Annotated in this window: 52 protein-coding genes and 1 pseudogene (2 of these 53 only partly in view); 34 read left to right on the plus strand and 19 right to left on the minus strand. The window is 68.2% G+C overall.

The features are described from left to right. Positions 1–426 carry the end of an alpha-amylase family glycosyl hydrolase gene (locus CGUA_RS04615; RefSeq protein WP_290197918.1) on the plus strand. The gene continues 744 nt to the left of window position 1, outside the view, so only the last 426 of its 1,170 coding nucleotides appear in the window; the start codon falls outside the window, past its left edge; it ends in the stop codon at positions 424–426. On the opposite strand, the gene CGUA_RS04620 is transcribed toward CGUA_RS04615, so the two are convergent. Further along, entirely contained in the window at positions 423–767 is a 345-nt protein-coding gene (locus tag CGUA_RS04620) for a DUF5997 family protein (RefSeq protein ID WP_290198312.1), read from the minus strand. The genes CGUA_RS04615 and CGUA_RS04620 overlap by 4 nt on opposite strands. Positions 768–847: 80 nt before the next feature. On the opposite strand from CGUA_RS04620, the gene CGUA_RS04625 reads away from it, so the two are divergent. The 5 genes from CGUA_RS04625 (at position 848) to CGUA_RS04645 (ending at position 6,233) form a co-directional block, all read left to right on the plus strand. Then, positions 848–1,522 (plus strand): LysR family transcriptional regulator substrate-binding protein, encoded by a 675-nt coding sequence (locus CGUA_RS04625; RefSeq protein WP_290197919.1) that lies wholly within the window; start codon positions 848–850, stop codon positions 1,520–1,522. Between the two features lie 60 nt (positions 1,523–1,582). Continuing rightward, on the plus strand, positions 1,583–2,221 hold the full coding sequence (locus CGUA_RS04630) for an LGFP repeat-containing protein (protein WP_290197920.1): 639 nt from the start codon (positions 1,583–1,585) through the stop codon (positions 2,219–2,221). 356 nt (positions 2,222–2,577) lie between these two features. Then, positions 2,578–3,999, plus strand: a complete 1,422-nt coding sequence (gene phoH2 / locus CGUA_RS04635) for an RNA 5'-3' helicase PhoH2 (RefSeq protein WP_290197921.1) — start codon at positions 2,578–2,580, stop codon at positions 3,997–3,999. Between the two features lie 123 nt (positions 4,000–4,122). Then, the gene (locus CGUA_RS04640) at positions 4,123–5,082 is read left to right on the plus strand and encodes a hypothetical protein (protein WP_290197922.1); all 960 of its coding nucleotides are present in this window, start codon (positions 4,123–4,125) and stop codon (positions 5,080–5,082) included. Between the two features lie 35 nt (positions 5,083–5,117). After that, the gene (locus tag CGUA_RS04645; protein WP_290197923.1) at positions 5,118–6,233 is read left to right on the plus strand and encodes a hypothetical protein; all 1,116 of its coding nucleotides are present in this window, start codon (positions 5,118–5,120) and stop codon (positions 6,231–6,233) included. A 74-nt stretch (positions 6,234–6,307) separates the two neighbouring features. Here the strand turns inward: CGUA_RS04645 and CGUA_RS04650 are convergent, their stop codons facing one another. Together CGUA_RS04650 and glpX are read right to left on the minus strand one after the other, a co-directional pair. After that, positions 6,308–7,714 (minus strand): class II fumarate hydratase, encoded by a 1,407-nt coding sequence (locus CGUA_RS04650; protein WP_290197924.1) that lies wholly within the window; start codon positions 7,712–7,714, stop codon positions 6,308–6,310. A 195-nt stretch (positions 7,715–7,909) separates the two neighbouring features. Then, on the minus strand, positions 7,910–8,929 hold the full coding sequence (gene glpX, locus CGUA_RS04655; protein ID WP_290197925.1) for a class II fructose-bisphosphatase: 1,020 nt from the start codon (positions 8,927–8,929) through the stop codon (positions 7,910–7,912). 234 nt (positions 8,930–9,163) lie between these two features. Here glpX and CGUA_RS04660 point away from each other — a divergent pair, with 234 nt between their 5' ends. After that, positions 9,164–9,745, plus strand: coding sequence for a DUF4245 domain-containing protein (locus tag CGUA_RS04660; RefSeq protein ID WP_290197926.1), 582 nt, complete (start codon positions 9,164–9,166; stop codon positions 9,743–9,745). A 6-nt stretch (positions 9,746–9,751) separates the two neighbouring features. Here the strand turns inward: CGUA_RS04660 and CGUA_RS04665 are convergent, their stop codons facing one another. Together CGUA_RS04665 and xseA are read right to left on the minus strand one after the other, a co-directional pair. Beyond that, entirely contained in the window at positions 9,752–10,051 is a 300-nt protein-coding gene (locus tag CGUA_RS04665; RefSeq protein ID WP_290197927.1) for an exodeoxyribonuclease VII small subunit, read from the minus strand. A 35-nt stretch (positions 10,052–10,086) separates the two neighbouring features. Next, complete coding sequence (gene xseA, locus CGUA_RS04670; RefSeq protein WP_290197928.1) at positions 10,087–11,373, minus strand: exodeoxyribonuclease VII large subunit; 1,287 nt, start codon at positions 11,371–11,373, stop codon at positions 10,087–10,089. 125 nt (positions 11,374–11,498) lie between these two features. On the opposite strand from xseA, the gene CGUA_RS04675 reads away from it, so the two are divergent. Then, positions 11,499–12,467 carry a 4-hydroxy-3-methylbut-2-enyl diphosphate reductase gene (locus CGUA_RS04675; protein WP_290197929.1) on the plus strand — a complete coding sequence of 323 codons (969 nt, stop codon included), beginning with the start codon at positions 11,499–11,501 and terminating at the stop codon, positions 12,465–12,467. A 67-nt stretch (positions 12,468–12,534) separates the two neighbouring features. Here CGUA_RS04675 and CGUA_RS04680 read toward each other — a convergent pair whose 3' ends face one another. Together CGUA_RS04680 and CGUA_RS04685 are read right to left on the minus strand one after the other, a co-directional pair. Continuing rightward, positions 12,535–13,167: a DUF6542 domain-containing protein gene (locus CGUA_RS04680; protein ID WP_290197930.1), complete on the minus strand. Its 633-nt coding sequence runs from the start codon at positions 13,165–13,167 to the stop codon at positions 12,535–12,537. Positions 13,168–13,600: 433 nt separating this feature from the next. Next, the gene (locus CGUA_RS04685; RefSeq protein ID WP_374725023.1) at positions 13,601–15,094 is read right to left on the minus strand and encodes an AI-2E family transporter; all 1,494 of its coding nucleotides are present in this window, start codon (positions 15,092–15,094) and stop codon (positions 13,601–13,603) included. A 101-nt stretch (positions 15,095–15,195) separates the two neighbouring features. Between CGUA_RS04685 and ychF the strand changes: the two genes are divergently transcribed. From ychF to CGUA_RS04725, 8 genes are all read left to right on the plus strand, one after another. After that, positions 15,196–16,281: a redox-regulated ATPase YchF gene (gene ychF / locus CGUA_RS04690; protein WP_290197931.1), complete on the plus strand. Its 1,086-nt coding sequence runs from the start codon at positions 15,196–15,198 to the stop codon at positions 16,279–16,281. A 185-nt stretch (positions 16,282–16,466) separates the two neighbouring features. Next, positions 16,467–16,907 carry a YtoQ family protein gene (locus CGUA_RS04695; RefSeq protein WP_290197932.1) on the plus strand — a complete coding sequence of 147 codons (441 nt, stop codon included), beginning with the start codon at positions 16,467–16,469 and terminating at the stop codon, positions 16,905–16,907. 134 nt (positions 16,908–17,041) lie between these two features. Beyond that, positions 17,042–17,563: a 2'-5' RNA ligase family protein gene (locus CGUA_RS04700; RefSeq protein WP_290197933.1), complete on the plus strand. Its 522-nt coding sequence runs from the start codon at positions 17,042–17,044 to the stop codon at positions 17,561–17,563. A gap of 270 nt (positions 17,564–17,833) precedes the next feature. After that, a complete protein-coding gene (locus CGUA_RS04705; protein WP_290197934.1) occupies positions 17,834–18,214 on the plus strand; it encodes a gamma-glutamyltransferase in 381 nt (126 codons plus the stop codon). A 4-nt stretch (positions 18,215–18,218) separates the two neighbouring features. Continuing rightward, on the plus strand, positions 18,219–19,502 hold the full coding sequence (locus CGUA_RS04710) for a gamma-glutamyltransferase (protein ID WP_290197935.1): 1,284 nt from the start codon (positions 18,219–18,221) through the stop codon (positions 19,500–19,502). Positions 19,503–20,039: 537 nt separating this feature from the next. Then, the gene (locus tag CGUA_RS04715) at positions 20,040–23,093 is read left to right on the plus strand and encodes a bifunctional diguanylate cyclase/phosphodiesterase (RefSeq protein WP_290197936.1); all 3,054 of its coding nucleotides are present in this window, start codon (positions 20,040–20,042) and stop codon (positions 23,091–23,093) included. A gap of 23 nt (positions 23,094–23,116) precedes the next feature. Next, positions 23,117–24,562, plus strand: a complete 1,446-nt coding sequence (locus CGUA_RS04720; RefSeq protein ID WP_290197937.1) for a glycosyltransferase family 2 protein — start codon at positions 23,117–23,119, stop codon at positions 24,560–24,562. Continuing rightward, positions 24,559–24,759, plus strand: a complete 201-nt coding sequence (locus CGUA_RS04725) for a hypothetical protein (protein ID WP_290197938.1) — start codon at positions 24,559–24,561, stop codon at positions 24,757–24,759. The genes CGUA_RS04720 and CGUA_RS04725 overlap by 4 nt, the downstream gene beginning before the upstream one ends. 64 nt (positions 24,760–24,823) lie before the next feature. Here the strand turns inward: CGUA_RS04725 and CGUA_RS04730 are convergent, their stop codons facing one another. Next, entirely contained in the window at positions 24,824–25,546 is a 723-nt protein-coding gene (locus tag CGUA_RS04730; RefSeq protein ID WP_290197939.1) for an MBL fold metallo-hydrolase, read from the minus strand. 246 nt (positions 25,547–25,792) lie between these two features. Between CGUA_RS04730 and CGUA_RS04735 the strand changes: the two genes are divergently transcribed. The 3 genes from CGUA_RS04735 to CGUA_RS04745 all read left to right on the plus strand — a co-directional run bounded on the left by CGUA_RS04735 (position 25,793) and on the right by CGUA_RS04745 (position 28,020). Further along, the gene (locus CGUA_RS04735; protein WP_290197940.1) at positions 25,793–26,560 is read left to right on the plus strand and encodes a hypothetical protein; all 768 of its coding nucleotides are present in this window, start codon (positions 25,793–25,795) and stop codon (positions 26,558–26,560) included. Between the two features lie 39 nt (positions 26,561–26,599). After that, a complete protein-coding gene (locus CGUA_RS04740) occupies positions 26,600–26,902 on the plus strand; it encodes a hypothetical protein (protein ID WP_290197941.1) in 303 nt (100 codons plus the stop codon). Positions 26,903–27,033: 131 nt separating this feature from the next. Beyond that, a complete protein-coding gene (locus tag CGUA_RS04745; protein WP_290195192.1) occupies positions 27,034–28,020 on the plus strand; it encodes an IS481 family transposase in 987 nt (328 codons plus the stop codon). Here the strand turns inward: CGUA_RS04745 and CGUA_RS04750 are convergent. Beyond that, positions 28,017–29,375: a DUF4185 domain-containing protein gene (locus CGUA_RS04750; RefSeq protein ID WP_290197942.1), complete on the minus strand. Its 1,359-nt coding sequence runs from the start codon at positions 29,373–29,375 to the stop codon at positions 28,017–28,019. The genes CGUA_RS04745 and CGUA_RS04750 overlap by 4 nt on opposite strands. 264 nt (positions 29,376–29,639) lie before the next feature. On the opposite strand from CGUA_RS04750, the gene CGUA_RS04755 reads away from it, so the two are divergent. From CGUA_RS04755 to CGUA_RS04765, 3 genes are all read left to right on the plus strand, one after another. After that, entirely contained in the window at positions 29,640–30,719 is a 1,080-nt protein-coding gene (locus CGUA_RS04755) for a baeRF3 domain-containing protein (RefSeq protein WP_290197943.1), read from the plus strand. Between the two features lie 27 nt (positions 30,720–30,746). After that, the gene (locus CGUA_RS04760) at positions 30,747–32,498 is read left to right on the plus strand and encodes a SulP family inorganic anion transporter (RefSeq protein ID WP_290197944.1); all 1,752 of its coding nucleotides are present in this window, start codon (positions 30,747–30,749) and stop codon (positions 32,496–32,498) included. 142 nt (positions 32,499–32,640) lie between these two features. Next, the gene (locus CGUA_RS04765) at positions 32,641–33,159 is read left to right on the plus strand and encodes a DedA family protein (RefSeq protein WP_290197945.1); all 519 of its coding nucleotides are present in this window, start codon (positions 32,641–32,643) and stop codon (positions 33,157–33,159) included. A 3-nt stretch (positions 33,160–33,162) separates the two neighbouring features. Here CGUA_RS04765 and CGUA_RS04770 read toward each other — a convergent pair whose 3' ends face one another. The 3 genes from CGUA_RS04770 to CGUA_RS04780 all read right to left on the minus strand — a co-directional run bounded on the left by CGUA_RS04770 (position 33,163) and on the right by CGUA_RS04780 (position 35,210). After that, on the minus strand, positions 33,163–33,645 hold the full coding sequence (locus CGUA_RS04770) for a nucleoside deaminase (RefSeq protein ID WP_290197946.1): 483 nt from the start codon (positions 33,643–33,645) through the stop codon (positions 33,163–33,165). 18 nt (positions 33,646–33,663) lie between these two features. Further along, the gene (locus CGUA_RS04775; protein ID WP_290197947.1) at positions 33,664–34,197 is read right to left on the minus strand and encodes a DUF488 domain-containing protein; all 534 of its coding nucleotides are present in this window, start codon (positions 34,195–34,197) and stop codon (positions 33,664–33,666) included. A gap of 170 nt (positions 34,198–34,367) precedes the next feature. Further along, on the minus strand, positions 34,368–35,210 hold the full coding sequence (locus CGUA_RS04780; RefSeq protein ID WP_290197948.1) for an SDR family oxidoreductase: 843 nt from the start codon (positions 35,208–35,210) through the stop codon (positions 34,368–34,370). A 107-nt stretch (positions 35,211–35,317) separates the two neighbouring features. Between CGUA_RS04780 and CGUA_RS04785 the strand changes: the two genes are divergently transcribed. After that, positions 35,318–37,072 carry a SulP family inorganic anion transporter gene (locus tag CGUA_RS04785; RefSeq protein ID WP_290197949.1) on the plus strand — a complete coding sequence of 585 codons (1,755 nt, stop codon included), beginning with the start codon at positions 35,318–35,320 and terminating at the stop codon, positions 37,070–37,072. Here the strand turns inward: CGUA_RS04785 and CGUA_RS04790 are convergent. From CGUA_RS04790 to CGUA_RS04805, 4 genes are all read right to left on the minus strand, one after another. Then, positions 37,062–37,964, minus strand: a complete 903-nt coding sequence (locus CGUA_RS04790) for a CPBP family intramembrane glutamic endopeptidase (protein WP_290197950.1) — start codon at positions 37,962–37,964, stop codon at positions 37,062–37,064. The genes CGUA_RS04785 and CGUA_RS04790 overlap by 11 nt on opposite strands. Beyond that, entirely contained in the window at positions 37,961–38,167 is a 207-nt protein-coding gene (locus CGUA_RS04795; protein ID WP_290197951.1) for a hypothetical protein, read from the minus strand. Before CGUA_RS04795 ends, CGUA_RS04790 begins: the two co-directional genes overlap by 4 nt. Positions 38,168–38,228: 61 nt before the next feature. After that, entirely contained in the window at positions 38,229–40,166 is a 1,938-nt protein-coding gene (locus CGUA_RS04800; protein WP_290197952.1) for a vWA domain-containing protein, read from the minus strand. Beyond that, the gene (locus tag CGUA_RS04805; protein WP_290197953.1) at positions 40,159–41,547 is read right to left on the minus strand and encodes a sigma 54-interacting transcriptional regulator; all 1,389 of its coding nucleotides are present in this window, start codon (positions 41,545–41,547) and stop codon (positions 40,159–40,161) included. The genes CGUA_RS04800 and CGUA_RS04805 overlap by 8 nt, the downstream gene beginning before the upstream one ends. A 188-nt stretch (positions 41,548–41,735) precedes the next feature. Between CGUA_RS04805 and CGUA_RS04810 the strand changes: the two genes are divergently transcribed. From CGUA_RS04810 to CGUA_RS04830, 5 genes are all read left to right on the plus strand, one after another. Beyond that, positions 41,736–42,401, plus strand: coding sequence for a histidine phosphatase family protein (locus tag CGUA_RS04810; protein ID WP_290197954.1), 666 nt, complete (start codon positions 41,736–41,738; stop codon positions 42,399–42,401). Continuing rightward, positions 42,398–43,090 carry an SCO1664 family protein gene (locus CGUA_RS04815; RefSeq protein ID WP_290197955.1) on the plus strand — a complete coding sequence of 231 codons (693 nt, stop codon included), beginning with the start codon at positions 42,398–42,400 and terminating at the stop codon, positions 43,088–43,090. The genes CGUA_RS04810 and CGUA_RS04815 overlap by 4 nt, the downstream gene beginning before the upstream one ends. A 76-nt stretch (positions 43,091–43,166) precedes the next feature. Further along, a complete protein-coding gene (locus CGUA_RS04820) occupies positions 43,167–44,390 on the plus strand; it encodes a multidrug effflux MFS transporter (RefSeq protein ID WP_290197956.1) in 1,224 nt (407 codons plus the stop codon). 13 nt (positions 44,391–44,403) lie between these two features. Then, on the plus strand, positions 44,404–44,997 hold the full coding sequence (locus tag CGUA_RS04825; RefSeq protein ID WP_290197957.1) for a DUF421 domain-containing protein: 594 nt from the start codon (positions 44,404–44,406) through the stop codon (positions 44,995–44,997). Between the two features lie 189 nt (positions 44,998–45,186). Beyond that, entirely contained in the window at positions 45,187–45,630 is a 444-nt protein-coding gene (locus tag CGUA_RS04830) for an RpiB/LacA/LacB family sugar-phosphate isomerase (RefSeq protein ID WP_290197958.1), read from the plus strand. Between the two features lie 5 nt (positions 45,631–45,635). On the opposite strand, the gene CGUA_RS04835 is transcribed toward CGUA_RS04830, so the two are convergent. Further along, positions 45,636–46,274 carry an MBL fold metallo-hydrolase gene (locus tag CGUA_RS04835; protein ID WP_290197959.1) on the minus strand — a complete coding sequence of 213 codons (639 nt, stop codon included), beginning with the start codon at positions 46,272–46,274 and terminating at the stop codon, positions 45,636–45,638. Positions 46,275–46,327: 53 nt separating this feature from the next. On the opposite strand from CGUA_RS04835, the gene CGUA_RS04840 reads away from it, so the two are divergent. Genes CGUA_RS04840 through CGUA_RS04855 form a run of 4 tightly spaced genes read left to right on the plus strand, consistent with a single transcriptional unit; the run spans position 46,328 to position 50,101 of the window. Further along, positions 46,328–46,849 (plus strand): O-acetyl-ADP-ribose deacetylase, encoded by a 522-nt coding sequence (locus tag CGUA_RS04840; protein ID WP_290197960.1) that lies wholly within the window; start codon positions 46,328–46,330, stop codon positions 46,847–46,849. Positions 46,850–46,863: 14 nt separating this feature from the next. Next, complete coding sequence (locus CGUA_RS04845; RefSeq protein WP_290197961.1) at positions 46,864–47,406, plus strand: cysteine hydrolase family protein; 543 nt, start codon at positions 46,864–46,866, stop codon at positions 47,404–47,406. Between the two features lie 4 nt (positions 47,407–47,410). Further along, positions 47,411–48,601, plus strand: a complete 1,191-nt coding sequence (locus CGUA_RS04850) for a PQQ-dependent sugar dehydrogenase (protein WP_290197962.1) — start codon at positions 47,411–47,413, stop codon at positions 48,599–48,601. Positions 48,602–48,661: 60 nt separating this feature from the next. Continuing rightward, a complete protein-coding gene (locus CGUA_RS04855; protein WP_290197963.1) occupies positions 48,662–50,101 on the plus strand; it encodes a GuaB1 family IMP dehydrogenase-related protein in 1,440 nt (479 codons plus the stop codon). A gap of 353 nt (positions 50,102–50,454) precedes the next feature. Here the strand turns inward: CGUA_RS04855 and CGUA_RS04860 are convergent, their stop codons facing one another. Continuing rightward, on the minus strand, positions 50,455–51,429 hold the full coding sequence (locus CGUA_RS04860) for a cation diffusion facilitator family transporter (protein ID WP_290197964.1): 975 nt from the start codon (positions 51,427–51,429) through the stop codon (positions 50,455–50,457). Then, positions 51,429–51,902, minus strand: a complete 474-nt coding sequence (locus CGUA_RS04865; protein WP_374725064.1) for a transporter substrate-binding domain-containing protein — start codon at positions 51,900–51,902, stop codon at positions 51,429–51,431. The genes CGUA_RS04860 and CGUA_RS04865 overlap by 1 nt, the downstream gene beginning before the upstream one ends. Positions 51,903–52,504: 602 nt before the next feature. Between CGUA_RS04865 and fdnG the strand changes: the two are divergent. Continuing rightward, a pseudogene (fdnG, locus tag CGUA_RS04870) lies at positions 52,505–55,699 on the plus strand (formate dehydrogenase-N subunit alpha); the annotation flags it as partial. 213 nt (positions 55,700–55,912) lie between these two features. Then, positions 55,913–56,666: the 5' portion of a 4Fe-4S dicluster domain-containing protein gene (locus tag CGUA_RS04875; RefSeq protein WP_374725024.1), read on the plus strand. It continues 266 nt past the right edge of the window; 754 of the gene's 1,020 nt are visible here — the first part of the coding sequence; the start codon lies at positions 55,913–55,915; its stop codon lies off the right edge, out of view.

Here is a 56,666-nt window from a genome sequence, read left to right on the forward strand (position 1 = left end):
AATCACGACGTCGACCGCATCGCCAGCACGGTCGGCGACGCCGGGGCGGCGGCGGCTGTCGCTCTGCTAATGACCCTGCCCGGTGTGCCGAGCGTCTACTACGGCGACGAGCAGGCCTTCCGCGGGGTGCGTGGCACAGGCTTCGAGGCGGACGACGCGGTCCGACCGGCCCTGCCGGACTCCCCGGCGGGGCTCGCCCCCCTCGGCGGGTGGATGCGACGGTGGCACCACGACCTCATCGCGTTTCGGCGCCGCCATTCCTGGCTCAGCACGGCGCGGGTCGAAGTCACGGAGCTGGGCAATGAGCTCATCGCCTACCGGGTGAGCGGCGCCGGCGGATCGCTGAACGCCCGAATCGCCCTGGGAGAGTCGGTGAGCGTCTCCGTCGCCGGCGATGACGGGGAGACGATCACCGGGGACTTCTAGTCCTCGGATTCCTCGTCGGGGGCGCCCTCCAGGCGCTGCTCCGCCAGCTGGGTGCGGGCGGCGCTGAGCCACTCCGGCTGGTTGGTCAGCAGTTCCTTGATCTCGGCCGTGGTCAGCGGCTTGTCCAGCTCGTTGCGCTTGAGCGCGGCGATGGTCACGCCGAGCTTCTGGGCGACCACCGGGCGCGGGTGCGGGCCCTCGAGCCGCAGGTCCTGCAGCCACTGGGGCGGGTTGTTCTGGAGCTCGCGCAACCCGGCGTGGGTTACGGCGGAGTCCTGGAACTCCTGCGGGGTGGCGGGCAGGTAGATGCCCAACTTCTTGGCGGCGGTGGCGGCCTTCATCGCGCGGCCGGAGGGCTCGACGTGCGTGTTCTCGCTGTTCGCGTTGTTCTCAGTCACACCGCCCACGGTAGCATTCAGGCATGCTCACCCTCGCTTTCGTCACCGGCACCGAGCCCGGGAAATGGTTCCACCGATTCCGGCAGCGCACTGAGCACGGGGGCCTGCTCACCCTGGACTCCGATGACGCGCTGGGCCTGGTGCTCGACGGCAGCGCCGACCTCGCCCTGGCCAGGCTCCCGGACGCCCGCCTGACCGAGGATTTCCACACCGTCCGCCTCTACGAGGAGGCCCGCGGGGTGGCGGTGCCCAAGGACTCCATCTTCGCCGAGCTGGGGGAGAAGGTCCTCGCCCGGGATCTGGAGGGGGAAATCCTGAACTACCGCATCGCCGAGGACGGCTCCATCGACTACGGGGAACTGCGGGCCGCACTGCAGGTCGTCGGCGCGAACGTCGGCATCGCCATCGCGCCTCGCCCGCTGATCAGGGTCCTGTCCAAGAAGCAGGTGGTCGCCCTCGAGCTCGTCGACCGGTCGGTGCCCGGCACGGAGATTGCGTTGGTCTGGCGTCGGGAAGCGGATTCCGACGCCATCCAGGACTTCGTGGGAATCGCCCGCGGGCGCACCACCAACTCATCCAGACAGGCCGCGCCGAAGCGCAGTGCCCGGGAGAAAACCCTCGCCAAGCAGGAGAGACGGGGGCGGCCGAACTTCCGGATAGACAAATCCGGGGGTAAGGGTCGCCGCAGGTCGCGCTGAGAAACGCTAAGTTTATAAGAGTAAACGATAAGGAAACTCGGTATGAAGGGAAGAAGAATCATGAAGAAGTTCACTACCCGTCGTCTCGCCGGGGCACTCGCAGCCACCACGCTGTCCCTGGGTCTGGTTGCCTGCGCCGGTGAGAACGAGGAGAACGTGCAGACCTCCGAGGTCGAGAGCACCGTCGAGGAGACGGTGCCCGCCGAGGAAGCCGATCCCACCGAGGTTGAGGAGGGCGAGAGCACCGTCGAGGAGACCAACGCCCCGGCTGACGCGGCCGACTCCACCGAGGAGGCCGCCGAAGGCGACGCCGCCAACTCCGTCTCCCTGACCCTGGCCGACGGCTCCACCGTCCTGGTCACCGAGGATTTCGCTTCGGAGCTGGAGAATGTGCCGGAGGAGTTCGGCAAGCCGGTCCAGGTCACCGAGGGTGACCAGGCGGCTATGGCCGAGTTCGAGAGCGGCGACCTGCTCGTCACCTCCGAGGAGCACGGCACCAACCAGGTCGTCGGCGAGATCGCCCGCGTCTGGCGCGACGGCGGCGGACTGGAGAACTCCATCGGCCTGCCGACCGGCGAGGAAGAGGAGACCGACGAGGGCAACGGCTGGATCCAGCAGTTCGCCAACGGCACCATCTCCTGGACCGACGACGGTTCGGGCACCTTCTCCGAGACCGTCACCCCGGGCGGCGAATCCTAGGTTTGACGAGGAATGACGGCGACACCCCGCGCGGGGTGTCGCCGTCCGCCGGTTTCCCGCCCGGACCGCGGCGCCCCATTCCTAGACACCTAAGGTTCACCTGCCAACAATGTAATTTCAACCTGGCCTCCCTAAGGTGGGCCGTGTTCCGGGAGGACGTGAGGCAGGTCTTGGCCAACCCACGTGGAAACCGACGCACGAGAAGGAAGGACCATCGACCGGCGTAGCGCACCGCCCCGGACGGCTCGTCCGGGTGCGTGCTGGTATCGGCAGTCCGGGCGGGAGTGGAGAAACTTCTACCATCAGCCGGCGGCGCGGGTACCCGCACCGTCGGACACCCGAGGGGACGCAGCCACATGTTCGACCCGACCACTGAACTGCTCGACACCACCGACGGCGCCGGAAACACGCAGGACCCCGGCCTCGAGATCGGCCCGCTCCGCCAGCTCGACCCGGACCGAAGAACGGGAGTGATCACCTACGTCCTCGACACCTCCGTCCTGCTGTCCGACCCCTGGGCACTGCGGAAATTCGCCGAGCACCACGTCGTCCTCCCACTGGTGGTCATCACCGAACTTGAGGGCAAGCGCCACCACCCCGAACTCGGCTGGTTCGCCCGCCAGGCGCTGCGCCTGCTGGAGGAGCTGCGCCAGAACAACGACCGCCTCGACCTGCCGGTGCAGGCCAACGACGACGGCGGCACCCTGCGCATCGAGCTCAACCACCAGGACCAGTCGATCCTGCCGCTGGCCTTCCGAGGCACCGAGGGCGACCACCGGATCCTGGCCTGCGCGCTCAACCTCCAACTGGAGGGAAACACCACCGTCCTGGTGACCAAGGACATCCCGCTGCGCGTCAAAGCCGGCGCCGTCGGCCTCGACGCCGACGAGTACCACGCCCAGGACGTCGTCCTGACCGGCTACACTGGCATGGTTTCCGTCGAGACGGACCCTTCGCTCATCGACGCCCTCTACCGGGACGGCTGGGTCGATCTCGGCGAGGCGGAGACCACCACCGGTGAAGCCGTCGAGAACCTGCCGGTCCACTGCGGCGTCAAGCTCACCAGCGCCGGCCAGTCCGCGCTCGGCCGGGTCCGCCGCGACGGCACCGTCCGCCTGGTGCGCGGCGACCAGCAGGCCTTCGGGCTCTCCGGCCGCTCCGCGGAGCAGCGCATCGCGCTCGACCTGCTCATGGACAATGGCGTGGGCATCGTCTCCATCGGCGGAAAAGCCGGCACCGGCAAGTCCGCGCTCGCCCTGTGCGCCGGGCTCGAAGCCGTCCTCGAGCGGCGCGAGCACCGCAGGATCGTCGTCTTCCGGCCCCTCTACGCCGTCGGCGGGCAGAACCTCGGGTACCTGCCGGGCAATGAGAACGAGAAGATGAACCCCTGGGCGCAGGCCGTCTACGACACCCTCGAGGGGCTGGTCTCCGAGAACGTGCTCGAGGAAATCCAGGATCGCGAACTGCTCGAGGTCCTGCCCCTGACCCACATCCGCGGCCGCAGCCTCCACGACACCTTCGTCATCGTCGACGAGGCGCAGTCCCTGGAACGCAACGTGCTGCTGACGGTGCTGTCCCGCCTGGGTCGTGGCTCACGGGTCGTGCTCACCCACGACGTCGCCCAGCGCGACAACCTCCGCGTTGGCCGCCATGACGGCGTCCAGGCCGTGATAGAGAAGCTCAAGGATCACGAATTGTTCGCGCACGTCACGCTGCAGCGCTCGGAGCGCTCCGCCATCGCCGAACTGGTGACCAGTCTCCTGGAGGATCACTCCTGACCCGCCTTCGGCCACCCCGGTGGCCACGCCGGCGCCGTGCCGGTGTGACAATGGGCAGCGTCAACGCCCCGGCGCCGCTCGGCGCGCGGGGTGCCCCGGGGCGAAGAACGTGGAGGCGACGGCATGTGGGGTTGGTGGCGGCGGCTGCGTTCGGCGGGTGAACCCGACCCGGACCTGGCCCCGTTGACGCGCCGGGGGGCGACGGCACTGCGCGGGCAGCTGGCCTCCCAACTGCGCACACGGGGCGCGCTGGTCCACTACGAGGGGCCCACCGCAGTCATCACCGAGGCGCGACGCGGAGTCATGCGGGTCCGGCTGGCGGATCTCGCCCGGGAGGTGGCCGCGTCCCAGCATCCGCGCGCCGCGGAGTTCGCGGCCCGGCAGGTCGTCGACATGGTGTTCACGGACCCGGCGGCCGGGACCATGGACGCCGCGGCCCTCTACCGGGGCCTGCGCCTCCGGGTCACCCCGACTCCCGCCGACCCGGACTCCGCCGCGCGGCCGGAGGACGCCGCCGTGCTCACACCCTTCACGCTGGACACCTCGGTCAGTCTGGTCCTGGACACCGAGCACACCGTCCAGACCATGCCGTTGTCGCGGTTGCGCGAGCTCGACGACATGGACACGCTCATTCGCGCCGCCCGCGGCAACCTCCGTACCGAGCTGCGCCGCGCCGACGTCACCGTCGCACGCCCCCATACCCGGCCGGAGCATGAGGGCGCCTGGCTCTGGACCTTCGAATCCGGCAGCGTCTACACCGCCAGCGCGGCGCTGATAATGGAGGACGTCCTGCCGGTGTGGGCGCCGGAGCTGGACACCTCGGAGGGCGTGCTTTTCGCCATGCCGACGCGGCACTCCCTCCTGGCCCGCCCGGTGACCTCCGGGACCGATCTGCTCGAGGGTCTCGGCGCGATCGCGGGCGCGGCCCTGGAGATCGCCCACCAGAGCAGTGAGCAGGTCTCGCCGTTGCTGCACGTGAGCTACCTGGGCGAGGTCACCACCATCTCCGGCTGGGACCCGGACACCCGCGAGCTCACTATCAGGCCGACGCCGCATCTTCTGCTGCGCATCCAGAACGGCTAGGGTGGTTCTATTCACGAGTAGGAGGGAGCCACGACATGGCTGTATGGGGTTCGTCATCCTTCTGGCAGCGGCTGCGCGCCGACGGCGTCCGCCGCCCCCAAATCCGGTCGACGACGCAGAAGACGGTGTCCCACAACCCGGGGGCGCCACGCGGCAGGCAGGACGAACAGATGGCCGGGTTGAGTTTCGCGCGCGCGGACGAGGTACGCCGGAAACTGACCGCCGACTTCACCGCGCTCGGTTACGACGTCAGTTTTGAGCCCAGCGCGGTGGTGCTGCGCCGCGACGGCGACGCCACCGTCCTCGACCTGGATCCGCTGATCGACGGTCTGCGCGGGGACTCCTCGCCGCAGGCCGTGGCCACCTGGACCGAGTCCTTCGTGACCGTTGCCACGGCCGTCGCGGACGTCAGGAACCTCTCGACCGCGGAGATCTACCGCAATCTCCGCACCGTCCTGATGCCGCGCCTGCCCGCGGACGGCCGCCCGCACTTCGCCGACCACGAGTACGTCGTCGACCCCACCGACGTCGAGGACGCGCGCATCATCGGGGAGGCCGCCGTCGCTGCGGTCGGGGCCGACCTGCTCGAGTGCTTCGCCTTCGAGGTGGGGGAGGCCGTCGTGCCGGTCAACGCCGCCAGCCTTGCCGACGCCGACGCCGACGACGCCGCGACGCTGCGCCGCGCCGGACGGGCCAATCTCCAGCGGGCATTGGAAGCCACTGAGATCGACGTGGACTACCATTCCGTCGTCGGCGAGGACTTCACCGCCGGGGCCTGGGCCTTGACCAGCCCGAGCTTCTATCTCTCCTCGGCGCCCCTGGTCTTCGAGAAGTTCCTCGACCAGCGGCTACCCCAGGTGGACCCCTCCGAAGGGGTGCTCTTCGCCGTGCCGACTCCGACGATGCTGCTGGTGCGCGACGTGTCCGAGGGGGAGGATCTGGCCCACGGCCTCCACGTCATGGCCGCGGGAGCCGCGGCCATCGCCCTCGGGGTGGACTCCGGACGCCGACAGCCCGAGGCCATGGTCTCGCCCCGGGTGCACCTGTGGCGGGACGGGCATGTGATCACCGTCAGCGACATCGACGACGAGGGCAACTACCTCGTCACCCCGGACGACTACCTCATCGGCCGCATGGAGCACGAGTTCTAGGAAAAGACCCGGAAAACGGAACAGCGCCCCGGTGACGTCGTCGCCGGGGCGCTGTTCGCGCGTCGAGGTGCGGCCTACTTCTCGTCGCGATCCTGGTTGGTCATCGACAGGACGTTGAGGCGCTTGTCCAGCTCTTCCTCGGTGAGGTTCTCCCCGTCGACGAAGCCGAGGTCGATGACCGCCTCACGGACCGTCATCTCCTGGTAGAGAGCGTGCTTGGCGGCCTTGGCGGCGTTCTCGTAGCCGATGGCGGAGTTCAGCGGGGTGACGATGGAGGTGGAGGACTCCGCGTACTTCTTCATGCGCTCGGTGTCGGCGCCGAGGCCGTCGACCAGCTTCTCGGCGAAGACCCGGGACATGTTGGCCAGCAGGGTGGCGGACTCGAGGACGTTGCGGGCCATCATCGGGATGTAGACGTTGAGCTCGAACTGGCCGCCGGCGCCGCCGAAGGCGACCGCGGCGTCGTTGCCGATGACCTGGGCGGCGACCTGGGTGGCGGACTCGCACAGGACCGGGTTGACCTTGCCCGGCATGATGGAGGAGCCCGGCTGCAGCTCCGGAATCTTCAGCTCGGCCAGGCCGGTCAGCGGGCCGGAGCCCATGAGACGGATGTCGTTGGCGATCTTGTTGAAGGAGACGGCCACGGTGCGCATGGCGCCGGAGAGCTCGACGAGGGCGTCGCGGTTGGCCTGGGCCTCGAAATGGTTGACGGCCTCGGACAGCTGCTCCAGGCCGGTGGACTTCTTCAGCTCCTCGGTGACCTTGGCACCGAAGTCGGCGGAGGTGTTCAGGCCGGTGCCGGTGGCCGTGCCGCCGATGGCCAGCTCACCGACGCGGCCGAGGGTGGCCTCGACGCGCTCGATGCCCAGACGGATCTGACGGGCGTAGCCACCGAACTCCTGGCCCAGGGTGACCGGGGTGGCGTCCATCATGTGGGTGCGGCCGGCCTTGACGACGTCGTTGAACTCGACGGCCTTGGCCTTCAGGGAGGCGTGCAGCACCTCCAGGCCCGGGATCAGGTCGTGTACGGCGGCCTCCATGACGGCGACGTGGGTCGCGGTCGGGAAGGTGTCGTTGGAGGACTGGCCCATGTTGACGTGGTCGTTCGGGTGAACCTCGACGCCGTTGTTCTTGGCGATGGAGGCGATGACCTCGTTAGTGTTCATGTTCGAGGAGGTGCCGGAGCCGGTCTGGAAGACGTCGATCGGGAACTGATCGTCATGCTTGTTCTCGGCGATCTCACCGGCGGCCGCGATGATGGCGTCGGCCTTGTCCGCGTCGAGTGCGCCCGAATCCTTGTTGACCTGGGCGCAGGCTGCCTTCAGCAGGCCCAGGGAGCGGATCTGCAGGGAGTTGAGACCACCGCCGGAGATCGGGAAGTTGTCGACCGCACGCTGGGTCTGCGCGCGCCACAGGGCGTCCTTCGGGACCTTGACCTCGCCCATGGTGTCATGCTCGATGCGGAATTCCTGCTCAGTCATGCTGTTGCTCACCTTCTGATGAATCAAAGTTTGCGGATCTGTGCCTATGACGGTACCGAATTTCGGACGACCGGTACGCACGGGAGGCGTGAAAATGGGGGGACGGAGGGGGTGGCGGCCCCGGTGTCGAGGCAGACCGCCGGAACGCCCGAGTCCGGGGCGGGGCGGTTAACCGGGGCGCTGGCAGCGGTGCCGTCAGCGCTTGTTCGGATCGGAGTAGTCGACGGCGGAGTACTCCTGCAGCTTCTCCAGACGGTGGCGCGACTCCACGTGGCGGATGGTGCCGGACTTGGAGCGCATGACCAGCGAACGCGTGGTGGCGCCGTTGGCGCGGTAGGTCACGCCACGGAGCATGTCGCCGTTGGTGACGCCGGTGGCGGCGAAGTAGGTGTTGTCGGAGCGGACCAGGTCGTTGGTCAGCAGCACGCGGTTGAGGTCGTGGCCGGCGTTGCGCGCCTTGGCCGCCTCGGCGTCGTCGCGCGGGGCCAGGACGCCCTGGATCTCGCCGCCCATCGCCTTCATCGCGCAGGCGGTGATGATGCCCTCCGGTGTGCCGCCGATACCCATCATGAGGTCGACGGAGTTGGTGTTGGTGTCCTGCGCGGCGGCGACGGCGCCGGCGACGTCACCGTCGGAGATGAGGCGGACCTTGGCGCCGGCCTCGCGGATGTCCCGGATGAGGTCCACGTGGCGGGGGCGATCCAGGACCACCACGACGACTTCGTCGGTGTCAATGCCCTTGGCCTTGGCGACCACCTGGATGTTGTGGGCGACCGGGGCCTGGATGTCGATCAGGCCCGCGGCCTCCGGGCCGGTGGCGATCTTGTTCATGTAGAAGACCGCGGAGGGGTCGTACATCGAACCACGGTCGGCGGCGGCGATGACGGAGATGGCGTTGGGGCGGCCCTCGGCCATGAGGGTGGTGCCGTCGACCGGATCGACCGCGATGTCGACGTCCGGGCCATCCCCGGTTCCGACCTCTTCACCGTTGTAGAGCATCGGAGCTTCGTCCTTCTCACCCTCGCCGATGACGACCACGCCGCGCATGCTCACTGAGTTGATCAGCTGGCGCATGGCGTCGACGGCGGCGCCGTCACCCTCGTTCTTCTTGCCGCGGCCGACCCAACGGCCGGAAGCCAGGGCCGCCGCCTCGGTCACTCGGACGAGCTCCATCGCGAGGTTGCGATCCGGACGTTCAAACTTCTGCTCACTCATGTGGTTCCTGGCCTCCTGGCGCACTGCGGACAATCAAAACGGACGGGGCACAACCCGCCCGGACCCATTCTGGCACCTCACCCATGCCTCCGGCGGGCATATCGCACCCTTTTGAGGGTGGCGGGGGGTGGTTCCGGGGCAAATCACACAACCGCCACTTAATGATGTGATGAATTTGGGTGTGCCGTGCCCGGGATTGTCCGCACGAGCTGGGGACATGTCATACTGTGCGACGTGGCAAAAGAGAACAGACCCAGGATCTTTCAAGGCGGCCGGGACATGACCCTGTCGATGGTCTTCATCGTGGTTCTGATGCTGATCGTCGTCGTGCCGACCGGCCTGATCAACCTCAAGACCGGGGAGCCTGACCCGGGCACCGTGCGTGCCATCGACGAACAGGCATTTCTGGACCTGGAGGCTCGGGGCGCGGACTTCCCCATCGTCTCACCGGTCGCCCCGGCCGAGTGGACCGCCAACTCCGCCCGTCGCACGCAGGTGGACGGTGAGCCGGCCTCCGTCGTCGGCTGGGTCACCGAGGAGGAGGGCTACCTCCAGCTGACCCAGACCGGGGTCGGCGTCGAGGACGCGGTCCGGGGCGTGGACGCCTACCCGCGCGAGCTGTCGGGCACGGAGACAATCGAGGGCAGGGAAGTGCAGAAGTACGAGTCCACGGAGCGCGACGTCCGTGACCTCTGGGTCGCGGACACCGGCCAGACCCGCCTCCTCGTCAGCGGCGTCGCCACGGAGGAGGATTTCCGTCAGCTCATGGACGCGGCACTGAGCGCTGAGCCGATTGACGTCAGCGACTCCCGCTAGCCACGGTCAGAATTCGCCGCCGGCGCCGCCGTTTCCGCCGGCGCCGTCTTCCGGGGCGCGACTGCCGGCCAGGGCCTGCTCCACGCGACGCGCGGCGCCCGCGAGGTGATCCTCGCAGCGCTTGGCCAGCGCCTCCCCGCGCTCCCAGTACTTGAGGGACTCATCCAGTCCCATCTGGCCGAGTTCGAGGATCTTCACGGTCTCGATGAGCTCGTCGCGGGCCTGCTCGTAGCTGAGCTGCTCCACGGGCGGAAAGGCGTCCTCACGCACATCGCCGCTACCGAAGGTGTTGGGGTTGTCTGTCATCGTTGTCTACGTCCTTTGGTGATGGGTGTGGCTGGTTAATTGGCGGGCGTGGCGCCCATGCCGGCGGCGGTGATGGACCCGTCGGCGACGCGGATGCGCAGTTGGGAACCGGGCGGGGCCTGCTCGATCGAGGTGACGACCTCGGCCTCGGATCCGTCGCGGGGCTGGACCTGCACGACGGCGTAACCGCGGGCGAGGGTGGCCGACGGGCCGAGCGCGGCGACCTGGCCGCGCAGTCCGGCCACCCGCGACTGCTCGGCCATCAGCAGGTGCTGGATGTCGCGGCGGATGAGGCGAACGGCGTTGTCGACGTCCTCCCGGTGGCGCTGGATGGGGCGCATCGGATCCGCCAGCACCGGGCGCGAGCGCAGCTGCCGCAGCGAGGCGCGTTCGCGCTGGACCCACCCCCGCAAGGCGCCGGCCATGCGTGCGCGGGCGTCACTGATGCCCGCGAGCTCCTCGGCGGCGTCGGGCACCACCCGCTTGGCCGCGTCGGTCGGGGTGGCCGCCCGCAGGTCGGCCACGTTGTCCAGTACCGGGTTGTCGGGCTCGTGGCCGATCGCGGAGACCACCGGGGTCCGGGTCCGAGCCACCGCGCGCACGAGCGCCTCCTCAGAGAAGGGGAGCAGATCCTCGACCGAGCCGCCGCCGCGGGCGATGATGATGACGTCGACGGTGGGGTCGGCGTCCAGCGCCTCGAGCGCGGCGACCACCTCCGGGACGGTGCGCACGCCCTGGACGGCGGTGTTGATGATGCGGAAGTCCACCTGCGGCCAGCGGCCCTGGGCGACGGAGAGGACGTCGCGCTGGGCGGCGGAGTCCCGGCCGGTGATCAGGCCGACCCGGTTGGGCAGCACCGGCAGGCGCTGCTTGCGGGAGGCGTCGAAAAGCCCCTCGGCGGCGAGCCGTTGGCGCAGCTGCTCGATGCGGGCGAGCAGGTCACCGATGCCGACGTGCCGGATGTCGGTGACCGTCAGGGAGAAGGTGCCCTTCTTCTCGTAGTAGTTCGCCTTGCCCAGGACGACGACGCGGTCGCCCTCCTTGATCGGGGCGCTGGCGGCGTTGAGCAGCGTAACGTCCGCCCGGACGGAGACGGAGGAGTCCTGTTCCACGTCACGTAGCGTCAGGTAGGCGGCCGACCAGCGCGGGCTGGTCTTGAGCTGGATGATCTGGCCCTCGATCCACAGCCAGCCGAGCCGGTCGATCCAGCGCTGGACGGATGTGTTGAACTTCGCGACCGGCCAGGCCGTCTCCGCGGTGTTGTTGGCCGGATTGCGCTCCGGGGTGCTGTCTGGGTTGGCGGGTGACGCGGATGCGGTCACGTGGGCTCCACCTCTCTGTCGGGCTGGTCAGGTCGGGCGAAAAAACCAGTAATAATTTGTGTTAAATCGCTGGACTGGAGATACCAGTCTATTATCTTGGACTCCTTTGGGTTACCCTGGGTTCCATGACTGTTGGAGAGAAGAAGGTTCTGCTGGCCGCGCCCCGCGGCTACTGCGCTGGCGTGGACCGCGCTGTCGAGACGGTGGAGAAGGCCGTCGAGAAGTACGGTACCCCGGTGTACGTGCGTAAGGAGATTGTTCACAACCGCTACGTGGTGGAGTCCCTCCAGGAGAAGGGCGTCATCTTCGTTGATGAGGCCGATGAGGTTCCGGAGGGCGCACACCTGGTGTTCTCCGCGCACGGTGTGTCCCCGGCGGTGCGTGAGCTGGCGATCAACCGCAACCTGCAGACCATTGACGCGACCTGTCCGCTGGTGACCAAGGTGCACCGGGAGGCCGTCCGCTTCGACCGAGACGGCCACCACATCCTGCTCATCGGCCACCACGGCCACGAGGAGGTCGAGGGCACCTACGGTGAGGCCCCGGAGGTCACCCACATCGTCGACAACCTCGATGAGGTCGACGACCTGCCGGAGTGGCTGCAGAACGAGAAGCTGGTCTGGCTGTCCCAGACCACGCTGTCGGTGACCGAGACGATGCAGATCGTCAACAAGCTCAAGGAACGCTTCCCGCATCTGCAGGATCCGCCGAGCGAGGACATCTGCTACGCCACCACCAACCGTCAGTTCGCAGTGCGCGAGATTGCCCCGGACGCCGACTTGGTCATCGTCGTCGGCTCCCAGAACTCCTCGAACTCCAAGCGCTTGGTCGAGGTCGCCCTGGAGTTCGGCGCCAGGGATTCCCACCTGGTCGACTTCGCCTCCCAGATCGACGAGGCCTGGCTCGAGGGCGTCCGCACCGTCGGCGTCACCTCCGGCGCCTCGGTCCCGGAAATCCTCGTCAAGGACGTGCTCGAGTGGTTGGCCGCCCGCGGCTACGATGACGTCACCTCGGTGACCACGACCACCGAGTCCACGATCTTCTCCCTCCCGCGCGAGCTGCGTCCGGCCCGCACCCAGCCGGCCCGGGCCTAAGGGAAGCCAAACACCCCGGGCGCGGTCTTCACGAAGGAAGGCCGCGCCCGGGGTGTCATCTTCGGGGTCAGCGGCCGGGGAGATCCCGCCCGTCCCGGCCGCGGTTGCGCTCCATCAGCTCCTGGACCGTGATGCGCTCCTCGCCCTCCCGAATCCGCCGGCTCGGGCGGGCGGTGCGGGCGCGGGCGCTGGCGTAGTGGTCGCGGTTTTCGCGTTCGGCCTCGACGGCCCGTCGGCGCCGCTCCCGCTCCAGGTTTTCCGCGTGGCGGGCGGCCCGCCGCAGCAGCCACAGCCGGAGCGCGCCGATGAGGACACAGGCCGCGGTCGCCCAGAACAGCCAGGGGAAATATTGCGTCAGCGGGTAGATCGACGTGATGATCGCGGTCGTGGAGAAAGGATCGGAGCCCTCCGCCGACTGGCTCTGCGTCACCAGCCAGGACGCCAGCACCGTGAAGCCGACGAAGAGGATCGGGCCGGAGGCGATCGTGAGGAACAGCCCACGGGCCTCGACGAGCAGGGTGGCCACCACCGCGGCGACGGCGAAGGACAGCAGGAACGGCAGGCCGATGGCCTGGCCGTTGAGGCTGATGAGCAGACCGGTGATCAGTGCCGCCCCGAAGATCGCGAGCGCCGACCACACGGGAAGACCGGTGAACCGGTTCTGCTGATGGCGATGGGATCGCGACTGAACGTATGACACAGACGGCATTCTAACCCCTCGCCGTCACCCCCGACCAGTCATGTCCCTGCCGTCACTCGTTCCGGCGGTCCCGCCCGAGTTCCAGGCGGCGTGGTGGGGAGGGCAGGGGACGGGCGTGCTCCTCGGCCACTGTTGGTCGGTCCGGGCGGCGACCTCCATGTCGGCGAGGCGCTGCGCCGCGACCATGATGCGCGAGTCCATGGAGGAGATCGTGGCGTTTCGGGCGCCGCGACCACGTTGCGCTCGACGACGACTTCACGCAGCTCCGGGCCCATTGAGAGCGCCGCGTCGAGGAAGGGGTCGGCCGCCATGAAGCACCCGACGAACTCTGGAGTGGGGGAGAAGACGTCGAGAAAGGCGGAGAGCGGAAACCCTGGAACAGAAGAAAAGAACTCAAGTGGCTCAGTGTTCCGCCCGCCGCCGACAGGGCGCGCTAGCGAAACCGCCTGCCCCCGATGATCCGTTCGACGGAATCCCGCCCGGCCTGGACGACCCGGCGGACGCGGCGGCCGCCGGGACGTCGGGAAGCGTCCTGGCCCGGTTTGTCTGTGGGGGCCCGGCCCTCACCGGTGAGGACGGCGGCGAAGGCGTCGGCGGAGTCCCCGGTGGCGGAGAACTCCCGTTCGGCCTCCGCGTAGAAGGCGCTGTCCTCGCGCCACTGGCGGCGCAGCTCGCGACCCCGCTCCTCGTTGACCTTGCCCGTCGCCCGGCCCTCCGGGGTGAAGAAGTCGATGTCGGCGGCGTTGCGCTCTCCGGTCTGCAGCATGGTGATGTCCATGATGTAGCGGAACGCGACGGCGAGGGTGGCGGCGGCGGGCACCGCGAGGAAGGCGCCGACGATGCCGAACAGGCCGCCGCCGACGACGACGGAAATCAGGACGATGACCGGGTGGAGGTTCATCGCCCGGGACTGCAGCAACGGGGAGAGGATGTTGCCTTCGAGCTGCTGGACCAGTAGCACGACGCCGAGCGCGAGCACGGCGGTCGTCACGCCCTGTGACACCAGGGCGATGAGCACCGCCAGGGCACCGGCGGAGAACGCCCCGATATAAGGGATGAAGCCCGCGATGAAGGTGATGATGCCCAGGGTGAAGGCCATCGGCACGTCGAGAAGCCAGAGTCCGAGCGCGATGAAGAACGCGTCGACGGCGGAGACGATGGCCTGGGCGCGGACGTATCCGCCCAGCGTGTCCCAGGACCGGGTCAGCAGCTCCGTGGCGTGCCAGCCGGCGCGGCGGCCCATGACGGAGCGCAACCAGGGCAGGAACCGGTGGCCGTCCTTGAGGAAGAAGACCACCAGCACCAGCACCATGAACAACGTGATGACCAGGCTGGTCGCGGTGGAGATGCCGGAGAACACCGTGCCGGCGATCGCCTCGCTCTCCCCCTGGATCCAGGAGGCCACGTCGTTGACGACCTGGTTGACGTCCTCGCTGTTGAGGTTGAGCGGCGGCCCCTGCGACCACAGCTGCAGGCGTTGGATCCCCTCCAGCGCCTGCAGGTAGAGCACCTGCGACTGCCGGGCGATGTCCGGGGCGATGATCGCGATGACGGCGCCGAACACGCCGAAGAACAGCAGCACGGAGATGATCGCGGCCAGGGCGCTGGGCAGGCCGCGGCGACGCATCCACGTCGTCGGCCCGGCCAGGACGGTGCAGACGATCAGCGCCAGGACCATCGGCAGAATGCCGGCCCAGAACTGTTTGAGTCCGAACCAGAGGGCGTAGGCGGCGACGGCGATGATGAGGAGGCGCAGCGCCCAGAGCGCGACCTGCTTCAGCCACGAACCGATGACGATGGAACGGTCGATGCGGTCGTGGACCGGGTCGTCGTTGTGCAGCGCGGCGAGCTCCTCGCGGGAGAGCTCCTCCTCGTCCGCGGCACCTCCGGCGGCCGGGGACTGACTGTCGGATGGCTTCGTACTCACGATTCCCCATCTTGCCCTATTCCCGGCGGGGCCGAGGGGACGGGCGGGTCCGGCACCCCGGACCACGGGTTCCGGGGCCGGGTGGACTAGAATCGGTGCGCGTGAGCCTTACTCTTGGAATTGTCGGCCTGCCCAACGTTGGCAAGTCCACGCTTTTTAACGCCCTTACCCGTAACGACGTGCTGGCCGCGAACTACCCCTTCGCCACCATCGAGCCGAACGTCGGCCTCGTCGAACTGCCGGACGATCGTCTCCACCGCCTGGCGGAGATCTTCGGGTCCGAGCGCATCCTCCCGGCCACGGTGTCCTTCGTCGACATCGCCGGCATCGTCAAGGGCGCGTCCGAGGGGGAGGGGATGGGCAACGCCTTCCTCGCCAACATCCGGGAGGCGGACGCCATCTGCCAGGTCGTGCGCGCCTTCGCCGACGAGAACGTCATCCACGTCGACGGCCGCGTCGACCCGCAGGCCGACATCGACACCATCAACGCCGAGCTGATCCTCGCTGACCTCCAGACCATCGAGAAGGCGCTGCCGCGGCTGGAGAAGGAGTCCCGCAAGGACAAGGAACTCGTTGAGGTCGTCGAGGAGGCCAAGAAGGCGCAGGCGCTGCTGGAGGAGTCCCGCACCCTTTTCGCCGCGTCCAAGTCGGGCGACATCGACCTCGCTCTGCTGCGCGACCTGCACCTGATGACCGCGAAGCCTTTCCTCTACGTCTTCAACTCCGACGAAGCCGTGCTCACCGATGACGCCAAGAAGGACGAGCTGCGCGCCCTGGTCGCTCCGGCCGACGCCGTCTTCCTCGACGCCCAGACCGAGACCGACCTGCTCGAGCTTGACGACGAGGAGGCCGCCGAGCTGCTGGAGTCCGTCGGACAGTTCGAGCCGGGCCTGCAGACCCTGGCCAAGGCCGGCTTCAGCACGCTCGGTCTGCAGACCTACCTCACCGCCGGTCCGAAGGAGGCCCGCGCCTGGACCATCCGTCAGGGTGACACGGCCCCCAAGGCCGCCGGCGTGATCCACACCGACTTCGAGAAGGGCTTCATCAAGGCCGAGATCGTCTCCTTCGAGGATCTCGACGCAGCAGGCTCCATGGCCGAGGCCCGCGCCCAGGGCAAGGTCCGCCAGGAGGGCAAGGAATACGTCATGGCCGACGGCGACGTGGTCGAATTCAAGTTCAACGTGTAGTTCCAGGATGTTCCGGCGCGCCACTCCGAAGAGTGGCGCGCCGGTCTTCTTTCCCGGGTCGGCTACGTCGGCCTCCGGAAAGGCCCTGGCTCCGGGATCGGTGATTCATTAGGGTGGGGCACACCCGAGGGCAGCGCAGCTCTGCCAGACCCCGAATCCCAGACCCCGAACAGGAGTTTCCAACAATGAGTTTCACTGTCTATCTTTCCGGTGAAATCCACACCGACTGGCGTGCGGAGATCCAGCGGGGCGCCGAAGCCGCCGGGCTCGACGTCGTCTTCACCGCCCCGGTCACCGACCATCCGGCCAGCGACGCCGCCGGCGACCACCTGGGTGAGACTCCCAGCCAGTTCTGGCGTGACCACCAGTCCGCCAAGGTCAACGCGATCCGCACCCGCACCCTGATTGAGAAGGCCGACTTCGTCGTCGTGCGTTTCGGCGACCAGTACAAGCAGTGGAACGCCGCCTTCGACGCCGGTTACTGCGCCGCGCTGGGAAAGCCCTACGTGACACTCCACGACGAGAGCACCGTCCACGCGCTCAAGGAGGTCGACGCGGCGGCCCAGGGCTGGTGCACGAGCACCGACCAGGTCGTCGACACCCTCAAATACGTGCTCATGGCCTGACCCCGCCGCCCTGCGCCGCCACCTCCGCGTCGGGCCCCGGCCACGACCGGGCGTCCACCGACACCGGTCCTGCGCCCCGGCGCGTTAATCTCAAGGGGTGACGCTCCGGATCGTCAGTGGAGGACCCCGAAATCATGGCATCGCCCGACAACATCCTGTTGTACCTGCCCGCGGAGGAGGAACGCCGGGTGCGCGAGGTCTTCACCCGGTTGGCGGCCCGAGGCTTTCCGACGCAGCACCAGACGCCCCACATCACCGTGACCTTCTCCCCGCGCATGGCCGACGCCGTCGTCGAGCTCGCCGCCGAGACGCTGCCCCCGCTGATTCCGGCGACCTTCGAGCGGGTCGGCACCGTCATCTTCGGAACCCGGCGAAAGCAGACCGTCGCCTGGCTGCTGGAAGCTTCCGACGAACTGGAAATCGCGGCCCGGGAGATCAGCGCCCTCAACCCGGACGGTCGTGGCCCCCGGTGGACGCCGCACCTGACCATGGGGCTGCGCCTGCCCCGGGAGATCGTGCCGGACTACCTCCGGGCGCTGGATGAATTGTCCCCGCCCGGGCTCAGACGAATCACCGCGGCCACGGCCGCGTTCTGGCGACCACGGACCGGGCAGCTGCGGGTGCTCACCGGTGAGGCGCCGGTACGGCAGCGGTGATGCGGGGGCTCCCTCCTTCAACGTTCGTTCCCCGCCTGGAGGCGCTCTTCTCGTCGGTGGTCCTCGGGCGAGACAACCGCCGTCCTGGCGGTAGAGGGGAAGCACGAATCGAGACGGTCGTCGCCACCGGTGGGTCGGCCGGTGGCGAGCCCCCGGCTCACCGTGGCGTGATCGTGGGTCAGCCGTGAACGGGCTGCGGGGGCCGCGCCGATGTGCGTACTGTGTTTCCTAATCCGCATTCGTGCCCCGAGAAAGGTCGAAGCCTCGCTGTTGCAGAGCCTGATTCGCCCACGCCCCCTCCGACTGTTTGCTCTCACCGCCACGACATCCCTCGCCCTGGCCTCCTGCGCGCCGTCCGCGGATTCTCCCGCCCCGGACGAACCCGCCCCCGCCCCCGCCGCCTCGTCGGTGGCCGGGGAGCCACGGAACCCTGCGCCCGACACCCCCTCAGTCAAGGAACCCGCACTGACCCAGGCGGGCGTCAGCGCCGGACACCCGCTCGCCGTCCAGATCGGCGAGCAGGTCCTCATCGACGGGGGCAATGCCGTCGACGCCGCCATTGCCGTCGCCATCGCCCAGTCGGTGGTGGAACCGCCGACCTCCGGCCTGGGCGGCGGTGGCTCAGCCATCGTGGCCTCCCTGGGGGGGTGAGCCCGTGTTCCACGACTACCGCGAGGTCGTCAACAACGCCGGGGTCATCCCGTCGACCGACACCGGCATCCCCGGCTTCGTCGCCGGAATGGGCGGTCTGCACGAGGAGTACGGCGAGCTGGACTGGGCCCGCCTCGTCCGCCCCTCCGCCGAGCTGGCCGCCGCCGGATTCCCCGTCTCGTCCTACCTCGCGAACCGGCTCTCCGCCGCGGCCGGGACGGCGGCGTTGGCATCCTCACCCGACTTCGCCCCGGACGGGCGGCCGCTCGGCGAGGGGGACCGGCTGGTGCAGCCCGAGCTCGCGGGCACGCTGAACCGGCTGGCCGACGCAGGTTGGCGGGACTTCTACACCGGAGACCTGGCGCAGTCCCTGTCCGTGCAGGCCGAGGGCGTGGACCTCGAGTCACTGGCGAGCTACACGCCCACGAAATCGACACCGGTCAGCGGCCGCGTCGGCGAGTACGAGGTGGTCTCGGCGGCGCCCGCCCTGCCAGGCGTGGCGCTAATAGGCATGCTGCAGGAGGCGGAGGCTGGGGGGATCGCGCACATGGATCCTGATTCGGCGGAATACGTCGACACACTGTCCCGGGCGTGGCTGGATGCTGAACAGACCATCCTCACCAGGCTCGGAGATCCGGCCTTCGTCGACCTGGATCTGGCGGCGCAGGACGATGCCGAGGATGAGGGGGCGCTCCCGCCGGCGGCAGGCGCGGGCGCCGACAGCACCGCCAACACCACGCACGTCAGCGTCGTCGACGCCGAGGGGATGACCGTGTCGATGACGAACACGATCCTCAACTTCTGGGGATCCGGGCAAATGGTCGACGGGTACTTCCTCAATAACCATCTCTACCGGTTCACCAGCATCCCCTCCGCAGCGAACAGCCCCGCGCCGGGTAAGCGCCCGGTGACCTGGTCCAACCCCACCATGGTTCTCGACCCGGTGTCCGGGGCGCCTGTGCTGCCGATCGGCAGCCCCGGTGGCCCGCAGATTCTCAACATCGAGGGCACTGTCCTCGTCCAGTGGCTCCTGCAGGACCGTGCTCTCCAGGACGCCATCAACACACCGCGCTTCCGGGCCTCGGGCAACCATCTCTACCTCGAGGAAACGACGTCCCCGGAATTGCGCCGACAGTTGGAGGAGATGGGCTGGACCACCGAGATCTGGCCCCAGTCGCGGGATCCCTTCGGCTCGGTCCAGGCGCTGGAGATCGATCACGAGTCCGGCACCGTCACGGGCGCGGACGATGCCCGCCGCAACGGCGCCCACGCCATCATCACTCGGTGATCCAGCGGGGCGTCAAGGAGGGCCGACACCTCGTGGTTCCGTCACCACCTGAGGCCGGGCATGGCAGCGGTGCGTCGCCAGTGCCCCGGCGGTGAGGTCGGCAGACGGGAACTAGCGCGCGGGAGTGCCAGCGGAGGACCTGAGAACCCGGTCTCGCTCGAGGATGCCCTGTTCTGCCTGCCCGTGGAGGAGACTCGGCCGGTGGGTGAGGCGCTCACGCGGTTGGCGGCCGGGGGTTTGCCGACGAAGAACTAAAATTCCCCACGTCACCGCCATGCCCGCCTTGCCAGAGCACAGCCACGACAAGTTGTTGACGGGGTCCGAGGAGCCGGGGCCGCACACCCCAGCTGCGGGCGGCTTGTCCGCTGAGCCCGCCTCGGGTTCCTGGGATGGAGTGCCTGCGAATCCACAGATCGCGAGGTAATCTCATCGGTATCGGCCAAACTGTGGGAAACCTGTCGAAGACCTGTTCGTTCAACAATCTCGATGGGCTCCGTGCGGGGGTTCCGGCCGCTCATGCGAAAGGTGTGGTCACCCATGGTCACCAGCTCTCCACTGGTCGCGGCCCTCAGTCCGTCGGGCGTGGCTGACCCGCCGCCCGGCCGGGCATGGACCCGGCACGTTCTATTCGCCCTCGTCTATCTCGGCGCGGTTCTCGCGTCGAAGTACTTCCGATACGCGGACACCGAGATCGCCATCGCCTGGCCCTCCGTCGGCGTCGCAGCCTGGTGGGCGATCAACTGTCGAAGTCGCCGGGGACTGGCCCTAGTCGCGGCGGTCGTTTTCGTCGTGCAGGTGGTGGGCCTGGGAGTGGTCGAAGGTCGGCCGCTTCTGAGCGCCGTCCTCGGCGGTGCGGCCAATATTCTGGCCGGTCCCGCGGTCGCGCCCGCGATTATTCTGCTCGATCGCCTGCTTCCCGTCAGGACCAGCGAGAACGGCGGCATCCGCCAGCTCGACGGGCAGGTACGTGTCACGCGGCCACGCGACGTCTATCTCCTGCTGCTGGCGAGCCTTATGATGGTGTCGCTGTCCAAGCTGCTGATCCTCGTGGCTATCGACCATGCCGGCCACGCCGTGTCGGTGACGCTTTACACCGGCCTTGTCCTGCGGGATCTCGCCGGGATCATCCTCGTCGCCGGAATCGGTCTGGCGCTGTGCGAACTGGCCAACCACTGGTTCACCCGTCGCGACGTCCTGGAAAGCCTGGCCGTGGTCGCGTCCACGGCCGTATTGCTGGCGTTTATTTTCGGCCCAGGGGAGAACCTGCCGATCGTGTACGTGGCGCTCCTGCCGTTGTACTGGAGCGCCACCCGGCTGCCGGTGCCGTTGGCGACCCTGCACGCGGTGTTTACCTCACTCCTGGCGACGGCCCTCGCCTACTGGGTCGGGCCAGGGCCCTTTGGCTTTACCGCTGACACGACCATCGAACAGGCGTCGGCGGCCCAGCTGTTCATTCTCATTTGTCTCCTCCTGTCCCTGATCGTGTCGACGACCGTTCAGCAGGGGGAATTGTTCGTGTCAGAACTGCAGACCGTCACGTCGACGATCCCGGATGCGCTGCTCGTCGTCGACAAGGCAGGCAAGGCTACCCCGGTCAATGCGAGGGCCCGGGACGTTGTCGGCGCTCACGGGGACGAGACATTCATGGTTCGCCCCCTCCGGATGGTTGACGGCCCACCCTTGACCTGGGACACCCGCCCTGCGGGTCGGGCGCTGCGGGGGGAGGAGATCCGGAAGATGCTGGTGGAGTTTGAGGAAGGGGCGCGCAGCGGAGCGGACCGGCGCATCTATTCGGTCAGCGCATCCCCACTCTTTCTTCCCTATCACGCCGAGCCGGAACTCGCCCTGCTCGTCTACGACGACAGCACAGAGGCGTACCTGTCCATGCAGCGACTCGAGCGCGCCCACGACGAAGCGCGGCTGCTCTTTGAACACGCCCCGCAGGGCATCGCCACCCTCGACGCTTCGGGCGCGATTCTGGAGGCCAACGAAGCGCTGGCGGAATTGATCGGCGTCCCGGTCGACCAGATGGCGGGCCAGCGCCTCGATGATTTCAGCGTCGACGGAAATCTGTGCCAGGAGATTGTGTCGGCGATGGAGGAGCCCGGAGTGTCCGTTCAGGCCGACCGTTGTCTCCGCTCGCCCAGCGGGGAGGAGAAAAGCGTGGTGATGTCCTTCCGCTCGATGGCGGAGGACATGAACTTGGCGACGAGAGTTCTGGTCAACGTCGTCGATGTGACCCTACGACAGGAACTCCAGGAACTCGTCCTGCACATGGCCGACCATGATGACCTGACGGGCGTGAAGAACCGTCGTCGCCTTGAGCACGATCTCGCGGTAATCCTCAGCGACGCCGCCCCCGGGACGGGCCATGGGGCATTGCTCATGATTGACCTCGACAACTTCAAGAGAGTCAACGACGTGCTCGGCCACCATGTGGGCGATGAAATCCTGGTGGAAGTCGCCGAGGTCCTCGAGGAGTCGGTGGCGGGCGCCGGTTCCGTGGCGCGGCTGGGCGGCGACGAGTTCGTCGTCGTTCTCCCTGACGCCTCCCGCGCCGACGCCGTGGACTTCAGCTCGCAGATCGTGGCGGCCGTGAACCGACGTTTCGAGAACCGGCCGGCGGTGGTGTGTGACGTCACCGCCAGCGCGGGCGTCGTGACCTTCGACGAGGCCGAGCAACGCGGAGTCGACCCGCTCATCCTCGCTGACCAGCGACTCTACGAAGCCAAGCGGAAAGGGCGCAACCGCTCCGTCGGCGGCCAGAGCGGGGACGACCCCCACCAGCTGGTGGAGACGCCCCTGCATCGGGAGCAGATCGAGCGAATCCTGGCGAGCTCGGCGTTGTCCCTCGAGCTGCAGCCCATCCTGGAGGTGGCTTCGGGGCGGGTCGTGCTCGCGGAGGGACTGGTCCGGGTGGCCCCCGCCGAACGCGTCATTCCGACCGGGGAATTCGTGCGGGCCGTGGAGTACGCGGGCCTGGGATCACGGCTCGACTCCTGGGTGATGAAGGAGGGAATCGGACTGCTGCCCGGGCTGCAGCGGCACCGACCCGAGTTCCGGCTCACGCTCAACATCTCCGCCCAGTCGATGGGGTCGGGGGAGGTGGCCGGCGCCATCATCGGGGCGTTGACGGACCATCAGGTGCCTCCGGGATCACTGGTCATTGAGCTGACCGAGTCCTCACCCGTCACGGACTTTCCGGCGGCCCGTGCTTTCCAACGTCGGCTGCGGGATCATGGGGTGCTGTGGGCGATCGACGATTTCGGGGCAGGCAACGACCCCTACCGCACCCTGCGGCAGCTGGACTTCGACCTGGTGAAGATTGACGGACAGTTCGTGCAGGGTGCGCTCTCCGATGATCTGGACCGGGGGATCGTCTCCACGATCACGCAGCTGGCGCACTCCCAGGGGATGGAAACCGTGGCGGAATTCGTGTCTGATGAGCGGATACTTCAGCAGGTGAAGCAGCTCGGAATTACCTATGCCCAGGGGTATCACATTGGGGCGTCACTTCCGCCGCCTGAGTTCGCCGCGGTCCATCTCGCGGACGTGGTCCCGAGCGCCGTCTATGTCGGTGGAGAATCATGAAGAATACTGGAAAAACTTTCTCGGTGAGCCGCGCCATCGGCGTGGGCGTCATCGGATTGGCGGGCATGGCCGGCCTGGTGCTGTGGCTGGCCGTCACCCTCGCGGATCCCCGGTCACCGGGAGCGCGGGAGGCCTGGCTTTTCGACGCCTGGCGAATCCTCTATGACACGTATATGCCCCCGCTGAGTGTGCTCGTCGCCGCGGTGATCGTGGCCCTGTTTTTCGTCGCCGTCGCCGCCACGGTGGAGCGCACCGTCTCCGACCGGTACCGCCGGTCCGTCGACGCCGAGGAACTGCCGCTGGCCCCGAAGATCGTCATGGCGGCGACCCGGGGGGTTTTTCACGGGCCGGTGACCGTCACCGTTCTCGTACCCGCCCACAACGAGGAGGAGCGTATCGTCGCCACCATTGAGTCTCTCCAGGGCCAGGATGACGCGCCGGAACGGATAATCGTGGTCGCCGACAACTGCACGGATCGGACCCCGGAACTTGCCCGGGCCGCCGGGGTGGAGGTCTACGAGACCCGGAACAACCGACACAAAAAGGCCGGCGGTCTCAATCAGGCCCTGCGGAAGCTGCTTCCCGAGCAGGGGGAGAACGACATCGTCATGATCGTCGACGCGGACACGGTGCTCGATCAGGGCTATCTCACGGAAGCCCGCCGACGTTTCACGGACGACCGAGCACTGATGGCGGTCGGCGGGTTGTTCTACGGTGAGACGGGCGCGGGGTGGCTCGGCCAGTACCAGCGCAACGAGTACACCCGCTACAGCCGTGACATTGAGCGTCGCCGGGGAAGGGTCTTCGTTCTCACGGGCACAGCCTCGGCGTTTCGTCCCCGCGGCCTGAAAGCCGTCGCTGAGGCACGAGGGATCCGCATTCCGGGGCGTCCGGGGGATGTGTACGACACCGCGGCCCTGACCGAGGACAACGAGCTCACCCTCGCATTGAAATCCCTCGGCGGTCTCATGGTCTCACCGAGGGAGTGCACCGTGGTCACGGAAGTCATGCCCACCTGGAAAGAGCTGTGGCATCAGCGTCTGCGCTGGCAGCGAGGCGCATTGGAGAACCTCGGAGCTTATGGCGTCACGCCGCAGACCACCCGCTACTGGTTCCAGCAATTGGGAATCGGATACGGAGTCATCGCGCTGGGGGCGTACGTCGTCCTCATCGTCATCTCCGTGCTCGCCCTTGACGAGTGGATCTGGTACCCGTTCTGGATTGGGGTGGGGCTGGTGTTCCTGGCTGAGCGGGTGGTCACGGTGTGGCAATCCACGCCATTCGGAAAAGCGGTGGCAGCGCTGTTGATTCCGGAGCTGATCTACGCCGCCTTTCTCAACGTGGTGTTTCTCAAGGGCGTCGGAGACATCCTGCTCGGCAGGACTGCGACGTGGAGCCGATCAGACGCCGTGCCCAGTGATGACGAGAATGCGGGAAGTTCCGTGGGACGTCAGGGGGACGGTCGATGATTCCGGAATCGGTACTGGCGACCGAGTGGTTCGCGGCCCTGGCTGCGTTTGTCGCGATCAACACAGCCATTTACGCCGCGTTGGCGATCGCGAAGGTTCTGCCGAAGCTCTACGTGGGCGATTATCTGCCGACAAACTACCGTCGCTCGGAAACCCGCAGCATTTTTCCCGACGCTGAGGAACGGGGTCGGCGGTGAGGACCCCCTGATTACCGGCGGAGGTCTCGGCCAGTTCGTGGACAGGGACCTCACTTCGGCGGGTTCACCCCGGAAAGGCCCTCACCTTGTCCACGAGATCGGCCGGGGAGCCACGCCAGGGTGCGCCGTGACCAGGCAGAACCCAGGACGCCGGAATATCAGCGAGCAACGACAACGACGCGTCGGCCTGTTCCGGCTCAGCGGTGAAGGGTGAGGGTTGAGGGGCTGTCCGTCCCGTCAGTACGTGTCTGGTGGTCAGGGCGTCGCCGACGAACACCGCGTCGAGGGCGGGGACATGCAGGGCGACGCTGCCGGGGGAGTGCCCGGGCAGTCCGATGATTCTCGGTTCTCCCGGCAGGTCGAGAACCGCACCGCTCGAAATCTCCACGACCTCCCCCAGATAGCGTGGTCTCATTCCGTTCTTGCGGAGACCGTAGGCGTAGAACTGCAGCAGCGGCCCCAGCCGGAACGGGCCGGGAGAGACTCCCGACTCTCCTGGTTGCCTTCCCGTTCTGGCCAGCTGGCTGTCCTCGGAGTGGACGTAGACCGGGACGGCGGCTTCCTGGCGGAGGCGCTCGGCGAACCCGATGTGGTCATAGTGGCCGTGGGTGAGGATGAGCCCCCGTACATCGGTGACGGGACGGTCGAGGGCGTCGAGTTGAGCGACCAGATCGCCCCAGTGTCCGGGGAGTCCGGCGTCGATGAGCGTGACGCCCTCCGGCAGGGAGATGAGGTAGGAGGCGATTATGTCGTTGCCGAGGCGGTAGAGGTGGGGTGCGATCTGCATGGGTGTCCTTCGCTGTCCTGGCTGGTTCCGGCGTGTCCCCCGCGGTGGCGGGTGCCCCGTGCTCGGCCAGTACCGAGGAGATTATCCCCGACTCGCAGGAATCGCACGGGTTCCGGGCAACTGCGTGGGGCCCGCCGCCCGGGGTCCAAGTGGACGGTGCACGGGGGATGCGCCCGCGCCTAGACTGGAGGCCGGACCAGCCTGCGGCACATGAGTACCCGGCAGGCTCAGCGGAAGGCTTCAGGCATGACCGACGCAATCCCCGGCGCATTGACACGAGACATCAGGACGTGGGCCGGCCTCGTCCGGACCGGGGCCTGGGCGGCGATCGCCAGCGTCGTGCTGATCGTCCTCCAGATCGCGGCCTTCGTGGTGTGGCCACCGCCGCAGGGGGTGGCCGGGTTCTACGAGCTTCTCCAGCGGCAGCCTCTGCAGGGCCTGGTGGCGCTCGACGTCCTGTACCCGGTGAGTAACACGTTGACGTACCTGCTGTACCTGGCGTTGGCGGTGGTGCTGTGGAGGGTCAGCCGCTCGGCGGTGGTTGTGGCCATCGCCTTCGGAACCCTGGGGATGGCCGCCTACTTCGCGTCGCCCCGGCCCGTCGACATGCTCCGGCTCGCCGAGCTCCATGCGGTGGCCGATCCCGGTGAACGTGCCGTTCTCGAGGCCGTCGGGGAGGGAATGCTCAGCACCTGGAATGGCACGGCCTTTGACGTGTACTACCTCCTCAACTTCCTGGCACTGGTGATCTTCGCGGTGCTGGTGCACCGTAGTCCGGTGTTCAGCCGGACGACCGGTGCGGCGGCCATGATCGCGGCCATCCTCATGGCGGTGCCCTCCAACTTCGGCACGGTGGGGCTGGTCTTTGCGCTGACGTCCTTGCTGCCGTGGGCCATATTTGCCCTCCTGGTGGCCCGCACGCTTTTCTCCCTCGTCGCACTGGCCGGCCAGGGGCAGGACAACCCGACGAACGTCAGGGGGAGCGGTCCTGAGGGCGGATACCCTGGGCGGTAGCGGCGGGAACCCACCCGCCCGGATCGAGGAGAGAACACGATGGCCACGATGGATGAGGTCCGCGCGGCGCGAATGTCGGCGGCGAGGGCGCACGGGCAGCTGATGGGCAACAGCAGCGCCTGCACGATGTCGAAGTCGGGGCAGTCCTTCCCGGCGGGGAAGTTCTGGGAGGGTAAGACGGCCGCGCTGGGCGAGCTGGTGCGCAGCGGGGCAGCGGACGTCTCCGCCGAGGCCGCCCGCCTGCACCGGGATTGGTGCGAGCGCGTCGTTCCGGGCGAGGAACGGGAGGCGGAGGCGTACCGTAACGGCGGACTCGAGGCGTTGGCCGAGTTTGCCGGTTAGGCCCGCTTCGGCGGTCTAGATGTACTGATCGGACAGGTTGGTCGAATCAGTGTGAACTACTGACGTAGCGAAGACCTCTCGTGTGGAATGGAAAGTGCCTTAATCCAAACCACCCACACGAAAGGTCTCCTGTGGTCCACCCTAACGCAGCACTGACCCCGAAACACCGTCTCAAGGTCGCCCAACTCGTCGTCGACGACGGCTGGCCCATCGCCGAAGTCGCCGCGAGGTTCCAGTGCTCCTGGCCGACCGTCAAACGCTGGGCCGAGCGCTACCGGGGCGGCCAGTCCATGCAGGACCGCTCCTCCCGCCCGGCCACCAGCCCCACCACAACCCCGAAGGCCGTGGCCAAACGCATCGTGTCGCTGCGCCTGCGCAAACGGATCGGACCGGTCCAACTGTCGCTGATGTGCGGTGTCTCCTCCTCAACGGTGCACCGCATCCTGGCAGCCGGGCGCCTCAACCGGCTGTCCTGCCTGGACCGCGACAGCGGTGAACCCGTCCGCCGCTACGAGTACCCCCACCCCGGCGATCTCATCCACGTCGACGTCACCAAGTTCGGCCAGATCCCCGACGGCGGGGGCTGGCGCTTCGTCGGGCGCGCCCAAGGCAAGAAGAACCGGGCCGCCACACCGGGTAAACCCCGAAATCAGCACCACAACCCGAAGCTGGGGCACTGCTTCGTCCACACCGTCATCGATGATCACTCCCGGGTGGCCTACGCGGAGATCCATGGCGATGAGACGGCCCTGACCGCGGTGGGGGTGCTGGAACGTGCGGTGGCCTGGTTTGGATGGCGTGGGGTGACGGTCAGCCGGGTGCTCAGCGACAACGGGTCGGCCTATCGATCACATCTGTGGGCACGGACCTGCGCTGATCTTGGAGTGGCACCGAAACGGACCCGGCCGTACCGGCCGCAGACCAACGGCAAGATCGAGCGCTTCCATCGGACGTTGGCGGACGGGTGGGCCTACGCGACTTGTTATGACTCGGAGGCTGCCCGTCGAGCTGCCCTACCGGGCTGGATCCACCACTACAATCATCACCGAGCCCATTCCGCGGTGGGAGGCAAGCCACCGATCACACGGTTAACCAACCTCCCCGATCAGTACACCTAGAGCGCGTCGCCCAGCGGAATCACGGTGAGCGCGGTGACGTCCTCCATGAGCAGTTCCTCGGTCAGGCGCTCCTCGACCCCCGGGTCGACGGTTGTTTCGCTGGTTTCGATGACGGACTGGTCGCCGAGGCCCGGTTCGGCGGTCATCGGGGTGAACGCCCCCGGCGCGGCGGTGTCGATGCCGAAGAAGGTGTCGAGTCCCTTCACGTTGAATTGGGTCGACATGTAGCGGCTGTTGTCGGTGGTGTTCCACTGGGAGACGACCAGGTCCAGGTTGTCGATGGTCGAGCCCGGCACGATGTAGCCGCCGTAGAGCTGCGTGAAGTTCTCCGGCGACTGCTGTTCACCCCAGCCGCCGAAGCCGGAGACGACCACGTTGGCAGGTGTGATCTGGTCCCAGTCGCGGGCGATCTCCTTGGAGATGCGCACCTCGATGGCCATGGTCGCCTCGTTGAACATCGCCAGCACCCAGTGGCCGTCGATGTAGCGCAGCGACATTTCACCGGCCTCCATGGCGGTGTCGAGGATCGGGGTGGCCTTCGAGCTCCAGGTGTCGGATTCGACGGTGTAGTACTGCCAGGTGTCGCGGTCGCCGAGGGAGGTGGGCAGCGCTCGGGCCAGGAAGACGGGATCGTCGCGCTGGAAGGAGGTGCTCATGATGTAGACGTAGCCGTCCGGACCCAGCTCCCAGGTGATGAGCTGGCCCATGCCCTGCAGGTAGCTGGCGGACTTGACGTCGTTGGTGCTCCTCCAGGTGGCGCCCTGATCCGTGGACTTCCAGATCTCCGTGCGCAGGACGTTGCCGACGCCCTCGTTCCACATGCCCTGCATGTAGAGGGTGCCGCCCAGGTTGATGATGTCCGAGGGCAGCAGCGTCAGACCCCGGTCATTGTGGCGGTAGTTGATGAGCTGCTCCACGATCTCGTCGTCGTTGAGCGGGCGCAGGATCTCGATGCGGCCGTCATCGTCGAGGCGGGCGACGACGCCGACCGGGCTGAGCCACTCACCGGTGAGGTTCTTGCCGCGAAAGGAGTCGCCGAAGATCATGAGGAACTCCTCGCCGGGGCCGACGGAGGCCATGATTCCCAGGTCGCCGGAGAGGAAACCGACGTGGTCGGAGAGTCCTGGGCCGAGCACGTCACCGATGAGCCTGACCTGCAGGCCCTCGGTCACCGACTCCGCCCACGGGACGTCCGTTTCCGCCGGGGTGTCCCGGGAGCCGCCGGAGGAACCCGAGGACATGGAGGACATCGACGATCCAGACGAGGAGGACTGGGCCGAGGCGCCCGCCGTGGTGGCGGCGAGCAGGGTGAGAGCGACGGCGACGGCGGTCAGCCGACGGGTGGACGTGGTCACGAAGGAGCCTTTCCGGAACTGGGCAGGGTGGGGACCGGCCCGTGACAGGCCCGGCACAACAAACGTTGGGGACGTTATCAGTTTGAGGGCGGTATTGGGGGGTGACTCCGCGTCGCGTCGGCATGCGGGTGCGTCGAAGGCAGGGGCACCGTCCCGACTGCGGTGAAAAGGGGTCCAGTTCGGCAAATCCAGCGAAAGTGAGATAAATCGCCCGGCGGTTAAATTGGTGTCCCACAACACATAAATCTTCCGTAGAGTGGGTTCATGGCTACCAAGAACATCATCAAACATTCGGATCCCGTCCGGCGCGAGGATCTCCGCCACCTGGCCCTGCAGCCGGGGCCGACGGTCTCGGTGACCCTGCCCACCCACCGGGGTGGCGCCGAGACCCGCTCCGACTCCCAGCGGCTGCGCCCCCTGCTTGACGACGCCCGCCGCCAGCTCGCCGAACGCTACCCCGACACCGACGCCGACTCCCTGCTGGAGTCGATCGAGTCACGCGTGTCCTCCGACCGTTTCTGGCAGACCCAGTGCGACGGCCTCGCACTCTTCGCCTACGGCAACGACTCCCGCCGCTACCGCCTGCCGTGCGATTTCACGCCCCAGGTCACCGTCGGCGACCACCCCAACCTGCGCCCCTTCCTCTCCCTGGTCACCGACGACCTGGAATTCATCATCCTGGCCGTGAGCCGTGACCGGGTGCGCCTGTTCGCGGCCGACCGGGCCACGATCACCGAGCTCCCGCTCGGCGACATCCCGGAGTCCTCCGAGGACGTCGAGGGCGTGTCGACCCGGGAGCCTTCGCTGCAGCGGAGCGACCTGTCCGGCGGCTACAGCACCGGGCAGCGCGACGACGTCGTTGTCAACGGCTTTCTGCAGGCCGTGGGCAAGGCGGTGGAAAAGCGCTTCTCCGGTGACGGCCGCCCGGTCATCCTGGCGTCGGTGGAGGAGTACCAGAGCTCGATTCGCCATCACCTCAGCGCCGTGACGATGCTGGAGGATATGGTCACCGGCAACCCGGACAAGCTCAGTGACGCCAAGCTCCACGAGGCGGCCTGGCCAATCGCCAAGGCCGAGTCCGGCGCACGCCACGACAAGCTCGTCGACAAGGTCGCCGAATCCCTCGGCACCGGTTTCGCCACCACCGACCCGGCGGCGATCAGCGAGAACGCCAGGGTCGGCCGGGTCAAGACGCTGGTGCTGGCGCGCCGGGCGCTCGACGATCAGGCCCGCTCCGCGGATCTTGACGCGGCCATCGCCAACACCCTGATCAACCGGGGCGGCATCGACGTCGTCGAGGAGCTGCCCGACGGCGAGCTCGTCGCCGCCCTGTTCCGATACTAGCCGCCGACCACCGCCACGAGACCGACCGTGACTGACCACCGGCCAGCCTGGGAGCGCCACCTCCCGGGCATCGGCGTGCTCCGCCGTTACCGGCGCGGGTGGATTCGCGGTGACGTCATCGCCGGGGTGACGCTCACCGCCTATCTCATCCCGCAGGCCATGTCCTACGCCGTGATCGCCGGACTGCCGGCGGTGGTGGGGCTGTGGGCCGCGCTGGCACCGATGCTGATCTACTTCGTCCTGGGCAGCTCGTGGAAACTTTCCGTAGGCCCGGAATCGGCGACCTCGTTGATGAGCGCTGCCGGCGTCGGCGCGCTGGTCGGGGCGGCCGGCGGCCCCGAACGCTACGCCGAGGTGGCCGCCCTGATGGCGATCGCCGTGGGGATCGTGTGCGTGCTCGGGTTCTTCGCCCGGCTGGGGTTCCTCTCCTCGCTGCTGTCACGGCCGGTGCTCATCGGCTATCTCATCGGCATCGCCGTCCTCATGATCGTCAGCCAGCTCGGCCCCGCCACGCGGCTGGAGGTCGAGGGGGAGGGTACCTGGGGCCAGCTGCGCTCCTTCGTCGATCAGATCGACCGGGTCCACGTGCCCTCGCTGCTTCTCTCCGGGACCGTGCTGGGCCTGCTCCTGCTCATGAAGTGGCTGGCCCCCAAGGCCCCGGGTTCACTGGTCGCGCTGCTGGTGGCCGGGGCGGCGGTGGCTTTCCTGGGGCTCGAGCGTCTCGGCCTGGAGATGATCGGCGACGTCCCGCGGGGGCTGCCCGAGCCGCGGTTGCCGCGGCTGGGGGATCTGGACGTCTGGGGGCTGCTGCCCTACGCCGTGGGCATCGCGATCGTGGGATTCTCCGGCAACATCCTCGCCGGCCGGGCCTTCGCCACCGGCCGATCCGGAGAGGTCATCGACGCCAACCAGGAGCTGCTGGCCCTTGGTGCCGCCAACGTGGCCAACGGCTTCCTCCAGGGCTTTCCCGTCTCCAGCAGCCGATCGCGCACGGTCATCGCGGACGCCGCCGGCTCCCGGACCCAGGTGCATTCCCTGGTCGTCATCGTCCTGGTGGTGCTCGTGCTTCTGTTCGCCGGGCCCGTCCTGGAGTTCCTGCCCATGGCCGCCCTCAGCGCGCTGGTGATCTACGCCGCCACCCAGCTCATCGACGTCGCGGAAATCCTCCGCATTGCCCGGTATCGGCGCAGCGAGATCCTCATCACCTCGGCCACGGCCGTGGCGGTGGCCGCCCTCGGGGTGCTGCCGGGAATCGGCGTCGCGGTGGCGCTGTCGATTCTTGATCTCCTGCGCCGGATCACCCGCCCGAATGCCGGGGTCCTGGGCTATGTGGACGATATCCCCGGCATGCACAGCCTGGACGACTATCCCGACGCCACCCTGGTCCAGGGGCTGGTCGTCTTCCGTTTCGATTCGCCCGTGTTCTTCGCCAACGCCGACAGCTTCGTCAGCCGGGCGCTCGAGGCGGTCGAGGACAGCGATCAACCGGTGGAATGGTTCCTGCTCAACTCCGAGGCCAACACGGACTTTGACCTGACGGCGGTGGACGCCGCCGAGGAGCTGCGGGCCAGGCTCGAGGAACGGGGTATCCGTTTCGCGATGGCCCGGGTCAAGCAGGCGTCGCTGCGCCAGCTCAGCCCGGCGGGCTTCGTCGACCGGGTCGGCGAGGAGAATATTTTCCCGACGCTGCCGGCGGCGGTGCGGGAGTACGCGCGGCGCTACCGGGAGGTCCACGGTCACCTGCCCGAGGGGGTGCCGGCCTCGGTCCTGGAGAGTTGAGCCCGCCGGCCGGTGACGGCGCCGAGGGCTGGGCCGCTCCGCCGTCGGAGGGTCGGTTGACGGGAATTGATCACATTCCTAACCTCGCGGGGACGGGGCTGGATAAGGTGTTCCTGAACGGCACGGAAGGCGGTGGGCGTCCATGGAGGAGTTCCTGGCCGGATACCCGTTCTGGGCGGTCTGGCTGTTCCTCTACCTCGGCGCCACCCTCCGCGGGCAGGCCACCTACTGGCTAGGGCGGGCGACGATGTCGGGCGCTATGCGCACGGATCGGGGGCCCGGATGGTGGCGACGCACACGTGTGCGCCTGGCCGGGATCGAGGCGGGCCCGGGGCACCGGGTCCTCCGGCAGGCCGGCCTGTTCGCCATCCCGCTGGCCTACCTCACCGTCGGAATGCAGTCCGCCATCATCTTCGCCTCCGGCCTGATCACGACGCCTTGGCCGCATTTCTCGCTGGCCCAGATTCCGGGGGCGATGGCCTGGGCGACGATCTACGGCACGATCGGCTTCGCGGCGTGGACTGCCGTGATCCGAGCACTGGCGGGGGACTGGCGCGTCATGATCGGGGTGCTCGCCTTCGCCGGGGTGGCCGGGCTCGTCTGGCGACGGGTCCGCGCCCGGTCGCGGGAGGTCCTCGTTGAGGAGGGTGGCCGGGCGTAGCGGCTACTGTGCGCCGTGGAAACGGCGGTGGAGTTCGCGTACCTCGCCGGAGAGTTCCGGGTCGGGGCCGTCGACCTGGACGTTGGGGATCACCAGGGGGATGGGCAGCGACGCCACGGGGCCGGGGCGCAGGTTGAACTCCGCGCGCCAACGGGCGAGCTCAATGGAGGAGGAGGCGTAGACGATGCGTCCGAGCCCGGCCCAGCCGTGCGCCGCGGCGCACATCGGGCAGTGCTCGCCGGAGGTGTAGACGGTGTGGGCGCCGCGCTGATCGGCGGGAATGTTTTCGATGGCCCATTCGGCGATGGCGTATTCCGGGTGACGCAGGGCGTCGCCCCCGCCGACGTGGTTGTGGTCCTCGAAAAGAACCTCCCCGGCCGGGCTGACCAGGACGGAACCGAAGGGTTCGTCACCCGCCTCGAGACCCTGGCGGGCAAGTTCCACTGCGCGGATGAGGAAGGGGCGATCGGTCTCAGTGATGCTCATGCCGAAGAGGATAGCGCCCTACGCGGATTGCTGCGGGTATCGGACGAGCCGGTCCTCGCCGATGACGGCGCCCTCGGTCAGGGTGGCGTCGCTGAGCGTGCCCGGGCCCATGATGTGCCGAACGTGGTCACCGGCGGCCAGGAGGTGGTCGGCGATAATACGTCGGTGACAGCGCCACCACACGGCCTCGGAACACATCACCGTGGTGGGCTGCGCGGCGGCGTCTTCGCGCAGCTGGGCAATGGCGGCGGCGAACTCCCCGCCGAGCGCGTGGTCCGCGTAGTTGTGGAAGCTGCGGTTGCGCCAGTTCCCGTTGACCTCGAAGGGCACGGTCGTCGACACCGGGCGGCGACCGGTCAGGCCCTCGGATCGGCGGTAGGAAATGCCGGCGTCGGGGAGTGCGGCGGCGAGGGAGTCGTCGTTGAAGTGCGGGTACTTCCGGGAGCCGGGGAGCTTGCGCACGTCGACGAGGGCTGTGACTCCGGCGGCGGCGAGCATGCCGATGAAGTCGTCGAGTGCCAGGTTGGAATGTCCGACGGTGAAGATCTCCATGTCTGCGAGGGTACGCGGGAAGAGCCCGCTGACAACGGGTAAAGACCTGTCTGAGCGCCCGGGGGAGGGCGGGGATGCCCGGCAGTCGACGGGGAAGCGCTCGGCGGCCCGCCTCTTCCCCGCCCGCACCGCTCAAGGGTGGCGGCGTGGGAGCATCCGGGATGAGGTGCTCAGCGGGTGAGGAACTCCCGGAGGGAGGTCGCCCGGTGCCCGGTGATCTCCTCGACGTCGGGGTAGACCTGCCCGAACTCGCCGGCCGCAATGGCGGTGAAGGTGCTCACCGAGGCTTCGAGTTCGAGTTCGTCCATGGCGAAGGCCCGGCGCGCCTCGTAGGCCTCCTCCTCGGTCTGGGGCACGTAGCGGGCGGGTCGGCCCGTCGCCTCCGAGACGGTGACGACGATGTCGTGGAAGGACAGCGATTGCGGCCCGGTCAGGTGGACGGAGCGGCCCCGCCAGGGCCCCGGGTCCAGCATGATGTGCGAGGCCACCTCGCAGATGTCCCGTCGGCTGATGAGGCTGACCCGGCCGTTGCCGGCGGGCGCGGCGAGCACGCCCGCGCTGTTGATCCAGTAGGGGACGATGTCCATGTAGATGTTGGGGCGCAGGAAGGTGTGCGCCATCCCCGAGTCGACGATGGCCGCCTCCGTGGCGTGGTGCACCCGGGCGTAGGTGAAACGGGAGTCGGGGGTGGTCGTGAGGAAGGACAGGTAGACCACGTGCTCGACGCCCGCCCGGGCGGCGGCGCGGATGAAGGCTAGCTGGTTCTGCTGACGGCGCGGATCCTCCCCGCCGGAGACCATGAACAGGGTCCCGACCCCCTCCAGCGCGGCCCGCGCGGCCAGCGAGTCACCGTACTCGGCCTGCCGGACACTCGCGCCGGACAACCGGGGGGCGCGGGAGGCGTCACGGACGATGAGGGCCTGCGGGCGGCCGGCTTCGGCGAGTGCACGGGCGATACGGGAGCCCAGAAAACCTGTCGCACCGGTGACGGCGGTGACTGACTGCGCGTTCATGTGTCATGCATACCGCACGGGGGTTACCGGCGCATGCCAGAGGAATGATTAATTGATGGGAAAACGCGTCCGGCACAATCAATGCAATCAGCGGTAGCGTTGACCTCATGAACGGCGAGAAACCGCGCTGGGAGCGGTATTTTCCGGGCGTCGCCACACTGCGCAGCTATGAGAAACGCTGGCTGCGGGGCGACGTCCTCGCGGGTGTGACCGTGTCCGCCTACCTCGTCCCGCAGGTGATGGCCTACGCCGTGATCGCGGGCCTGCCCCCGGTCGCCGGCCTGTGGGCGATGCTGCTGCCGATCCTCATCTACTTCCTGCTCGGCACCTCGCGCAAGCTGTCTGTCGGCCCCGAGTCGACCACCGCGCTGATGACCGCCGCCGGCGTCGGGGCGCTCGTGGGTGCGGCCGGCGGCCCCGAGCACTACGCCGAGGTCGCCGCGCTGATGGCCATCGCCGTCGGCGCGGTCAGCCTGATCTCCGCCCTCGCCCGGCTCGGCTTCCTCACCTCGCTGCTCTCGCGGCCGGTCCTGATCGGCTACCTCCTCGGCATTGCGGTGCTGATGATCGTCAGCCAGCTCGACAGCGTCACCCAGATCGACGTGGCAGGCGACTCGACGTGGGCGCAGCTCGGCTCCTTCGTCACCCGGCTCGGTACGGCCCACCTGCCTACGGTGGCGGTGGCGACGGTCACGCTCGTCCTGCTCTACCTGGCTAAATGGCGCTTCCCACGGTGGCCGGCGCCACTAATGGTCCTGTTGGCGGCGGCGGTCGTGGTCGCCGTCCTCGACCTGGGGGACCGCGGCGTCGCCGTCATCGGCGAGGTGCCGCGCGGCCTGCCCGAGTTACGGGTCCCGCGGCTGGATGACGTGGAAATCTGGTCGCTGCTGCCCTACGCCCTCGGCATCGCCATCGTCGGGTTCTCCGACGTGATCCTCACCGGTCGAGCCTTCGCGTCGGGCAGCCGGGAGGAGAAGATCGACGCCAACCAGGAGCTGTTGGCCCTGGGCGCGGCCAACGTCGCCACCGGTTTCGTGCAGGGTTTCCCGATCTCCTGCAGCGGTTCGCGCACCGTGCTCGCCGACGCTGCCGGGGCCAAGACCCAGGTCTACTCCCTGGTCATGCTCGCCGCGGTGGTCATGGTCCTCCTTTTCGCCGGGCCGGTCCTGGAGACCTTCCCCGACGCGGCGATGGGCGCGCTGGTCATCTACGCCGCCACCCAGCTCATCGACGTCGCGGAAATCCGCCGAATCGCCCGCTTTCGCCGCAGTGAACTGGTCATCACCTTCGTCACCGCCTTCTCGGTCGTCGCCTTCGACGTGCTCATCGGCATCGGCATCGCCGTCGGGCTGTCCATCGTCGACCTGCTGCGCCGCATCACCCGACCGCACGCCGCGGTCCTGGGCTACGCCCCGGGTGTGCCGGGCATGCACGACATGGACGACTACCCCGAGTCGAACTCCGTCGAGGGGTTGGTCGTCTTCCGCTACGATTCGCCGCTGTTCTTCGCCAACGCCGACGACTTCCTCGAACGCGCGGTGGAGTCGGTCGACGCCAGTGACGACCACGTCCGCTGGTTCCTGCTCAATGCGGAGGCGAACACGGAGTTCGACCTCACCGCGGTCGACGCGCTCGAGGAGCTGCGAGTGCATCTGGAGGAGCGCGGCGTCCGCTTCACCATGGCGCGCGTCAAGCAGGAGGCCATCCGCCAGCTGGAGCCGAGCGGCTTCGTCGACCGCATCGGCATGGACTACATCTACGAGACGTTGCCGACCGCGGTCCGCGCCTACGCCGCCGACTACGCCCGCGAGCACGGCGGACGGACGCCGGCCGGGGTGCCGGGGGAGATCCTCAACGGCTGAGGGCCCGCGTGCCGACGCGGGCACCACCGACCGCCCACAGCAGTGCGGCCACCGCGGCGAAGATCACCGCCGTGGGCAGACCGACCGGCCCGGCCATCACCCGGTCCCACGTGTCCCCGGACGCGACGAGCACGGCAGGAAGGGTGGAGAAGGCGTTGAACACCCCGTGCGCGACGGCGGCCGGGATGACGCTGGCCGACACGGTCCGCAGCCAGGTCAGTACCGCGCCGAACACCATGCAGAAGAGGGTGAAGGCGCCGACCGCGAGCACCGGGTTCAGCTGGTCGTCGTAGTTGTAGCCCATCATGATGAGCGGGGCGTGCCACAGGCCCCACACGAGCCCCGTGAGGCCGACCGTGGGCACGGGGCCGAGCGGCTCCAGCGCGGTGTGCAGCCAGCCGCGCCAGCCGACTTCCTCGCCGAGGGCGAACAGTGCGTTGATCGTGGCTCCGAACAGCGTCGCCTGCACGAGGAAAAGCGCGGCGAGGACGGGCGCCGGGGGAAGGGTCCCGGCCCCCGCGTCCAGGGACTTCTGCAGGGTGGCGCTCATCGCCCAGTCCGGGATCAGCCAGCCTCCGAGGATGGCGGCCCCGGTCGCGAGAAAGGTCGTCGCGGCGACGAGGACGATCCCGAGGAGCGAGTATGCGAGGACCCGGCGCCACCGGCCGTCGGTGAGGCTCGCCCGGCCCAGGCCGACGACGACCGGCCATCGCTCATGGGTCACCCAGCGGCAGACCACGACCGTGGCCACCAGCGGGGTGAGCATTCGGACCAGGATCAGACCCAGGCCGAGCGCCGTGCCGAGACTGTCGGTGGCGGCGACCACGGCGTCGATCAGGTAGGCCAGCCCGAAGGCGACGGCGAGGAAAACCGCCACGGCGCGGGAGTTCATGAGGCGGGCTCATCCGTGAGGGCCTGATCGGCGGGGAGGAGCCACAGTCCCACCATCCTCAGAGCCGCGTCGTAGCCGACCCGGGCGACGAGGTCGGCGGCCTCCCACGCGCGATGCTCCTGGACGAGGGTGACGCCGTCGGCCGGTGAGGCGGTCGCGGCGACGCGGACGACTCGCCCGACCAGGCCGGCAGGTGGGTTCATACGTCAAGCATCGCTTGACGCGCATCGCATCGTCAAGGGGATCAGGACGACTCCACCGCGCTCATTCCCGCCCCCGCAGGTACTCGCCGATTACCGAGGCACCGAGCTCCGCCAGATCCGGGATGACCAGACGGCCCTGGACGCGGGCAGACAGCTGCTCGAGGAAGCGTGTCAGCCCCGGGTCGTCGCCCAGCTGGAAGAACGTCGCCTTGGTGCCGCGCCGGGCGACCCGGTCCAGCTGGGCGACGGTGCGGCGCAGCGTCTCCGGGGAGGTCGGCCAGGTGAACCAGGCCTCGCCCCAGTCCTCCAGGTGAGCGGTCGGTTCGCCGTCGGTGACCACCAGCAGCACCGGGTCCAGACCCGCGTGACGGGCGAAGAACCGTTCCGCCAGCAACAGCCCGTGGTGCAGGTTGGTGCCCTGCTCTTGGACCGGTGGCAGGGCGGTGAGTTCCTCGATGCCCAGATTCATCGCCAGCCGGCCGAAGCTGATCAGCGCCAGCTCGTCGCCCCGGAACTTGGTGGACACCAGGTGATGCAGGGCCAGGGCGGTGCGCTTCATCGGCACCCAACGGCCTTCCGCGGCCATGGAAAAGGAGGTGTCGACCAGCAGGACGACGGCCTGGCGGGTTCGCGCCTCGGTCTCGGCGACCTCGATATCCTCCGGGGTGATACGCAGTCCCTCGTCGGTGCCGGCGGTGCGCTGCAGCGCATTGGTGATGGTGCGGGTGACGTCCCAGGTCTGGGTGTCGCCGAACTCCCAGGGCCTTGACGCGCCGGTCAGCTCGCCCAGGGCGCCGGTGTGGCGGGAGTCGTGAGCGCCGGCGTCGCGGGAGAGGGCCGCGGCGGCGTCGTCGAGCAGGCTCTTGCCCAACTTGCGCATGGCGGCGGGGGAGAGACGGTACTGGCCGTCGTCGCCCCGCTGGAGCATGCCGGAATCGCGCAGCGCCTTCTCCAGCTCGGCCAGGGTCCGCGCGTCGACGGCGGCGTCCTCGCCGAGCTGGCGGGCCAGGGAATCAATGTCCAGGTCACTGCCGCGGGCGTCCGCGAGCTGGTCGGAGAGCGCGTCGAGCTCGGCGAGGTCCTGCATGGCGCCGGTGGCGTCGCCGAGCCCCATTCCCTGCTGCCCGGAGAAGTCCTCCGAACCGTGCCAGTCGAGATCGGGGCGGATGTTGCGCAGGTTCGCGTCCAGCATGCCCAGCTGGTTCATCAACTCCTGCGAGCCGAAGGCCTGGGCGGAGAGCTCCATCAGCTCGCGGCGCTGCTCCGCGCTCATCGAGTTGAGCATGCGCTGGGCGGCCGCCGAACGCTGCGCCAGCGCGTCGATGAGTTCATCGATGTTCTCCGGGTTCTCCGGGAACTGCTCGCCGTGCTTGGCCATGAAGTCCTGGAAGTCCTGCTCGGTGGCCTGCCTGCGGGCGTGTTTGCCCAGCAGGTCATTGAGGTCGCCGAGCATCTCCTCGATCGCCTGTCGATCCTCGTCGGTCGCGCCTTCCAGGGCCTGCTTCATGCCGGCGAAGCGCTGGTCGAGGAACTCGCGGCCCAGCAGATCCTTGATCTGCTCGAACTTCCCCCGGGCGTCGCCGGACTGCCAGTCGTACTCGGCGAGCTCGCGCACGGCCGCGGCGGTCGAGTCGGGCAGGTTCTGCATCTGCATTTCCCGGAAGGCGCGGTCCTCGTCGTCCATCATGACGTCGCGGGCGAGCTGGCCGCGCTCGGCGAGCACGGCGTCGTCGAGAAGCTTCTTCACCTCGGTGAGCGTGCCGGTGAGGTTGTGCTTCTGCAGCATCTCCCGCCGCCGCTGCTGCACGCGGGTGGACAACCGGTCGTAGCCGGCGCGGCGCAGGTACTCGCGCAACGCCTGGGCGGGGGAGTAGCCGGCCATGACGTCCTCCCCGATCGCGCCGAGCGCCTTCGTCAGATCCGGCGGCGGGGCCAGCGGGTCGGGGCCGGGGGTGTAGCGCCGGTAGCGGCGGGGGCCGGTGTGATGCGTGTCAGCCATATATCGTTTCGCCTTCTCCCGAGTCCTTGGAGATCTTGCGTGAGAGGTACAGTGCCTCCAGAGCCAGCTCGACGGCGGCGGCGCGCTCGCCCTCGGAGGAGGCGTCGAAGGCGGCGGCGATGTCCTCGTAGAGCGTGGACTCGCCGAGGTCGGGCAGCCCGGCCAGGAATTCCGCCGCGGTGACCCGCTCACCGGTGGACACCGTCGTCGAGCCGTCGAGGGCCGCGATCAACGGGGCGAAGTCGAGCTCGCGGACCCTCGGGCGCACGGCCTCGGCGGTGGCGGTGCGCAGCAGGTACTCCATGATCTGCCACTCGCGGCCCTCCTCACCGGGCTCGAACTCCACCTTGCCGGCGAGCACGTCGACGGCGGCCTCCAGATCGACGAGGCGGGCGACGGCCTCCGGCTCATGCTTGACGACGCTGCGGTGCTTCGCCGCCGCCGCCACCGTCTCCGCACCGGCGATCGTGAAGCGGGCCGATACCCCGGAGCGCTGGTTGACGGCGGGGGACTCGCGCAGTTGACGGGTGAAGCGGGCGAGAATCTCCAGCAGGATCGGCGGGACCTCGGCGGTCAGGTGCGCCTCCTGCCCGATGACGGCGATCTCGTCCGCCAGCGCCAGCGGGTAGTGGGTGCGGATCTCGGCGCCGAAGCGGTCCTTGAGCGGGGTGATGATCCGGCCGCGGTTGGTGTAGTCCTCCGGGTTCGCCGACGCCACAACGAGGACGTCGAGCGGCAGCCGCAGGGTGTAGCCGCGGATCTGGACGTCGCGCTCCTCCATGATGTTGAGCATGGAGACCTGGATGCGCTCGGCCAGGTCCGGCAGCTCGTTGATCGCGACGATGCCGCGGTTGGAGCGGGGGATGAGACCGAAGTGGATGGTCTCCGGGTCACCGAGCCGGCGGCCCTCGGCCACCCGCATCGGGTCGACGTCGCCGATGAGGTCGGCCACCGAGGTGTCCGGGGTGGCGAGCTTCTCGGAGTAGCGCTCGTCGCGGTGCAGCCAACCGATCGGGGTGTCGTCCCCCTCGTCGATCACGCGAGACCGGGTCGCCTCGGTGATCGGCGCGGCGGGGTGCTCACGCAGCTCGGAGCCGAGGACGTAGGGGGTCCACTCGTCGAGCAGCCCGACCATCGTGCGCAGCAGGCGGGTCTTGCCCTGGCCGCGCTCGCCAAGCAGGACGATGTCATGGCCGGCGATCAGCGCACGCTCGACCTGGGGGATCACGGTGTGCTCCAGGCCGTGCAGGCCGGGCCAGGGGTTCTCCCCGGCGCCCAGTCTGGCCAGCAGGTTCTCCCGGATTTCCTCGCGCAGCGGGCGGTAGCGGTGGCCGGAGGCGTTGAGCTCTCCGAGGGTCGTGATGGTGGGTCGCTCACTCATGGGATCCAGGCTAGTGAAGATGGCCGACGGCGGGTCGGGGTCCTGCGGCTCCTGGGTCACAGGCGTCGGGTCACAGGTCGGGATTCTACGTTCTGGGTGGGTAAGGAAGGCGCTCTCCGGCCAGCGTTCTCTGGCCCGGGGCGGGCGCCACCCCCTCGGCGGAACCGGCTACTAGGCTCGTGGCCACCATGACTGACACCACGCCCGTCACCACCCTGATCCTCCTCGTCCGCCACGGCGCCACTCCCACCACCGGTCAGGTCCTGCCCGGTCGCGCGCCGGGTCTGCACCTGGCCGAGCGCGGGGACGCGCAGGCCCGGGAGGTCGCGGAAAGGCTGGAGGGGCTGGCGCTGGACGCCATCTACTCCTCGCCGATGGAGCGGGCGCAGGAGACGGCCGCGCCCACGGCGGCGGCGACGGGGCTCGACGTGCGCGTCGACAAGCGGCTCATCGAGTGCGAGTTCGGGGAATGGACCGGCGCGAAGCTGAGCGACCTGTACAAGTTGCCCGAGTGGCAGACGGTGCAGCAGTCGCCCTCGCAGTTCCGTTTCCCGGGCGGGGAGTCCTTCGTCGAGATGCAGGAGCGGATGGTCTCCTGCCTGCTGGAGCTGGCGGACCGGCACAGGGGCGGGCGCATCGCGCTGTTCTCGCACGCCGATCCGCTCAAGGCGCTCGTCGCCTGGCTGCAGGGCTCGCCGCTGGACGCGTTCCAGAAGATCAGCATTGACACGGGGTCGGTGTCCGCGGCCCGCATCGCCGACGACGGCACCGCCGGCATGGTGGTGACCAACTCGCGCACCGGTTCGCTGGCCTACCTGGGGGCCTACCTGGGGGACCCGGGGGAGAGGCCGTGAACCCGGAGAGCCTCCTGCAGAACGGTGAACTGGGCATCGTCACCCAGCTCGTCGAGTCCTCCAACCTCGGCTTTGTCGTCGACGCCACACTCGGTGAGGAGTACGGCTGGGGCGTCTACAAACCGCTCATGGGCGAACGCCCGCTCCATGATTTCCCGCCCGGCCTGCACCGGCGGGAGCGGGCCGCCTACCTGCTCAGCGAGTATCTGGGGTGGGGCGTGGTCCCGCCGACGGTCATCCGTGAGGACGCGCCCTTCGGCGTCGGCTCGATCCAGTGGTTCATCGAGCATGAGGGCTGGCACTACTTCCCGATGCTCGAGCAGCGGCCTGAGCTGCACCCGCAGCTCAAGCGCATGGCCGTGTTCGATCTTCTCGCCAACAACACCGACCGCAAGTCCGGGCACGTGCTTCTCGACGCCGAGAACCACGTCTGGGGCATCGACCAGGGCCTGTGCTTCAGCGTGGAGCCGAAGCTGCGCACGGTGATCTGGGATTTTGCCCACGAGACCATCGACGATGAGCTGGTGGCGGCGGTCGAACCGCTGGTGGCGGGGATTCCGGAGAATATCGCGGAGCTGCTCGACGAGGATGAGGTCTGGGCGCTGCGTGGCCGGGCCAACCGCATCGTCCGGCTGCCGTTCCTGCCAAAGCCGTATTCACAGTTCCAGTACCCCTGGCCATTGGTGTAGGCACCGAGCCAACGAAACATACCCCACTGGGTATGGTGTTGACATGCGTCAGCAAATTCGTGTGAAAGCAGCGCCCATGACCAAGCCGCCGGCCACGCCAGCCATGCCTCCCCTTATCCTCGGGGTTCTCGCCCTCGTGTCGGCCCTCGAGCCCCTCTCCATCAACATGTATCTCTCCGGCCTGCCACGGCTGGCCGGGGATCTGGACGTCACCCAGGCCGGCGCCCAGTTGACCCTGACGTTCTTCCTCCTCGGCATGTCGCTGGGGCAGCTGGTCATGGGCACGCTGTCCGACGCCGTGGGCCGACGGGGGCTCTTCGTCGGCGGCGTCATCGTCACCGTCGTCGCCTCCGTCGTGGCGGCCGTCGCCCCGACCGCGCCCGTGCTCTTCCTGGCCCGTTTCCTCATGGGCCTGGCGGCCGGCACCGCGGTGGTGCTGGCCCGCGCCGTCGCCGGTGACCTGGTCAGGGGGCAGGAGCTGGCGCGGGTGTTCTCCCTGCTCATGCTGCTCGGCGGCGTCGCCCCCGTCATCGGCCCTGTCGTGGGCGGGTTCATCGTCGACACCGCCGGTTGGCGTGGCGTGTTCTGGGTGCTGGCCGGACTCAACGCGATCATGATGGTCGCCGTCATCGCCGCCATCCCCGAGACCCTGCCCAGGGCCAGTCGCACCGGCGGTGGCGTCGGCCAGCTCCTTCGCGCCATCGGCGCCCTGCTGCGCGACCGCGCCTACCTCGGCTTCACCCTCGGCTACATCTTCAGCTTTTCCACCATGTTCACCTACGTCGCCGCCTCACCCTTTCTCCTGCAGGAGGACTTCGGCTTCACGCCGGTCCAGTACTCGATCATCTTCGCGGTCAACACCACCGGCATGTTCCTCACCTCGCTGGTCAACGCCCGGCTCGTCCGCCGCGTCGGCCCGCTGCCCCTGGCGCGCGTGGGCAACCTCCTCATGGTCGCCGCCGTCGCCTACCTGCTCGTGGCCTCCTTCCTGGGCGCCGGCCGCTGGGCCATCCTCGCCGGCCTGTTCGTGACGGTCTCCTCGATGGGTCTGAACTTCGGCAACACCTCCGCCCTGGCCATCTCCCGCGCCGGCACGCTCACCGGCTCCGCCTCGGCGTTCATGGGCGCGGGGCAGTTCCTCGTCGCCGGCCTGCTCGCGCCGACGGTGGCGTGGGTGGTCGCCCAGGGGCTGAATCAGGCCCAGGGCATGGCGATCGTCATGGGGATCGTCGCACTGGCCGCGGCCGCCGGCGTCTGGGGCGGCGGGGCGGCCCTGGAGAGGGAGGGCGCCAGCGCCTGACAGAATGGGTGCCATGGAGAATCTGCGTGAGGCGACGAACATGGGTCCGTGGGACCAGCTCTGGTTCTACCTGGGACTGACCCCGCTGCAGGCGCTCGCGGTGGCACTGGCCTCCGCGGCGCTGTACTTCTTCTTCCTCCTGCTCAACAAGCTGGTCGGGCAGCGTCTCTTCATGAAGATGACCGGTTTCGACATGTTGCTGGTCATCGTCCTGGGCGCGATCATCGGCCGGGCCATGATGGGGCACACGCCGACCTTCGCCGCCGGGGTCCTGGTCATGGTCGTCCTCATCACCCTGGAGTTCTTTTTCGGCAAGCTCAGCGGTCATCCCCGGCTGGGGCGCATGATCAACAATCAGCCGGTGCTGCTCATCGCTGACGGCGAGCTGCTTCGCGACGAGATGCGGCGGACCCGCGTCACCACGATGGACGTCACCGCCACGCTGCGCGGCAAGGGCATTCATTCGCGTACGGAGGTGGCGGCGCTCATTCTCGAGCGCACCGGGGAGATGTCAGTGCTGCGCAAGGGCACGCCCATCGACGCCGACTTGATCGCCGACGTCCGCTCCGGCTATCGGCTGCCGAAGGGGCTGATCAGGGACCGCTAGGCGGTGAGGGTGGGCATGTTCGGGCCCCTCGACATTCCGGGGGTGGTGATGACCACCGGTCTGGGGAAGAATAGTGCACATGTCTGTGATCTGGATTACGCTCTCCGGTCGCCATTAAGCTCTAGAAAACCAGTGAAAAATCGCGGTAGGCTTGTGTCCTGCCGACCAACGACCGAAAGTGAGCCCACCATGCGCATCGTCATCGGCGCCCCCGGCAATGGGATGGTCCTCAAGGAGGAGCTGAAGTCCTTCCTGGAGGCCGACGACCGTGTCTCCCAGGTCATCGACCTGTCCGCACCGGGTATCACCTACCCGGACGTCTCCTTCCGGGCGGGTCAGGCGATCATCGAGGGCAAGGCCGACCGCGGCCTGCTGGTATGCGGCACCGGCATCGGCACCGCCATCGCGGCCAGCAAGGTGCCGGGCGTGCGCGCAGCCACGGCCCACCAGCTGGAGACGGTGCGTGGGGCGGTGGTGAACTACGACGCCCAGATCCTCTGCATGGGCCAGAACGTCATCGCGCCGATCGCGGCGGCGGGGCTTCTCGACGCCTGGCTCGACTTCCGGCACGACCCACAGGGCGCCTACGCGCCCAAGCTGGCCGAGATCTTGGAGTACGAGTCCTTCCTGTAGGCGGGCTACACCTCGACTGACTCGCCCGGTCGCAGCGGCGTGAACTCCAGGTCGTGATGCTGGGCCAGCTTCGTGAGCAGTCCCGTGCGCAGGGTGACGCCGTTGTCGTTGTCGATGCCGTCATGGATGCCGATGAAGCGCGGCGGCTTCGACTCGCCCAGGTAGGTGTCGACGTCGAGCATCTTCAGCCAGGGCGCGGACACCGGTATGAGCACGGTCTCCACGCCGCGCAGCCGTTCGCTGAGGCGGGGGAAGGAGTCCCCGGTCTGGAAGACGGTGCCGTTGAGGATGAAACCGAGGTTCTCCGGCAATGGAATGAAACTGGTGATCGTGCCGTGCGGCGTCTCGAAGGTCTCCACCGTGATCTCCCCGACGGTAAAGGTGTCCCCGTCGGCGACCACCGTGTACTCGGAGCTGAGGTGTTCGGCCAGCTCGGCCGGCCCGTAGATCGCCAGGGCGGGGTTCTTCGTTTTGGCGGCGTCGAGGGCGGCGGCGTCGACGTGGTCCGGATGGATGTGGGTGATCAGGACGGCGTCGGCGGAATCCAGGTTCTCCGGAGTCTCGAAGGAGCCCGGGTCGACGATGACGGTGGTGTCACCGTGCGTGTAGTCGACGCAGGCGTGGAAACGGCGTGTGATTCTCATGCCCGCCATTGTGGCAGGAATCCGCAGGGCCGGCCCGGGTACGCTGGGTAGGCATGAAGCTGCAGCTTGTCACCGGGGACATCACGACGATGCGTGTCCATGCCGTCGTCAACGCCGCCAACTCCACCCTGCTCGGCGGGGGCGGGGTGGACGGGGCGATTCACGCGGCGGCCGGGCCGCAGCTGCTGGCCGCCTGCCGGATCATCCGCGACACGGTGCTGCCCGAGGGCCTGGCGCCGGGCAGGGCCATCTCCACGACGGCGGGCGCGCTGAGCGCAAAATGGGTCATCCACACCGTCGGCCCGGTCTATTCCATCACCGAGGACCGCTCCGAGACCCTGGCCAGCGCCTACCGGGAGTCGCTGCGCGTCGCCCAGCACGTGGGGGCGCGAACCCTCGCCTTTCCGGCGATCTCGGCCGGGGTGTACGGCTGGCCGATGGCCGACGCTGCCCGCATCGCCGTGGAGACCGTCCGGGCGATGACGGCGGAGGTCGGCGCAGACATCGACGAGGTCACCTTCGTCGCTTTTGACGAGCGCGCCGCCCGGGCGTTCCGCACCGCCCTGGACAACTAGAAAGGCACCCCCGCATGGCCACCCTTGACGCACTGCCCGCACTCATCGTCGTCGACTGCCAGCCCCGGCACCTGGGGATGCTCGCGCACCCGATGCGCGATCAGATCGTCCGGATCGCCGACCGGCTCGCGACGCAGTTCCGGGCGCATGAGCACCCCGTCGTGTGGACGCGCCTGCGCGATCTTCCGGTGGGGCGCGTCGACGCGCTCGGGCCTGAGGATCTCCCCGAGGCCACCGACGAGCTCCACCCGGACTGCCTGCTCGGCGACGCCGACCTGCGGCCCGAACCACGCCGGCGGCTCAACGCGCTGGATGACGGGCTTGTCGACGCCCTCCGTGACAGCGGCGTCCACCAGATCGTCCTGGCCGGGCTGACCACTGGCGGCGCCGTGGAGTCCACCGCCCGGGCCGCCTACGACGCCGGTTTCAACGTCTATGTCGTCGCCGACGGCGTCGCCGACGTGGATCCGCGTCGCCACGATTGTGCCCTCGTCGATTCTCTGCCGTTCGTCGCGGAGATTGGCTGGAGCGAAGAAATCGAACATCAAATAAGGTGAAGTCATGCGACCGTTCCTGCCACTCGTCGTCAGCACCGCGCTGACCCTGTCGGCCTGCACCGGCTCCCCTGATGAGGCCACCGCCACCTCCACCAACCCAGCCACCAATCCAGCCATCAGTACCTCCGGATCCAGTTCCCTGTCCTCGGGCTCCTCGGAGCGGGCCGGGTTCGAGGAATTCACCGTCACCAACCACGGCCGCTTCGACGAGGGCTGGGCCATGGCGTTTTTGCCGGGCACCGACCTGCTGCTGATCACTGAGCGCGGCGGTGCCCTCAAGTTACGAGACCAGGCCACCGGCGAAGTGCGTGAGGTCAGCGGCGCGCCGAAGGTATACCACGTCGAGCAGGCGGGTCTCCACGACGTGGTGGCCGGGCCCACCTTCGAGCGCGACGGCACCGTCTACCTCTCCTGGGTGAAACAGGAGCGGGGCAGTGAGCCGCGGGGCGTGGTCGCCCGGGCGCGTCTCGACACGGAGTCCGCGGAGCTGACGGACGTCACCGAGATCTGGCAGCAGGAGCCGCTGGAGGGGGCCGCCCACTTCTCCCTGCGCATGCTCATCCAGGACGATCACCTGTTCCTGACCTCCGGCGAAAGGGCGGCATTCGACCCCGCCCAGGACGTCACCTCCACCCTGGGCAAGATCCTGCGCCTGACCCTCGACGGGCGGCCCGCCCCGGGCAACCCCTTCGCAGGTCAGGGTGGCCGGGCGGATGAGGTCTGGTCGATGGGCCACCGAAACCCGCTGGGCATCGACCAGGATTCCACCGGCCAGATCTGGAGCACGGAGATGGGCCCGAAGGGCGGTGACGAGCTCAACGCTATCGTCGAGGGCGGCAACTACGGGTGGCCGGAGGCGTCGATGGGCGTCAACTACGACGGCAGTGATATCCCCGACCATGCCGAGGGCGACGGGTTCATCGCGCCGGCCGCGTACTGGGCGCCGTCGATAAGCCCGGGTTCCCTGGAAATCTACGACGGGGAACTCTTCGCCGGCTGGGCGGACAGTGCGCTCGTCGGCGGGCTGTCCGGCCGGACGCTGGTCCGGCTGGAACTCGACGGCAGTGATGCGCGCGTCGTGGGGCAGTGGGACATGGGCGAGCGTATCCGCGCGGTGGAGGAGGCCCCGGACGGATCCGTCTGGCTGCTGGAGGACGGCGGCCGCGGGCGGCTGCTCGAATTGCGGCCGGGGTAGGGCACCCCTGGCGGCGAATCTCCCGGTGCGGATGGCGGGCGGGCCCGTACGATGGGCGTCATGCGATTCCTCACTGAACTGCCGCCCGATCACGATCTGACGTACGACGACGTGTTCATGGTGCCCTCGCTCTCCGAGGTGGGTTCCCGCATGGCGGTCGATCTTTCCACCGCGGACGGCACCGGCACGACGATTCCGCTGGTGGTCGCCAACATGACGGCCGTCTCCGGCCGTCGCATGGCGGAGACGATCGCGCGCCGCGGCGGCATCGCCATCCTCCCCCAGGACGTGCCCGCGGACATCGCCGCCAGGACAATCGCCCGGGTCAAGGACGCGCACCTGCTCTATGACACCGCGATCACGGTCAAGGAGCACCACACCGCAGGCTACGCGCGCCACCTCATCCCGAAACGGGCGCACGGCGCGGCGGTCGTCGTGGACCCGGAGGGGGAGAAGCCGGTCGGCCTGATCACCATGAAGGATCTGGCCGGGGCGGACAACTTCGCCCAGGTGCGCAACCTCATGTCGCGGGAGCTGTGGACCCTTCCCGCCGGCATCGACCCCAAGGAGGCGTTCGCCGCGCTGTCGAAGGCCTCGCGTAAGCTCGCGCCGGTCGTCGACGAGGGGGGCAGGCTGCTGGGCATGCTCACCCGCCAGGGCGCGCTCCGGGACAGCGTGTATAAACCGAATGTCGACGCCGACGGCCGTCTGCGCATCGGCGTCGCCATCGGCATTAACGGCGACGTGGAGGGCCGGAGCCGGGCCCTGCTGGCGGCCGGGGCCGACGTGTTGGTCGTGGACACCGCCCACGGACATCAGCGCAGCGCGCTGGAGGCGGTTCGCAGGGTGCGCGCCCTCAATCCCGGGGTCCCCATCGTCGCCGGCAATGTGGTGACGGCGGCGGGCACCCGCGACCTCATCGAGGCGGGGGCGGACATCGTCAAGGTCGGCGTCGGGCCGGGCGCGATGTGCACCACCCGCATGCAGACCGGGGTGGGCCGCCCGCAGTTTTCCGCGGTGCTGGAGTGCGCCGCCCAGGCGCGCGAGCTGGGCGCCCACGTGTGGGCCGACGGTGGTGTGCGTCATCCCCGTGACGTCGCCCTGGCGCTGGCGGCGGGCGCGTCGAACGTGATGATCGGCTCGTGGTTCGCCGGGACCTACGAATCCCCGGGCGACCTCTTCCGCGACGCGGAGGGGCGCGAGTACAAGGAGTCCTTCGGCATGGCCTCGCGTCGCGCGGTGGAATTCCGCAACTCCGAGACGGAGGCGTTTGAGAGGGCGCGCCGAGAGATGTTCGAGGAGGGCATCTCCACTGCCCGCATCTTCCTGGAACCGGGGCGCGGCGGCGTGGAGGATCTGGTCGACCAGATCGTCGCGGGGGTGCGCTCCTCCTTCACCTACGCGGGCGCGGATTCCGTGGCGGCGTTCCAGGAGCGGGCCACCGTGGGAGTCCAGTCGGCGGCCGGGTACGCAGAAGGACAGCCCCGTCCGACTGGCTAACGCCGGTATGGCGTCGGGTTCAGCCGCGGGCGGGGCGGTCTAGGCGGGGGAGAGGTCATGGCGACGGCGCCGGAGCTCGGCGTAGATGTCGTCCCAGTCAAAGGCGTTCTCCGCACTGTCCGCGAGCATGCACTCGGGGGTGGCCACGCAGTGCGCGTTCACGTCCCGGTTGCGTTTCGCGTCCAGACACTTCGGGCAGGCGCACACACAGAACATTGTTCTCACCTCACTCTCCGCGTGTGGTCGGTGGTTTTTTCTTAAAAACTATTCTAACCGAGCGAAGATCGGATTTGAATGAAAGATTCATCATAAACTTATCAATCTGCCCCCAGGTTTCGCACGCAACACCGAGGTCATTCCTCGGCCTGGCGCAGCTGCTCCGGAATTCGGGAGACGGGGACGACAACCACGTCATTGAGCTTCCAATCGTGCCTCCGGACGGCCGTCCCCAGCGCCTCCAGCTCGGTGACCGTGGGTTGGTGCCCGGGGTGGGGGCGGACAAAGATCTCCGCATGGAAGACGTGGCCCTGGTCACGGACGCGGGCCGCCGCGTCGGCCACCCACCCCGCCGAGAGTGAGATGGACTCGGCCTCCTCGATGAGCGGATGGGGCCCGCCCTCCAGGGTTACGGCGCGGGTGTCGCTGAGGTCGCGGACGGCGGCGCGCAGGTTGACGACGCCGTCGTAGATGATCGACGCCGACACCACCAGTGCGGCCACCGAGTCCATCCACCACAGCCCGACGCCGATGCCGAGGACGCCGATGACGGTGGAGAGCGCGGTCATCCAGTCGGCCTTGTTCATGTCGGCGTCGGCGTAGAGGACCTTGTCGTGCAGGGGCTCGGCCAGCTTCATCTTTGCCCGGCCCAGCAGAACCGGCGGAATTCCCGACAAGGCGATGACGCCGACCATCAGCCAACCCAACCACATGTCCTGACCGAACAGGACGATCAGACCGATGGGTGGCTTTTCCCCGCCCACCAGACTGCTCACCGCGCCGTAGACGAGGAAGCTGCCCATCGCCAGCAGCGCGGTGGCCGCCACCATGTGTCCGGTGGCGATCGCCCGGTGGTGGCCGTACGGGTGGCGTCGGTTGGCGGGTTTGCGAATCATTCGGCTGGCGACCAGGAACGCGATCGGTGGCAGCAGGGACAACCCGTCCTCGATCCAGGCGGCCTTCATCGCCTGGGACTGGCCGGCGACGAGGCCGACCACAGCGAAGGTGGCCGCGAGGACGACAATGCTCAGCCATTCCAGCCGGACGGCCTTGCGCAGAAGCTCCTGCTCGCTGTCGTCGGTGCCGTGGCCGTTGGTGGTGGAGCGTGCCATCAGATTTCACCCGCTTCCCTGGCGAGGTGGCGCTCAAGTTCGGTGAGCAGTTCGTTCTCTCCCAGGCGCACCCCCATCACCATCTTCTCGGTGCTGCCGTCCTCCGTGGTGCTTTCGCCGTAGGGACGGGTCAGGGCCATGTGGGTGCTCCACGGTGAGGTCGTCGTCAGCCCTCCGATGAGCAGGTCGATGTCGCCCTCCTTGATGCTGTGGGCGAGAACGCTCTCCGGCCCCGGACGCCACTGAATCTCCGCGTTGATGGAGTCGGCGAAGCTCTGGATGAGTTCCACCTCCGAGCCGCGGGCGGTCCCGGAATCCCGGTCGAATTCGGCCCAGGGCGTGTGCTCGGACAGGCCGACGACGAGATCTCCGTCGGTGGCCCGGTCGAAGGTGCCCACGCTGTCGGCCGGAATGCTGCCGCATGCGGAGAGCAACGGGGTCGAGAGGATGAGGGTGGCGATGACTCCGGCCACTGACGGTAGCTTCACGGGACGTCCTTTCGAAGGTGGTGACTTCAGCAAAGTATCAATGAACGCTGATGGAAATATTAGGCGTTCTTCGGCGCGGCCGGGGCGAGGCTGCGGGCGGGGTGTGATGTGGGTGACGATCCGGCCGTCGATGCTGCGCAACGCACCCAGGTACTGATATGGGTGCCCGGGTGGGGTGGGATCCGGGGATGGGGTGGCCGTGCGACTCCCCGGGGGGGGCACGAAACCGCAGGTGGACGGCATGGCTGGCGGGCCGCCCTCGGGCCGCTGGGGCGGGGCTGGGGTGGGGTGGTCGGAGTCGGTGAGCGTGTGTCCCGCCCGCTAATTAGGAAACGAACCTGTTTCTTTAATCCGGGTTCACCCCCGTTTGATCACCCCCGGGGCAACGTCGTGTCCAATCTGCGTTCGGAGGGTCTGCCGCCCGGGGAAATTCGGCTCCTCGGCGCCTGCCGGGAGCAAATCCCCAGGCCCGGGCGCGGCGGCCCGGGCAAAACTGGGCGGCGGGGGTGGGGCGGGCGTCGGCAGGTGGGTGGACCCATTCACCTGATGCTCCCGGCACGGTGGTTCTAACCGGTAGCGTCGAGGTCATGGCGACACCTACATTTTTGAACTGGCCAGTCCTCCGCCAGTTCGAGGATCTCGACCTCTTCGGCCGGGACAAGAACACCAAGTCCAAGAAAACCGAGCGCATCACGCCGCGCACGCATGAGGCGGACGGAGTGTACAAGTCCGTCTGCCCCTACTGCGCCGTCGGTTGTGCCCAGAACGTCTACGTCAAGGATGACAAGGTCATCCAGATCGAGGGCGACCCGGATTCCCCGATTTCCCGGGGCCGACTCTGCCCGAAGGGTTCGGCCTCCGAGCAGCTGGTCAACAGCCCCGGCCGCCAGACCAAGGTCCTGCACCGGGCGCCGCACGCCACCGAGTGGACCACCCTCGAGCTCGACGACGCCATCGACATGGTCGCCGACCGCGTGCTCGAATCGCGCGCCAGGCGATGGGAGGACACCGACAAGGACGGCAACAAGCTCAACCGCACCATGGGCTTCGCCGGCCTCGGCGGCGCCGTGCTGGACAATGAGGAAAACTACCTCATCAAGAAGCTGTACACTGCCCTCGGCGCCGTACAGATCGAAAACGTCGCACGTATATGACACTCCGCCACTGTTCCCGGTCTGGGAGCATCGTTTGGCCGCGGTGGCGCTACGCAGTCACTGCAGGACATGGGCAACTCTGACTGCATCATCATTCAGGGTTCCAACATGGCGGAGAACCACCCGGTGGGATACCAGTGGGTGACCGACGCCAAGTCACGGGGCGCCAAGGTGATCCACGTCGACCCCCGTTTCACGCGTACCTCGGCGGTCTCCGATCGCCACATCCCGATCCGCGCCGGCTCCGACGTCGTCCTGCTGGGCGCGCTGATCAACCACGTCATCTCGAACGACCTCTATTTCCGCGACTACGTCGTCGCGTACACCAACGCGGCGAACCTCATCCACGAGGACTACCGCGGGCCGGAGGATCTCGACGGGCTGTTCTCGGGCATCGACGAGAAGACCGGGCGGTACGACAAGTCCACCTGGCAGTACCAGCGCAAGGTTGACGCTGCCGACACGGACGAGGTCTGGAACCACGAACGTGACGAGACCCTGGAGCACCCGCAGACGGTCTTCCAGATCATGAAGCGCCACTACGCCCGCTACACCCCGGAAATGGTCGAGCAGGCCTGCGGCATCACCGAGGAGGAGTTCCATTACCTGGCCGACGCTCTCGTGGAGAACTCCGGGCGTGAGCGCACCACCGTGTTCGCCTACGCCCTCGGGTGGACCCAGCACACCCTGGGCCCCCAGGTCATTCGCGCCTCCGCCATCCTGCAGCTGCTGATGGGCAACGTCGGCCGCCCGGGCGGCGGCGTCATGGCGCTGCGCGGCCACGCCTCCATCCAGGGCTCGACCGACATCCCGACCCTCTACCACCTGCTGCCGGGCTACCTGCCGATGCCGTCGGTCAAGCACACCAGCTTCGACAAGTGGGTCGAGGCGGTTGGCGACGTCCACGGCAAGGGCTTCTGGGGCATGGCCCGCGAGTACGCGGTCAGCTTCATGAAGGCCTACTTCGGCGAGAACGCCACCGCCGAGAATGAGTGGGGATACCAGTGGCTGCCGCGCATCAACGGCAAGCACGGCACGTACCAGACCATGATGGACATGGCCGACGGCAAGGTCGACGGCTACATGGTCTTCGGACAGAACCCGGCCGTCTCCTCCATCAACGGCCAGCTGCACCGCAAGGCCTTCCGCACCGCCAAGTGGATGGTCGTGCGCGACACCACCCTCATCGAGACGGCCAACTTCTGGCGCGATTCGCCGGAGCATGAGAAGGGCGAGGTGACCACCGAGGGCATCGGCACCGAGGTCTTCTTCTTCCCGGCCGCCGCCCACACGGAGAAGGACGGCACCTTCACGCAGACCCAGCGCATGCTGCAGTACCGCGAGAAGGCCGTCAACCCGCCGGGGGACTCCCAGTCCGAGCTGGACTTCTTCTACCAGCTGGGGCTGCGCCTGCGTGAGCGTCTCGCCGACTCCACGGACCCGCGCGACCAGGCGCTGCTGAAGATGACCTGGGACTACGGCTACGAGGACAACCCGGCCGAGGCCGACGCCAACCGCGTCCTGCTCGAGATCAACGGGTCCTACCTCGCGGGCGAGCGCGCCGGTGAACCGCTGGACAAGTTCGCCGACATGAAGGACGACGGGTCCACCTCCGGCGGCTGCTGGATCTACTCCGGAGTCTTCGCCGGCGGCAAGAACCAGGCCGCCAACAAGGAGCGGGCCGCCTTCCCGACGGATCCGGCGCCGAACTGGGGCTGGATCTGGCCGATGAACCGTCGTGTCCTCTACAACCGCGCCTCCGCCGATCCGCAGGGAAACCCGTGGTCGGAGCGCAAGAAGTACGTGTGGTGGGACGAGGCCCAGGAAAAGTGGGTCTCCACCGGCGACGTCGTCGACTTCCCGGTCGGCCTGCGCCCGGACCACGAGCCGGAGCCGGACGCGGCGGGGCCGGCCGCCCTGTCGGGCACCGACGCCTTCATCATGCAGGCGGACGGCAAGGGCTCGCTGTTCGCGACCAACGGTCTCGACGACGGGCCACTGCCCACCCATTACGAGGCCCAGGAATCGCGCGCGGAGAACCCGCTGTACAGTGTCCAGTCCTCGCCGTCGCGGGAGACGTTCGCCCGCACCGACAATCTGCAGGTCCCTCCCGTCGGCAACGTCGGGTCAGAGGTGTACCCGTTCACCTTCACCACCTACCGCGTCACCGAGCAGCACGGCGCCGGCGGCAAGTCGCGCTGGGTCCCGTACCTGGCAGAGCTGCAGCCGGAGCAGTTCTGTGAGGTCTCGCCGGAGCTCGCTGAGCTGCGGGGCCTGGAGAACGGCGGCTGGGCGACGATCGTCACCCCGCGTTCCGCCATCGAGGCGCGTGTCCTGGTGACCGAGCGCATGAAGACCCGCCGCATCAACGGCAAGGACTTCCACCAGATCGGCATCCCGTTCCACTTCGCCAACTACGGCGACGGCGCCGAGGTCAAGGGCGACTCCGCCAATGACCTCATCGGCGTCACCCTGGAGCCGAACGCCTCGATCCAGCAGGCGAAGGTCACCGCCTGCGACGTCATCGCCGGCCGCCGCCCGCGCGGAAAGGACCTCCGCGAATTCGTGGAGGCCTACCGCGAGCGCGCCGGGGTCACCGTCGAGACCGGCATGGACCGCATCCTCAAGCCGGGCGTCGAGGAGACCGACTTCGAGCCGACCGCGGTGGAGGACCCGACCGAGGAGTTGCTGGGTCAGCCCGGCCACTACGACGTCGACTCCATCATCGGAGCGGAGAAGGCGGCTGAATCCGCACCACCCGAAAAGCCTGAAGGGCTCGGATAACCACCCGCTAACCGATACCCCCACAGCTTGAAAGGAACGGAACACACAATGTCCCGCATGTTGGAATCAACAGCCCCCGGTTACGACCTCGACGAACGCAAGTCGTTCTTCACCGACACCTCGATCTGCATCGGCTGCAAAGCCTGCGAGGTCGCCTGCAAGGAATGGAACCGCATTCCCCAGGACGGCAACTACGAGATGCTCAACTCCTCCTACGACAACACCGGCGACCTCGGCGCCAACACCTGGCGTCACGTCGCTTTCGTGGAGCAGGGCCAGGAGCGCATCGTCGCGGCCCGCGAGTCCTCGAAGCAGCTCGTGGGTCTGGGCATGCCGCGCATCGGCAGCCCCGACTCGGCGGCCTCGGCCAGGGAGGATGAGGGCACCTCGCCGATCGACCTGATCGACACGACCCCGCCGGACACCCCGGACTTCCGCTGGCTCATGTCCTCGGACGTGTGCAAGCACTGCACCAACGCCGGCTGCCTCGACGTCTGCCCGACCGGTGCGCTCTTCCGCACCGAGCACGGCACGGTCGTCGTCCAGGACGACGTCTGCAACGGCTGCGGCACCTGCGTCGCCGGATGCCCCTTCGGCGTCATCGAACGCCGCGACGAGGGCGGCGTCTCGGTCCGTGAGTCACATTACAAGGAGGGCGAGGACTTCACCGTGGGCGAGAAGGCCCCGATGAAGAACAAGGGCGTCGCCCAGAAGTGCACCCTGTGCTACGACCGCATCAGCTTCGGCGACACCCCGGCCTGTGCCCAGGCCTGCCCGACCACCTCGATCAAGTTCGGCACCCGCAAGGAGA

Origin of the sequence: Corynebacterium guangdongense (genome assembly GCF_030408915.1) — a bacterium.
GTDB lineage: Bacteria > Actinomycetota > Actinomycetes > Mycobacteriales > Mycobacteriaceae > Corynebacterium > Corynebacterium guangdongense.

Coding starts and splice junctions, on each gene's coding strand:
- CGUA_RS04620 (WP_290198312.1), bottom strand. CDS start 767: ATGAAGGCCGCCACCGCCGCCAAGAAGTTGGGCATCTACCTGCCCGCC.
- CGUA_RS04625 (WP_290197919.1), top strand. CDS start 848: ATGCTCACCCTCGCTTTCGTCACCGGCACCGAGCCCGGGAAATGGTTC.
- CGUA_RS04630 (WP_290197920.1), top strand. CDS start 1,583: ATGAAGAAGTTCACTACCCGTCGTCTCGCCGGGGCACTCGCAGCCACC.
- phoH2 (WP_290197921.1), top strand. CDS start 2,578: ATGTTCGACCCGACCACTGAACTGCTCGACACCACCGACGGCGCCGGA.
- CGUA_RS04640 (WP_290197922.1), top strand. CDS start 4,123: ATGTGGGGTTGGTGGCGGCGGCTGCGTTCGGCGGGTGAACCCGACCCG.
- CGUA_RS04645 (WP_290197923.1), top strand. CDS start 5,118: ATGGCTGTATGGGGTTCGTCATCCTTCTGGCAGCGGCTGCGCGCCGAC.
- CGUA_RS04650 (WP_290197924.1), bottom strand. CDS start 7,714: ATGACTGAGCAGGAATTCCGCATCGAGCATGACACCATGGGCGAGGTC.
- glpX (WP_290197925.1), bottom strand. CDS start 8,929: ATGAGTGAGCAGAAGTTTGAACGTCCGGATCGCAACCTCGCGATGGAG.
- CGUA_RS04665 (WP_290197927.1), bottom strand. CDS start 10,051: ATGACAGACAACCCCAACACCTTCGGTAGCGGCGATGTGCGTGAGGAC.
- CGUA_RS04675 (WP_290197929.1), top strand. CDS start 11,499: ATGACTGTTGGAGAGAAGAAGGTTCTGCTGGCCGCGCCCCGCGGCTAC.
- CGUA_RS04695 (WP_290197932.1), top strand. CDS start 16,467: ATGAGTTTCACTGTCTATCTTTCCGGTGAAATCCACACCGACTGGCGT.
- CGUA_RS04700 (WP_290197933.1), top strand. CDS start 17,042: ATGGCATCGCCCGACAACATCCTGTTGTACCTGCCCGCGGAGGAGGAA.
- CGUA_RS04715 (WP_290197936.1), top strand. CDS start 20,040: ATGGTCACCAGCTCTCCACTGGTCGCGGCCCTCAGTCCGTCGGGCGTG.
- CGUA_RS04725 (WP_290197938.1), top strand. CDS start 24,559: ATGATTCCGGAATCGGTACTGGCGACCGAGTGGTTCGCGGCCCTGGCT.
- CGUA_RS04730 (WP_290197939.1), bottom strand. CDS start 25,546: ATGCAGATCGCACCCCACCTCTACCGCCTCGGCAACGACATAATCGCC.
- CGUA_RS04735 (WP_290197940.1), top strand. CDS start 25,793: ATGACCGACGCAATCCCCGGCGCATTGACACGAGACATCAGGACGTGG.
- CGUA_RS04740 (WP_290197941.1), top strand. CDS start 26,600: ATGGCCACGATGGATGAGGTCCGCGCGGCGCGAATGTCGGCGGCGAGG.
- CGUA_RS04755 (WP_290197943.1), top strand. CDS start 29,640: ATGGCTACCAAGAACATCATCAAACATTCGGATCCCGTCCGGCGCGAG.
- CGUA_RS04765 (WP_290197945.1), top strand. CDS start 32,641: ATGGAGGAGTTCCTGGCCGGATACCCGTTCTGGGCGGTCTGGCTGTTC.
- CGUA_RS04770 (WP_290197946.1), bottom strand. CDS start 33,645: ATGAGCATCACTGAGACCGATCGCCCCTTCCTCATCCGCGCAGTGGAA.
- CGUA_RS04775 (WP_290197947.1), bottom strand. CDS start 34,197: ATGGAGATCTTCACCGTCGGACATTCCAACCTGGCACTCGACGACTTC.
- CGUA_RS04780 (WP_290197948.1), bottom strand. CDS start 35,210: ATGAACGCGCAGTCAGTCACCGCCGTCACCGGTGCGACAGGTTTTCTG.
- CGUA_RS04785 (WP_290197949.1), top strand. CDS start 35,318: ATGAACGGCGAGAAACCGCGCTGGGAGCGGTATTTTCCGGGCGTCGCC.
- CGUA_RS04790 (WP_290197950.1), bottom strand. CDS start 37,964: ATGAACTCCCGCGCCGTGGCGGTTTTCCTCGCCGTCGCCTTCGGGCTG.
- CGUA_RS04795 (WP_290197951.1), bottom strand. CDS start 38,167: ATGAACCCACCTGCCGGCCTGGTCGGGCGAGTCGTCCGCGTCGCCGCG.
- CGUA_RS04800 (WP_290197952.1), bottom strand. CDS start 40,166: ATGGCTGACACGCATCACACCGGCCCCCGCCGCTACCGGCGCTACACC.
- CGUA_RS04805 (WP_290197953.1), bottom strand. CDS start 41,547: ATGAGTGAGCGACCCACCATCACGACCCTCGGAGAGCTCAACGCCTCC.
- CGUA_RS04810 (WP_290197954.1), top strand. CDS start 41,736: ATGACTGACACCACGCCCGTCACCACCCTGATCCTCCTCGTCCGCCAC.
- CGUA_RS04820 (WP_290197956.1), top strand. CDS start 43,167: ATGACCAAGCCGCCGGCCACGCCAGCCATGCCTCCCCTTATCCTCGGG.
- CGUA_RS04825 (WP_290197957.1), top strand. CDS start 44,404: ATGGAGAATCTGCGTGAGGCGACGAACATGGGTCCGTGGGACCAGCTC.
- CGUA_RS04830 (WP_290197958.1), top strand. CDS start 45,187: ATGCGCATCGTCATCGGCGCCCCCGGCAATGGGATGGTCCTCAAGGAG.
- CGUA_RS04835 (WP_290197959.1), bottom strand. CDS start 46,274: ATGAGAATCACACGCCGTTTCCACGCCTGCGTCGACTACACGCACGGT.
- CGUA_RS04840 (WP_290197960.1), top strand. CDS start 46,328: ATGAAGCTGCAGCTTGTCACCGGGGACATCACGACGATGCGTGTCCAT.
- CGUA_RS04845 (WP_290197961.1), top strand. CDS start 46,864: ATGGCCACCCTTGACGCACTGCCCGCACTCATCGTCGTCGACTGCCAG.
- CGUA_RS04850 (WP_290197962.1), top strand. CDS start 47,411: ATGCGACCGTTCCTGCCACTCGTCGTCAGCACCGCGCTGACCCTGTCG.
- CGUA_RS04855 (WP_290197963.1), top strand. CDS start 48,662: ATGCGATTCCTCACTGAACTGCCGCCCGATCACGATCTGACGTACGAC.
- CGUA_RS04860 (WP_290197964.1), bottom strand. CDS start 51,429: ATGGCACGCTCCACCACCAACGGCCACGGCACCGACGACAGCGAGCAG.